The organism is Ideonella sp. (genome assembly GCF_036277275.1).
In the GTDB taxonomy this organism is placed as follows: domain Bacteria; phylum Pseudomonadota; class Gammaproteobacteria; order Burkholderiales; family Burkholderiaceae_C; genus Ideonella.
Genome location: NZ_DASUNH010000137.1, coordinates 56,190 through 112,943 on the forward strand (window position 1 = coordinate 56,190; position 56,754 = coordinate 112,943).

Consider the following 56,754-nt stretch of genomic DNA (forward strand, 5'->3'; position numbering starts at 1 on the left):
CCTTGGCGCCGTCGTAGCCGCAGTTGCTGATGTAGGGCGACACGCTGCTGGAACAGGCGTTGTTGCCGCTCGCGTCGAAATCGGTCGGGAAGACGTGGGCGGTGCCGCTGCGCTGCACGTAGCTGCGGTTGGCCGCCGGCACACCGTTGTTGGCGTACTGCGTGTTGGCCGCGTTCATCGGGTTCGGGCCGACCGTGAAATCGCTGGTGCCGACGAACAGGTAGACCTTCTGGTTGGCCACGTTGGCCAACGGGTCGTTCAACGAGCCGCTCCAGTTGTTCAGGTCGGCCTGCATCGTGCCGAGCATGCTGGCGCTGATCGTCGCGTTGTACATGCAGGCCGTGTAGTTGCTGTGGCCGGCACACATGTAGGGCCCGCCGGCGAACACACCCACCCCCTTGAAGGTGCTGGCGTAGGCATAGCCCAGCTGGTTGGCCATGAAGCCACCCGAAGACAGGCCCGAGACGGTCGTTTGCGACTTGTCCACCTTCAGTTTCGGCAAAGGCGCGGCGGCGTGGGCGAGTGAGGTGATCGCGATCGCGGCCAACGCCGCGACCGCACGAACAACACGTGCGGCTTTCATGGCTTGTCTCCTGAAAGGGTGTGAAGGGGCGGGTCTGCGCCCGCCCTCCGTTCAATGAGCCGAAGCGCGGCTCAGCGCTTGTTGCGTATCGGGACGCTCATCTCTTCCGGCTTGATCTCGCGCACCAGCTCGGGCACGCCCCAGGCGAACGCCGAGTCCACCTTGATCTTGAAGTGGTACATGCTCTGCAGCGCCTGGTGGTCTTCCTTGCGGAAGCTCATCTTGCCCTTCGGTGACTCGAAGGCCATGCCTTCCATCGTCGTGATCAGCTTGTTGGTCGCCGTGTCGCCGTTGCTCTTCTTCAATGCCTCCACCACCGCGATCGCAGCCGTCATGCCCCCGGCAGTGAAGAAGTCCGGCGGGGCCTTGTGCTGCTTGTAGTGGTTGGCCACCAGCCACTCGTTGACCGGGTTCTTCGGGATGCCGAAGTAGTAGTAAGTCGCGCCTTCCATGCCGGGAAAGTTCTTGTACGCCGCCATCGCCGGCAGGATGTTGCCGCCGGTGAAGACCTCGATATTGAAGCGCTTGGCCAGCTCTTGCGCGGCCAGCGCGTTGTACGGTGGCGTGCCGCCGGCCCAGATGACCTCGATGACCTTGCGGCCAGGTTGCCCCTTCAGCGCATCGACCACGCGCTGGATGCCGGCGGTGAAATCGGTGGTGTTCTGCGGCAGGTACTCTTCATGGACGATCTTGGCGCTCTTCAACGCCTCCTTGAAGGCCTTCACGCCGTCGCGGCCGAAGGCGTAGTCCTGCGCCAGTGTCGCGACCACGGTGCCGGGTTTGTCCAGCGCCACCGCGTTCGAGATCGCGTCTTGCGAAGAGTTGCGGCCGGTGCGGAAGATGTACTTGTTCCACTTGTCGCCAGTGATCGAATCCGCCACCGCCGGCTCGACGACGAGGATCTTCTTGTACTCCTCGGCCACCGGCAGCATCGCCAGCGCAACGCCCGACGAGGTGGGCCCGACCGCAATGTCGACCTTGTCATCACCATAGGCCGCGGCCAGCAGGCTCTTGCCCAGGTCCGGCTTGCCCTGGTCGTCCTTCTCGATCACGACGAGCTTCTTGCCCGCCACCATCATCGTGCCGCCGGTGGCGTACTCCAACCCGAGGTTGAAACCGATGGTGGTCTGCTTGCCGTAGGCTTCCAGCGGGCCGGTGAGGGAGTGGATGTGGGCGATGCGGATTTCGTTGCCGGCCGCCTGAACCGGGCCAGCTACCAACCAGCCCGCGCCTGAGGCGAGTGTCGTGAGCGCGATAAGAAGAGGACGTCTGGGGATCGCACAGCGCGGCATGGGTGTCTGTCTCCTGAGTGCATTTGGATTGGCAAATGCGAAGACAGTGCAATGCGTGTGCCGGAATGCACCGGGCTAGGGCAAACACCAAGTTTGCTCAGGTCAATCATGGCCTGCGTGCACCGGCGAGGGGCTGCGCACTCGGGCCCATGGGTGAAATGGCCGTCAGACCGCAACCACCCTGCCCAGATTCTGGACAGTCGAGTCAGCATATGTCCGAACCATCGACAGTCCAAGACCCACGAGATGCCGCCGATGGCGTTCTTCTGCATCTCACCCATCACCACCTTCCGGTTGCAGGCCACGCAAAACAGCTTTGAAAGGCCTGAGGTTTCGCAGCGTCGTCGCGATCAATAGCATCAAAGTGATGTCCAGCGCTGCCGGGTCGGGAGACGGCGAACCGGCGTGCGATTCAGGCCTCGCGGGCATGCCGCCCTGCTGCGTTCAGCCCTGTCAACCCCTACGGATCACCCCATGCCACTTACCAAGATATCGGCCCCGAAGCATCTGGCGTTCGCCAAAGTCAAGGCACTCGCGGATGCGGTACAAGACGGACTGGTCAAAACGTGCGACGTGCCGCCCAAGGATCTCTTTCAACTTGTCTCGCGCTTTGACAGCGAAGAGATGACCCTTGATCCAACCTTTGGGGGTGTAAGCCGCTCTCGCGACGCCTGCATTGCAGAGATCACGTTCTTGCAAGGACGGACGGATGACCAGAAGCGGCAGCTGTTCCGTCACATTGTCGAACGCGCTGTTGCGGCCGGGTTTCGTCCGGACGATGTGATGCTCGCCCTTGCAGAGAACTCTCGCATGGACTGGTCGCTTGGCCTCGGCATCGCTTATGCAGACCATGTGCACGCAGAAAGCTGAGCCTGACCCCGGCAAGTCGGGGCATGCCTCTCATGTCAAACGTTCCGGCGCCGTGCCCGAAGCACTGCACGTCTGTCACCACGGCTGTCAGCCCAACTGCCCCAGCTTTTCGTACAGCGTGGCCCGCGCGATGCCAAGCATGCGTGCCGCGGCCAGCTTGTTGCCCTTGGTCGCCGTCAGCGCGGCGCGAATGGCTTCAGCTTCCAGTTCGGCCACGGCTTGAGGCAGCGACTTGATGCCGTGTGACTCGGTCGTCTCGCGACCACTCACCGTCTGCTGCAAATGCTCGGGGGCTGGAGCAGCCTCTTGGGCACGCTTGACCTCACGCGCTGAACTTGCGGTACCCACCAGATGGGCGAGGTGTTGGCTCGCGAGCACCAACTCGTCAGTCATCAGGCACGCCTGCTCCAACACATTCCGCAGCTCGCGAATGTTCCCCGGCCAGTCGTGCTGCGCCAGCAGCTCCAGTGCCTCGGCGCCCAGGCTGCGGTGGGTCATGCCGGTCCGGCGCCCGATGTCGTCCAGCAGGTGATCGGCCAGCGCGTCCAGGTCACTCAAGCGCTCGCGCAGCGCCGGTAGCCGAATCGGCAACACGTTCAGCCGGTAGTACAGATCCGCCCGAAACGTCCCGGCGGCCACCATCGCCGGCAGGTCGCGGCTGGTCGCAGCGATCACGCGGCAATCCAGTTGCTCGACCTTGTTGCTGCCCAGCGGCTCGACCTCCTGCTCCTGCAGCACCCGCAACAGCTTGGCCTGCAGGGCCAGCGGCATGTCGCCGATCTCGTCGAGGAACAGGCTGCCGCCGTCGGCGAGCTTGAACTTGCCGGGGCGGCCTTTGCGGTCGGCGCCGGTGTAGGCGCCGGGGGCGACGCCGAAGAATTCGGCTTCGAGCAGCGTCTCGGGCACGGCGGCGATGTTGACACCGACGAAGGGACCGGCGGCGCGGTGGCTGCCGGCGTGGATGCCCTGGGCCATCAGCTCTTTGCCGGTGCCGGTTTCGCCCACCAGCAGCACGGTCGAGTCGGTGCCGGCCACGCGGCGGGCCAGGCGCTTGACCTCCATCACCACCGGACTGGTGCCGATGAAGCTGGCAATCGTGTATTTGGGGCGGCGCTGGGTGGCGAGTTCGCGGCGAGCGTCGTCGAGCTCGCGCTGCATGCGGCTGAACTTGGCCATCAGCGGCTGCATCGTCGATTCGCTGTGGTCCGGTGATTCGTTGAGCCAGACGATGCCGACCGCGCCGATGACCTGGCCGGCATCGTCGCGCAGCGGCAGGCGGCTGACGAGGAAGGTGCCGGCCTTGTTGGTCAGCAGGTCGACGACGATCGGGCGGCCCGAGTCGATGACCTGGTTCATCAGCGTGTTCGGCACCACCGCTTCAACGGGCTTGCCGACGAAGTCTTCCTCGCGTTCGAAGCCGAGCGCCGGCAGGAAGTGTTTGTAGCCTTCGCTGATCCAGACGATGCGGTGCTGGCGATCGACCACCATCATGCCCAGCGCAGCCTGGGCAAAGGTGTCGAACATCGACTGCGCGGCCAGGCGCAGCACTTCGCTGGCGTCTTGCGGCAAGCCGGTGGCTTGGGTGTGCGGTACGGGCATGGAAGACTCCCTGGCGCAGTGTTGCACACAGCGCTGGCCCGCCGCGACGGGGTCAGCCCGGCCCCGCCGGCCCGCGGTGCCAGCTCAGGCCCAGGCCGACCGGGGCGTTGTTGCCAGCATCGCCACCGCGCACAACAGCAGCCCGACGCCGCTGAGCTGGTGGATTCGCCCCCGCGGCACACCACCCAACGCGGCCACCCGCCGCAGCCGCGTCACCAGCAGGATCAGCACGCCAAAGTACACGAGGTTGATGACCTCGAAGATCGCGCCCAGCGCATAGAAGCTGGTCATCCAACGGCCGCCGGCCCGGTCGATGAACAGAGGAAAGAAGGCGCCGAAGAACAACACCGGCTTTGGGTTGGTCAGGGTCAGCATCAGCCCTTGCAGAAAGCCGGCACGGGGTGTATCAGCGGCGCAGGCGCCGGATGAAGCAGGCGCGCTGCGCAACAGCCCGAGCCCCAACCAGGCCACATACAACGCGCCCGCCACCGTGAGCGCCTGGCCCAGTGCCGGCCACTGCTGCATCACCGCCGCAAAGCCCAGGCCGGACAAGGTGATCAGCACCAGGTCACCAGCCACGACACCGGCGGTAGCGCGGGCGGCACGCCAGCCGCTGCGGTGGGCCTGGCCGGCCACCAGCAGTGTGGCCGGGCCCGGCACCAGGACCACCAGCGCCGCCGCCGACACGAACGCGCCCAGGCTGTGCAAGCCGTCTACCACGTTCAACCCGCCATGGCCGGGCCGGCCGCCAGTGCCTCGGCGTGCTGAAGAATCAGCCCGTCCAGCCAGTCGCCGCTGTGGTCGAAGCGGTGGCCCAGCGACTCGGCGCGTGACACGTCCATCTCGTAACGCGACGGGAAGTCGTACGGGCTCAGCTCCGACGGCAACACCGCGCTGCGCACCGGTCGCGCCTCGGCCGGCGACCGCAGCACGTGCGCCACGCGCTGGTGGATGTCCAACGCCGACAGCGGGCCGTGCGCGGCCGCATTGATCGGGCCCAGCACGCTCGACCGCCCGACCCATAGCAGGAAGGCCGCGATGCCCGGTGCGCTGATGAAGGCGCTGCGCCTCGGCACCGCGGCGTGGCACAGCGGCTGTCGCGACAGCACCCGCTGGACGTAGCTTTGCAGCCGGCCGGTGAAGTCTTCCGGCCCTGCCAGTACGTGGCCGATGCGCACGCAGACCACCGGCAGCCGACCGTCCTGATGGAAGAACGCCTCGGCCTGCCGTTTGCCTCGCCCATAGGCGACCTCGGCCACTTCCGGCGCATGCCAGGGGTAGGCCATGTCGACCACCTCGTGCGCCAGGTCCACATCGTCTTCGCGCAGCGGGCGATCCACCTGGCCCTGCAGGTGGCTGTACACCTCGATGGTGGAAGCCATCACGTAACGGCCCACTTTGCCGGCAAAGGTTTCGGCCGAGATCGCCGCATCGAGCGGGCTGTAGCACATCTGGTCGTAGACCAGGTCGAAGCCGGGCTCGTTGGCAAAAGCGCGCGCCATCGCCGCCGCGTCGCGCCTGTCCACACGCAGTCGCCGAACCCGGTTGCCGAAGGTGTCGGGCGCATGGCCACGGGTCGCCAAGGTGACCGCATGGCCCGCGTCGAGGAGCCCCTCGACAAGCAGCTTGCCGAAGAAGCGTGTGCCGCCAATGACCAAGACATTCTGTTTCATGAGCAGGTGCCGCCGGTTTCAATGCCGGCATGTTGCTTGTGTTGACCCCGGGCCGCAAACGCGAATTCCTTGCCACTTGCATCTGAAATTCTTATGCTCGCCCAATGACGTTCGCGCTGCCCACCTTGTCCGGCCTGATCGAGTTCGAATGCGCCGCGCGCTGGGGCAGCATCCGTCTGGCCGCGGCCGAACTGCACAAGACGCCGTCGGCCGTCAGCCAACAGATCAAGCAGCTGGAAGCGACGCTGGGTTTTGCGCTGTTCGAGCGCCATGCGCGGCACATCTCGATCACCGAGCAGGGCCGCGAGCTGGCCGCGACGGTGACGAAGCTGCTGGCCGAGCTGGGTCGCCAGGTCACCGCGCTGCGGCAGGATGACCCCGCCGCGCTGCTGCGCATCAGTGCGACGCACTCGTTCGCGATGAAGTGGCTGGTGCCCCGCCTGCACCGCTTCACCGCCCAGTACCCGGCGATCGACATTCGCGTCGAGGCGAGCGACCAAGTGGTCGACCTGTCCGATGGGCGCTGCGACGTGGCGTTGCGCTACGTGGCGGCAACGCCCGAGGGCGATACCCTGGTCTACCGCGAGCGGCTGGTGGCCGTGGTCAGCCCGACGTTGTTGCCTGACGGCGCGGCGACGCCACCGAAGCTGGCCACGCTGCTGCGTCAGCCGCTGCTGTTCGAAGGCACGCCCGAGCCCTGGCTGCGCGTGCTGGAGGCGGGCGGCGTGCGCTCACGCCGGCTCGACTTCTCTCGCAGCTACAGCCACGGTGGGCTGCTGGTGCAGGCGGCCGTGGCGGGCCACGGCGTCGCCCTGGCGCCCTACGCGCTCGCCTGCGAAGACCTACAGCAAGGCCGGCTCGTACCGTGCGACAGCGCCCCACTGCCCAATGGCTACGGCTACCGCGTTGTCGTGGCCACTGGGCAGGCCCCCTCGACCAAGGTGCAAGCGTTCACCACGTGGATGCGCGACGAAGTGGCGGCGATGGTGGCGTCCTTCCCGCCCCCCTGCACCGCCTATCCGGCGCGTCGCTGAGCGCCGGGCGCGGCGCCGATGCGGCCTACAGCGTACGCAAGAAGGCCACCAGGTCTTTCTTCTCCTGCGCCTCGAGCTTGGTGCCGAGCACGAGGTTGAAGAACTCGACCGTGTCGTCCAGCGTCATCAGTCGGTCGTCGTGTAGGTAGGGCGGCGAGTCCTTGATGCCGCGCAGCGGGAAGGTCTTGATCGGCCCGTCTTGCATGACCCGTCGGCCGTTGACCGTGAAGCCCTCGGTGTAGAAGCGCTCGGTGCGCAGGTTGTGCATCAGGTTGTCGGTGTAGTACGGCGGCGCGTGGCAGGCCACGCACTGCGCCTTGCCATGGAAGAGCTTCTCGCCACGCAACTCCGCCTGGGTCGCCAACGCCGGTTCGAGCCGGCCGAAGACGTTCAACTTCGGCGCGGGCGGAAAGTCCAGCAGGTTCTGGAACTCGCCCATGAAATGCACCTGGCTGCCCCGCTCGAGCGGGTTCACGCCCTTGCGCGCGGCACGCGCATGGTCACCGTCGAAGTAGGCCGCACGTTGCTCGAACTCGGTGAAGTCCTCGATCGATTTCAGCGCCCGCTGCGACCCGAACAGGCGCTGCACGCCGACCCCGCGCAGCGACGGCGTGTCGATGCGGTGGCGCAGGTCGTCCGGGCGGATGTCACCGACCGTGTGCGTGGCCGAAGTGCTGTGGCCATTGGCATGGCAGTCGAAACAGGCCACGCCCATGTGCGGCCGCAGCGCACGCCGGTCATCGGTGAGGTTGAACTGCTGCTGCGGGAACGGCGTGACCAGCAAACGCAGACCTTCGAGCTGCTTCGGGTTCAGCGCGTCCTTGAACAGCTTCTCGAAGTTGTCCAGCGTGACGAGCTGGCCCTTGGACACGTCGCCCAGGTCGGGGCGGGTCACGAGGAAGATCGGCGCCGGGAATTCGGGCAACAGGTGCTGCGGCAGGTCGAAGTCGAGGTCGAAGCGGGTCAGGTCACGGCCCGTCTGGCGCTTGGTCTCGTCGATCAAGGGCTGCGGAAAGATCATGCCGCCGGCCTCGTGGTGCGGGTGCGGCAGCGGCAGGAAGCCGGCCGGCCAGAGCTTGCGGCTCTTGATCTCCGCCGGTGAGAGCGCTGCCAGTTGCTCCCAGGTCACGCCGGCCGGCAGCCTGACGCGAACACCGTCCTGCACCGGCTTGCCACGCGCCATCGTCACGCCGGCGGCGGGCCGGTCGGACAGGTCGTAGCGCTGCGCCAGCAGATCTTGCTGGCGCTTGGCAAACTGGGGCTTTTCCTGCGTCAGGCGCTTGACCAGCGCGGCGAAGTCGTCGCCCTGCGCCATCGCCACGGTCGTCAGACCGCCGATCAAAGACACCACGGCCGCGATCAGCGGCACCCTCGAAGCGGGCCGAGTCTGGAACATGAGGCGGTCTCCCGGTGGGTTGAGAACAAAATCAACCCGCCCCCATGCGTTGTGGTGGCGTTCCCTCCAGGGTGCCGCGAAGTATCGACAGAAGCCATCAACCGCGATGGCGTCATTGGTATGTCGGCCAGGCCTTGCCGACGCCCTCGAGGAAACGAGAAGGCGCTTAGTGCCAGAGCGCGGCCGGCCACAGCCCCCACCACGCCAACAGCACGCACAGTTGCAACACGCAGGCGGCGGCCACGATGTCGGCGCGCCAGCCGATCGTCCGCAACCACAGCACCCAGGCGACATGCGCCAGCATCAGCAGCGGCAACGCGAAGGTCACCACATACAGGCTCGCGCTCGCCAGCGTGAAGTCACCGATCGCGGCCAGCGGCTGCAGCGCGAACATCGGCACGGGCACCAACAGCAGCAGCACGGCCACGAAGGCCGGCTGGCCCAGGCTGCCGCCCCAGCGGGCGCAGCGGATCGGCGTGGCCAGCAACGCGTGTAGCAATCCGGCCAGCCCGAGGATCACACTGGCCCACAGCGCATAGAACCAGGCCGCCGGCACGCGGCGCAGCGTCCACAGGCCATCGCTCAAGGTGCGCTCGCCGTCAGGGCCCGCCATGAAGACATGGGACGGCGCGATCCTGTCATCCTGCCGATAGAGGCCTGCGGCCACCTGGTGCAGCGACAGCGCATGGCCACCCGGGCGCGTCAGCGAGGCGCCCGCGGCGCCCGCCTGCACGATCCAGCTGCTGCCCAACGCATCGAGCAGGCGCAGCGTTTCAAAGCGGCTGGGCGCCGGCACGTAGCGGCCGGCCCATTCGTCGCCCAGCGTGGTGGCGCCCGCGGCCGGCGCGTGTGCCGGCAGGGCCAGCTGGCGGATCAGCGCCTGGTCGAAGCGGTCGTAGCGCGCGGTCTCGCTGTCGGTGTTGATGGCGATGAAGAACGCGCGCCGCTGCGGCTGAAACAGGCACAGCATGCCGCGGTAGCCGATGACGCTGCCAGCGTGGCACAGCCCGGTCACGCCATGCCGGTCGCGCGCCGACAACCCCAGGCCATATCCCGCGCGTAGGCCGGCGTGCGCTGCGTCGGTGGTCGATGGCTGGCCCATTGCGCGCAGCAGCGCCGGCGCGACGAAAGGTGCGCCGTCCGACGTCCCCGGCAGCCGGCCCTCACCCAGCATGAAGCGCGCCAGCAGCGCCATGTCGGCTGCGGTCGTCGTGAACTGCCCGGCCGGCCGCACGGCGACCGGCAGGGCCGCCACGGCGCTGAGGTCGTCCTGGTGCCCCCAGGCCAGCCCCGGCTCGGCGCCGACGCCCAGCTGGGTCGTGAAGCGCAAGCTGCTGTGGGCCATGCCCAGGGGCTGCAGCAGCGCACGCTCGGCCCAGGCTTCGTAGCGTTCGCCCACGACCGCCTCGATCACCATCGCCAGCACCGTGTAGCCCATGTTGGAGTACGAGAACCGGCGGCCCGGTTCGGTGCGAACCGTCAGGACGCCGGGATCGCGCGCAAACGCTTCGGCCAGCGGCATGTCGGGCGAGTTGGCGGCACTGAAGGCCTGCCACAGGCGTAAGTCCTCCAGGCCCGAGGTGTGGTCCAGCAGGTGCCGCACACGCACCGGGCTCGTGGCCTGCCAGGGGTTCAGGAACGGCAGGTCCGGCAGGTAGCGGCTCGCCGGGGCGTCCAGGTCGAGCCGGCGTTCGGTGACCAGGCGCAATGCGCCGAGCGCCAGCACGGTCTTGGTCAGCGAGCCGACATGCATCTTGGCGGTCGGGGTCAGCGCCGTCGCGGTCGGTACATGCGCCACGCCCACGGCACCAACCAGCGCCTGATCGCCGTCGACCAGCGCGTAGGTTGCCCCTGCCACGTGCTCGTCGGCCAGCAACTGGGTCAGCTCGGCGCTGAGCGCGGCCGCGTCGAACGCGTGCATGGGCGTCACCACGCACAGCAGGGTCAGGGCGCAGCACATGGCGCGCCAGCGGCCCATCCAAAGCCGCCATCGTGAAAAGCACCGTGGGCGGCCGTCAGCCGCCGGTGGTTGAAGCCTGGACATGCGAGATCCCTCCGTGCTCGCCCCGCTCGCAGCAGGGCGGCAGATTTGCGTGCCATGTTGCCTGAGCCGCCGGGCACCGTGCAAAGTGCATTCACCAAGGCCACGGCCCTTTTGATCGCTTGCCCGCCACTCGTCGCGCCCCGCTGCCATTCATGTCAGCGACGACGGTGTTTCATCGCCTGGCCCGGGCCTGGCGAAGCGGTGCGTGCCCACAATTCGGCCTCCTTGATCCCTGCGAGGTTCGGATGAGAAAGTGGCTGAAGGACAACCGCGGCTTCCTGCTGTTTTTGCTGTGTTTCGGGTTTGTGCGCACCGCCGTGGCCGACTGGAACCCGATCCCGACCGGGTCGATGAAGCCGACGATCCTGGAAGGCGATGTGGTGTTCGTGAACCGCCTGGCCTTCGACGCGAAGGTCCCGTTGACCGACTGGTCCGTCGCGCGGCTGGGCGACCCGCAGCGCGGCGATGTGGTGACCTTCAGCTCGCCGAAGGACGGCACGCGGCTGATCAAGCGCATCGTCGGTCTGCCGGGCGATGTGGTGCAGATGCGCGACGAGGTGCTGTTCGTCAACGGCGAACGTGCCGGGTACACCGATCTGGCGCCAGCGACGGAAATCTTGACCGGCGATGTCGAGGTGACGGCGGTCCGCGCCACCGAGCATCTGGCGGGCAGCCGCCGCAGCGTGCAGTTCCTGCCGCCCGTCGGCGCGCTGCGAGACTTCGGCCCACTGAAGGTGCCCGCCGATCACTACTTCATGCTGGGCGACAACCGAGACAACAGCGAAGACTCGCGCTTCATCGGAACAGTGCCACGCCGGCTGTTGATCGGCCGCGCGCACCACATCCTGCTGTCGGCCGACATCACCGGCCACTGGCTGCCGCGCTGGGAGCGCACCGGCTCGGCGATCCGCTGAGCGGCACCAGCGGCGCTCGGCCACCGGCGGACAGCGCACAATCGCGCCAAATCGCCCCCGCCCAAGTGAGAGCCATGACGATGACTGTGTTGATGCGCCTGCGGCCCCTGGTGGCCGGCCTGCTGGCCGCCCCGCTGCTGGCCCTGGCCACTTCGCCCGAGCCCAGTTCGTCGCTGTCGGACTACGCGTTCAAGCCGGCCCGGGCGCCGGTGGGCCGTGTGGTGCACTACGTGAAGTCCAACCTCGACGGCAGCAAGCGGCTGGTGCTGTCGATGCACTTCTCGGCGCCGCTGATGATGGAGGTGCTGAAGGTCGAGGCTGACGGCCAGTACCTGGCGCTGGTGCAGGCCGAGTTGGATCCGGCGACGCTGAGCGAGTCGCGCATGAAGTCGTTCAACGGCCTCGAGACGGGCTCGCGGCGGCAGCAGATGGCGCTGGAGCCGGATCCCCGACAGCGGCGCCTGGTGGCCGAGGTGGCCAACACCAGGATGCCTGTGACGCCTGGGCACTGGCCGGCGCACATCTACAACTTCGACCTGAGCGGCTTGAACGCCACGCTGCCGCACCTGAAGGATCCACGCCGGGACTTCGAAGTCGGCCTCATCGACCCGGACTTCCAGTTCCTGAAGACCGGGTTCAAGCCCGACGCGGGCGAGGTGGCCGGCGGCTTCGTCTACAAAGGCAAGGCTCGGTTCCGCTTCGTGCGCGACGAAGTGCTGGACGAGATCCCGTGCCACCGCTTCGAGGTCGGCGGCCCGGCGTTCAAGAACATCAAGGGCACGCTGTGGATCAATGCCAAGGACGGCCTGATCGAGCGCTTCGAGCATGTGCTGCCCGACAACCCCGACTGGAAGAGCTTCAGGCTGAGCCGCATCTCGAGCCGGCCGATGAACGACGCCGAGTGGGAAGCTTTCAAGGCCGCCACTGTGCGCCGCGCGATGGACCTGCGCGATGGCCGGTAGCCGTGTCCTGTTGTCGGCCGGGACCAAGGCCGATGCCGAGGGCGGCGCGACAGGCAAGAAGGCGCCGGCGGCATCACCCGCCAAGGCCACCGGCGCGGCTGGCTATTCCGGCACGCCGCTGTCCCGCAAGCTGGGCCTTCAACCCGGCATGGTGGTGCACGTCGCCAACGAGCCGCAGGGCTACCGCGACTGGTTGGCGCCCCTGCCGGCCGGCTTGCGCTTCGCACCGCGGCTCGGCGCCGACACCACACTCGTCCACCTGTTCGTCGACGACAAGCGCGACCTGGCGGAGACGCTGCGCCGCTGCCGCGAACAGCTCGCTGCCGATGCGACCGTCTGGGTGTCGTGGCCGAAGAAGTCCAGCAAGGTCCCGACCGACGTCACCGAAGACGTGGTCCGCGAAGTGGCGTTGCCGCTGGGGTGGGTGGACGTGAAGGTGTGTGCGGTCAGCGAGGTGTGGTCGGGTCTGAAGCTGGTCGTGCGCAAGGCCTTGCGCTGAGGGCTTGGACCGCCCACGGCGGCGCTGCTACGCTGCCATCCCCAAGCACCCAACGGAGTCGATCGATGCCCCTGGCCCGCATTGAAACCCGCCGCGCCTGGCCGCCCGAACAGGTGCGGGCCATGATGGACGCCGTCTACCAGAGCTTTCGCGAGGCGCTCAAGGTGCCCGAAGGCGATCGCAACGTGCGTTATGTCGAACACCGGCCCGAGCACTGGGTCACGCCGCCGAACAAGAGCGACAACGTGACGCTGGTCGAGGTGACGATGTTCCCGGGCCGCTCGCTGGCAGCCAAGAAGGCCCTGTACGCAGCCATCGTCCAGCGTTTCGAAGCGCTCGGCATTGCGCCGAGTGACGTGATGATCGTGCTGAACGAACCCCTACTGGACAACTGGGCCGTGCGGGGTGGTACCCCTGCCAGCGAGTTGGACTTGGGGTTTAGCCTGAAGGTATGAACCCTAGGTGTTTGCGATCACTTGGCCGGGAATACCGCTTGCTGTAACCGTGCGTTGCAACATGATTCGCGGGCCCGGGGAATCTTCATCGGCGGAATTTGCAGGCAATTGACACGTACCCCGGTTCAGGCCGTGAATTATTTGGCACAAACCCGCACTGCGCGCTGCACACACGTGGGGTTGCGCCGCCTGGGGGTGGCGTTTCTAATTCCGCTCGCCGGGGAATCATCGGCACTGGAATCTCAGGTTACAGACACAGGGGAAATTCCTCATGATGATGAAGCAAGTCGTTCGGGCGGTGGCAGCAGCAGCGGTGCTGCTGACCGGTATGTCGGCACAGGCTGATTTGGTGCGGTATCGCCTGACAGGCGTGGTGACCGAAAGCGGTGTGTTCGATGACGGCACGATGGTGCCCGTTGCCACCCCGGTGTCCATCACCTACAGCTATGAGACCAAGCAGCCCTCGTCGGAAATGCAGCGCAACGACGACGGCTCCGGCATGGCCGCCTACGAGTTTCTGCGGCCCTATCACTTCAAGCTGCGCGTCGGTGACCATCGCGCCCGCGTCGACGCCTTCCGCGTCACGCTGAACAACGACCTGAACCAGCCCTTCGGCGACACCTACGACCTGGAAGCGGTCGGTGGCGTCTACATCGACCACGTGCTGCAGCCCGATGCAACGTTCACCGTGTCGCTGCTCAGCCAGTTTGGCAATGTCGACGCGCTGCGCTCGCTGAAACTGCCCAAGCACCTGAACGAATGGGCGTTCGACGCTTTCCGCTCGGCCCGTCTGGCGGCCGCCGGCGACCGCACGCTGCTGATGATCCGCATCGACCGCATCAAGTCGACGGTCTGCGCCCAAACCGCGCCCGGCACAGACGACTGCGCCGAGTAAACGCTCCCGATTTCTTCCTTCTCCACCCGCGCGCGTGCGCATGGGGGCCGGCTGGCCCACCGTGCCACGCGCGTTGGCATTTCGGGGTCGAGCGGGCCGACAGGGTTTGAACGCGCTTGCGCCTGTCACAGGGCTCTGCCCAGAATCGCGCGGCAATAAACCCTGACAGGAAGGAGAGCGGACATGAAAGCATATGGCGCCGAGTTCATCGGCACGTTCTGGCTCGTATTGGGAGGCTGCGGCAGCGCCGTGCTGGCAGCCGCCTTTCCCGGCGTCGGCATCGGGCTGCACGGGGTGTCGCTGGCCTTTGGCCTGACGGTGCTGACGATGGCCTATTCGATCGGCCACATCTCGGGCTGTCACCTGAACCCGGCAGTCAGCATCGGCCTATGGGCCAGTGGCCGGTTCCCGGCGGCCAAGCTGCTGCCGTACATCGTCGCCCAAGTACTGGGCGCCCTTGCCGCTGGCGCCGTGTTGTTCGTGATCGCGAGCGGCAAGGCTGGCTTCGACCTGGCGGGCAGCGGCTTTGCCTCGAACGGCTACGGGGCCCACTCGCCGGGCCAGTATTCGATGGTGGCGGCACTGGTCTGCGAGGTCGTGATGACGGCGTTCTTCCTGATCGTCATCCTGGGCGCCACCGACAAGCGCGCACCGGCCGGTTTTGCGCCGATCGCCATTGGCTTGGCCCTGACGCTGATCCACCTGATCAGCATCCCGGTCACCAACACCTCGGTGAACCCAGCCCGCTCCACCGGCGTCGGCGTGTTCGTCGGCGGCTGGGCGATCGAGCAGCTGTGGCTGTTCTGGGTGGCCCCGATCATCGGCGCGGTGATCGGCGCCAAGGTCTACGGCTTCCTCGGGTCCGACGACTGACGAGCCGGCTCGCGGCCGATCCCGAAGAGGCCCGGTTCGCCGGGCCTTGTCGTTGGCGAGAGCCGGTGCCAGCCAGTCGGCACCTTCGCGGGCCGCCGCCCGGCAGCGCGACACCGACCCCGGGCGTGAAAAACCGCTTGTGATTCTGTAATTACAGGATTACGATTGTTCGCATGGTCACTTCCTCGGCCACCTTGTCGGCGACACCAGTCCGTGGCACCTCGCTCCATGACGAAGTGGCCGCTCGCATTCGATCCATGGTATTCGAGCGCCAATTGGCGCCGGGTGAGTGGATCGACGAAAAGGCGCTGGCGACCGGCTGGCAGATCAGCCGCACGCCGCTGCGCGAGGCGCTGAAGGTGCTGGCGGCCGAAGGGCTGGTCGAGCTGGTGCCGCAACGCGGCTGCCGGGTGGTCGAGCTGAGCGACGACGACGCTGACCAGCTGTTCCCGGTGATGGCGCTGCTGGAAGGCCGCTGTGCGTTCGAGGCCACACGCAACGCCACCCCTGCAGACCGCGCCACGCTGCGCCGCTTGCACGACGAACTCGAGCGCCACGCCGCAGCGCAAGACCGCGATGGCTACTACCGCGCCAACCACGAGTTCCACACCTTGGTGCAACGGCTGGCGCACAACCGCTGGCTCGATCGCTCGACCGGCGACCTGCGCCAGTTCCTGCGCCTGATGCGCGGCCGCCAGCTGAAGCTGCCGGGCCGCATCGACGCATCGCTCAATGAACACCGGGTGCTGATCGACGCCATGCTGTCCGGCGACGCGGCGCGCGCCGAGCGCACGATGCACGACCACCTGATGGCCCAGTTGGCGGCGCTGAAAGCCGTTCGCGCGCTGGAGCGCGAGACCGCACCCCACAACGATCCGCAAGCCGACCCACGATCCGCCGGAGGCCTCGACGATGCTGGTTGACAGCCTGCGCGAAGCCGCGCGCCGCCGCGTCGCCGAGCAAGACCTGCGAACGCTGGCCGCCGAATGCGAGCACCTGCTGTCGCAGCGCGGCGAAGCCAGCAGCACCCAGATCGCACGCCAGATCGTCGAGCGGCTGCAAGACCTGCTGGCCGAACCCGGCCGCAAGGACGGCACCCGCAGCGCCGCGCTGGACCGCTTCTTCTCCCATCTGGCCGACCACTTCAGCCCCGAGCCGATGGCGGTGCTGGCCAGTGCGCAGGCCTACGCGGCCGAACCCGACGCCGCACACCTGATCGCGCTGATCGAACAGGCCGAGCCCCGTCGCCAGGAGCTGTTTCGCCGCATCAACCGCGCGCCGGGCGGCACGGCCGCGCTGATCGGGTTGCGCCGCGCGCTGCTGGAGCGCCTGCCGAAGAAGCCCGAATGGCGCGCGCTGGAGGCCGATCTGCTGCACCTGCTGTCGAGCTGGTTCAACCCGGGCTTTCTCGAAATGCGACAGGTCAGCTGGCGTTCGCCGGCGCAGCTGCTGGAACAGATCATCCGCCACGAGGCCGTGCACGAGATCGACGGCTGGGACGACCTGCGCCGCCGCCTGCTGCCTGATCGGCGCTGCTTCGCGTTCTTCCACCCGCAGCTGCCCGAGGAGCCGTTGATCTTCGTCGAGGTCGCGCTGCTGCCCGAGATGGCCGCTGCGATCCCGCCGCTGATCGACAAGAAGGCCCAACCGCTGTCGCCGGAGAACTTCAAGGTTGCGGTGTTCTACAGCATCAGCAACTGCCAGCCAGGCCTGCGCGGGGTGTCGCTCGGCAACTTCCTGATCAAGCGCGTGGCCGAGGAGCTGAAGGCCGAGCTGCCGCAGCTGAAGACCTTCTGCACGTTGTCGCCCATTCCCGGTTTTATGGCCTGGTTGCTGGCCACGCCCGACGCTCTGGCGCCGTCGGGTATGAAGCCCGCAGTGGCCCAGCGGACGGCGCAGGCGCGAGAAGTGCTGCGCCAAGCCTGCAACGGCGACCTGGCCAGTCTGGCCCAGCACGCGACGCTGTCCAGACCCGCGCAACAGGCGCTGCTGCAGCTGGCCGCGCTGTACCTGGTGCACCAGTCACCCCAACCCGGCGGAGACCCGGTGGCACGTTTCCACCTCGACAACGGCGCCAGGCTGGAGCGCTTGAACCTGCAGGGCAACCCCTCGGCCAAAGGCCTGAAGCAGTCGGCCGGGTTGATGGTCAACTATCTCTACGACCTGGCGAACATCGACGCTTGCCACGACCGCTTCGTGCACGGCGAGGTGGCGCATTCACGCGCCGTTTCGCGGCTGCTCTGAGCAAAAAACCACTGACGGAGACATGCGATGACGACCCCCTCCTCTCGCCGCCTGGCCCTGCTCGCGTTCGCCGCCGCAGCGTCAGCCATGGCCTCACCGCAAGCGATGGCGCAGGCCAGCGGCTGGCCTACCAAGCCGGTGACACTCATCGTGCCCTTCCCCGCCGGCGGCGGCACTGACGCATTCGCACGTCCGCTGACGGCCGTGATGACCAAACAGACCGGCAAGCAGTTCATCATCGACAACAAGGGCGGGGCTGGCGGCACCGTGGGCGCCACCTTGGCCTCGAAAGCCTCGCCGGACGGCTACACCTTCTTCATGGGCGCGGTGCACCACACGATCGCGCCGGCGATGTACCGCAAGCTCGACTACCAGCTGGAGGCCGACTTCATACCGGTGGGTCTGATCTCCAGCGTGCCGCAGGTCATCGTCGTCAACCCGCAGCGGGTGCCGGTCCATGACCTGAAGGGCCTGCTCGAGCACGTTCGCGCCAACCCCGGCAAGCTGAACTACGGCTCGGCCGGCAACGGTACCTCGCACCACCTGGCCGGCGAGCTGTTCAAGCTGCAGACCAACACCTTCATCACCCACATTCCCTACCGTGGGGCCGGCCCGGCGCTGCAAGACCTGGTGGCCGGCCAGGTCGACCTGATGTTCGACGGCCTGGGCTCCAGCGCTGCTCACATCAAGAACGGCCGCATCAAGGCGCTGGCCGTGGCGTCGGACAAGCGCGTCCCGGGCTTCCCCGACGTACCGACCAGTGCCGAGGGCGGCGTGCCGACCTACCAGGTGGCGACCTGGTATGGCCTGTGGGCCCCCAAGGGCACGCCAAAGGAGATCATCGCGGCGATGCAGGCTGAAATGAAGAAGGCCTTCGCGACGGACGAGATCAAGTCGGCCTGGACCGGCCTGGGCACCAGCGTGCCAAACCTGTGGGGCGACGACTTCGGCAAGTTCGTCGCCAGCGAAACCAGGCGCTGGGCCGATGTCGTCAAGTCCTCTGGAGCCAAGCTCGACTGATGGCTGGCCACGTCGTCCTGCTGACGGCAGACGGGCACGGTATTGCACGTCTGCAGTTCTCGCACCCGGGCAAGCTCAACGCCTTGTCGGTGCAGATGTGGCGCGATCTGCGTGCGCTGGTGGAGGAACTGAATGCCCTGCCGGCGGCGCAAGGCCCGCGGGTCATCATCGTGCAAGGCGACGGCGGCAGCTTCGTCGCCGGCGCCGACATCGAGGAGTTCCCCGACTTCCGCTTCGATACCGACACGCTGGCCCACTACCACGAAGAGGTCGTCGCGCCGGCGCTGAACGCGCTGCTCGACTGTGAACGGCCCCTGGTCGCGCAGATCGAAGGCGCCTGCGTCGGCGGCGGGCTGGAGATCGCGGCCTGCTGCGACATCCGCCTGTGCGGCGAATCGAGCCGCTTCGGCGTGCCGATCGCCAAGCTCGGCTTCCCGATGGCGCCGCTGGAGATCGAGATCGTCGCCCGTGTGATCGGCGAAACGTGCCTGCGCGAATTGCTGCTGGAAGCGCGCGTGCTGAATGCGACCGAAGCACACCAGCGCGGCCTGGTGACGCGGGTCGTGCCGGACGCGCAGGTCGCGGCCGAAGCACGGCGCAGCGCCGAGGCGATGGCGGTGTTGTCGCCACAGGCATTGCGCTTGAACAAACGGGCGTTGCGCCAATTCGGTCGTGCCCATGGCAGCAGCGCGGACGAGCGCGCGCCGCATTACGCTTACGCCCCTTCTGCCGAGCATCGCGAAGGCCTGGCCGCCTTCAACGAAAAGCGACCGGCGCGCTTTGGCAGCGCCACGCCGCCCGACACCGACGAGCCCAGCCCATGAATCTTTTCACCGCCCTGCGCGAGGCCTTTCCGGCCGATCTCGATGGCTGCGCGATCGAGCCGGTCGACGGGCCCGACACCACGCACGTCTACACCTGGCGCGACCTCGATCGCGCCAGTGCGCGCATCGCCAACCTGCTGGAGTCGCTCGCGCTGCCGCCGGCCAGCCGCGTCGCGGTGCAGGTGGAAAAAAGCGTCGAGGCGCTGCTGCTGTACCTCGGTGTGTTGCGCGCCGGCCATGTGTTCCTGCCGCTGAACACGGCCTACCAGGCGGCCGAGATCGAGTACTTCATCGACAACGCGCAGCCCGCGGTGTTCGTCTGTGCCGGCAAGCATTTCACCTGGATCAGCCGTCTCGCCTTCAAGGCCGGCACCACGCACGTCTTCACGCTGAACGACGACCGCAGCGGCACGCTGCTGGAGCGCGCGACTTTTCATCCCGACAGCCACACCCCGGCGACGAAGAGCGCCGACGACCTGGCGGCAATCCTCTACACCAGCGGCACCACCGGCCGCAGCAAGGGCGCGATGCTGACGCACGGCAACCTGCTGTCCAACGCCCAGGTGCTACAGCGCTACTGGGGGTGGCAGCCAGGCGACGTGCTGATCCATGCACTGCCGATCTTCCATGTGCACGGCCTGTTCGTTGCATCGCACGGCGCGCTGTTGAACGGCAGCAAGATGCTGTGGCTCGGCAAGTTCGACCCGAAGGAGGTGCTGGCCCGCCTGCCCGAAGCGACCGTGTTCATGGGCGTGCCGACGCTGTACGTGCGCCTGCTCGGCGAAGCCGGGCTGACGCGGGCGGCCTGCAAGAACATGCGCCTGTTCATCAGCGGCTCGGCGCCCTTGCTGATCGAGACCTTCAACGACTGGCGCGAACGCACCGGCCACACGATCCTCGAGCGCTACGGCATGAGCGAGACGGTGATGTTGACCTCGAACCCGTATCGCCCCGAAGACGGCGAGCGGCGCGGCGGCACCGTCGGCTTCCCGCTGCCCGGCGTCGGCCTGCGGGTGCGCGACGACCAGGGCCGCGCGCTGCCGCCCGGCGAGGTCGGCGGCATCGAGGTCAAGGGGCCGAACGTCTTCGCCGGCTACTGGCGCATGCCTGAGAAGACCAAGGAAGAGTTCACCGCCGACGGCTGGTTCAAGACCGGTGATGTCGGCAAGGTCGACCCCGATGGCTACGTGACCATCGTCGGACGCAGCAAAGACCTGATCATCACAGGCGGCTACAACGTCTACCCGGCCGAGGTGGAAGGCTTTCTGAACGAGCTGCCCGGCGTGGCCGAAAGCGCGGTGATCGGGGCGCCGCACCCCGATTTCGGAGAAGGGGTATTGGCGGTGGTGGTGGCGCGCGCGGGCGCACAAGTGCAGGGCGCCGAATTGATCGCGGCACTGAAGGGCCGCATCGCCGGCTTCAAGGTCCCGAAGCAGGTGTTCGTGGTCAACGAGCTGCCACGTAACACGATGGGAAAAGTGCAAAAGAATCTTCTGCGTGAGCAACACAAGGGCCACTTCAACGCTTGACGAATGTTGACGAGGGGCGTGTGCCGGCCGGCGGGGGGCGTCACACAATCGCCCGCTCGATGCAGCGCCATACCGGCGTTCGCCGCACAAACGTCAAGGAGACCCCGTGAAGCGACTTCCCCTCGCCGCCGCCTTGTCGGTCGCATTCGCCACCGCCGGCCTGGCCACCAACGCCGCCGCCCAGCCGGTCTCCAGCGCGCACGACGCCGCCGAGACGGACCAGCTGTTGCAGCAGGAAGAGCGCGTCGACAACTTCTACCGCGCGTACTTTCCCGACCTCGACACCGGCCACAAGGCCGCGATCACCTTCCACGGCCAGCTGCTCGAATCCAACTGGAAGGGCGGCTACCTGGTGCTGCAGCTCGACGAGCAAGACATCGTCAAGCTGAAAGCCTTCAAGTTCCGCGTCGTCAAGGACCAGGCGTTCATCGCCAAGCACGACGCGATGGTCAAGCGGCTGCGCGCCGCCGGCTCGCCGAACATCCTTGGCGCCTCCGGCGCACGACTGGCGGCCCGGAGCCTGGAAAGCGGCGAGTCGATCCCGAACTATCCCTGCTACGAAACGGTGGAGGAAACCTTTGCCGCCGCCAAGGGCTTCACCACCACCTACCCCAAGCTCGCGGCCTGGACACCGGTTGGCAAGAGCTGGGAGAAAGACCAGGGCCTGGGCGGCTACGACATGGCCGTGCTGAAGCTGACCAACAAGAACACCACCGGCCCGAACGGTGAGCCCAAGCCCAAGCTGTTCGTCAACTCCGGCCTGCATGCGCGCGAGTACGCCACCGCGCCGCTGATGCTGGCGTTCGCCAGGCAGTTGCTGACCGGCTATGGCAAGGACGCCGACTCGACCTGGATCCTCGACCACCACGAGGTCCACCTGATGCTGCAGACCAACCCCGACGGCCGCAAGAAGGCCGAGGGTGGCCTGCTGTGGCGCAAGAACACCAACCGCGACTACTGCGGCGCGAACAGCAACAGCCGCGGCGCGGACCTGAACCGCAACTTCACCTACACCTGGAACATCACCCACGGCCAGGGTTCCAGCGGCAACCCCTGCGCCGAAACCTACCGCGGGCCCTCACCCCACAGCGAGCCCGAAACCCAGGCGGTCGAAGACTACGCGCGCAGCATCTGGGCCGACCGCCGCGGGCCGAACCAGAACGACCCTGCACCCGCCGACACCAGCGGCATCCACCTCGACGTCCACAGCTACAGCGAGCTGGTGCTGTGGCCCTGGGGCCATGTCAAGCAGGTGGCGCCGAACGGCGTGGCGATGCAGACGCTGGGCCGCAAGCTCGCCTGGTTCAACGGCTACACGCCCGAGCAGGGCATCGGCTTGTACCCGACCGACGGCACCTCCGACGATGTCACCTACGGCGAACTCGGCGTCGCGGCGATGACCTTCGAGATCGGTACCTCGTTCTTCCAGAGCTGCTCCAGCTACGAGAGCACGATCAAGCCGAAGAACCTGCCGGCGCTGGTGTACATGGCCAAGGTGCTGCGCACGCCGTACCTGACGCCCGCCGGCCCGGACGTGACCAAGCTCAGACTCAGCACCAACGGCGTGCCGGCCGGCACCCCGGTCACGCTGACAGCCACGGCCACCGACACCCGCTTCAACAACAGCAAGGGCACCGAGCCGACGCAGAACATCGCCGGCGTCGAGGCCTACATCGACGTGCCGCCGTGGATGCCTGGCGCCACGCCGCTGGTGCTGGGGCCGAAGGACGGCTCGTTCAACAGCAAGACCGAGGTCGCCAGCACGACGCTGTCGACCACCGGCCTCAGCCAAGGCAAGCACCTGGTCTTCGTGCGCGGCAAAGACGCGGCGGGCAACCTGGGTGCTGTCAGCGCCGTCTTCCTGAAAATCAAGTGACCTCGGGCGGGCCACCCAACGGTGGCCCGCCTGCCCCGTCGTCACCCACCGGTGATGAAAGTTGAAGAAGTCGACCCCCTAGAACCGAAGGGGGCGCGGGTGGCGGCTCAGGGGGGAGCCCCACACAATCGTTCGCGCGGCGGCGCCATACCGGAGCCAGCCGTCACAAAGCCACAGGAGACCCCCGTGAAGCGATTCCCCCTTGCCGCCGCCCTGTCGGTGGCCTTTGCGTCCGCAGGCCTGGCCACGAGCGCAACCGCGCATCAAACGCCCAGCGCCCATGACGCCGTCGAAATGGACCAATTGCTGGCGCAAGAACAAAGCGTCAGCAACTTCTACCGCGCCTATTTCCCCGATGCCGCGACCGGCCGCAAGGCCGCCATCTCCTTCCACGGCCAGTTGCTGGAGTCGAACTGGAAGGCCGGCTACCTGGTCATGCAGCTCGAAGCCGAAGACATCGAGAAGCTGAAGGCTTTCAAGTTCCGCGTCGTCAAGGACGAAGCCTTCGCCGCCAAGCACGCCGAAATGGTCACGCGCCTGCGCGCAGCCGGCGCACCGAACATCTTCGGCGCCTCGGCTGCCAAGCGGGCCGCCGAGGGCCAGGAAGGCGTCGAGTCGATCCCGGGCTACCCCTGCTACGAGACCGTCGAAGAGACCTTCGCCGCAGCCCAGGGCTTCACCACCACCTACCCGAAGCTGGCCACCTGGCACGACGTGGGCGACAGCTGGCAGAAGACGCAAGGCAGCGGCGGCTACGACATGGGCGTGCTGAGGCTGACCAACAAGAAGACCACCGGCCCGAACGGCGAGCCCAAGCCCAAGCTGTTCGTCAACTCGGCGATCCATGCTCGCGAGTACACGACCGCCCCGCTGATGCTGGCCTTCGCCAAGCAGCTGCTGACCGGCTACGGCAAGAACGCCGACGCGACCTGGATCCTCGATCACCACGAAGTGCATCTGCTGCTGCACGCCAACCCCGATGGCCGCAAGAAGGCCGAAGGCGGGCTGCTGTGGCGCAAGAACACCAACACGGCCTATTGCGGCGCAAACAGCAACAGCCGCGGTGCGGACCTGAACCGCAACTTCAGCTACAGCTGGAACATCACCAACGGTCAAGGCTCGAGCGGCAACCCGTGCGCCGAGACCTACCGCGGCCCGTCGAAGGCGTCCGAGCCGGAAACGGACACCGTCGAAGACTACGTGCGCAGCATCTTCCCGGATCGCCGCGGCCCGAACCACGACGACGCGGCCCCGGCCGACACCCCGGGCATCCACCTGGACATCCACAGCTACAGCGAGCTGGTGCTGTGGCCGTACGGCTTCCGCAACCAGGCGGCCCCGAACGGCACCGCGTTGCAGACGCTGGGCCGCCGGTTCGCCTACTTCAACGGCTACACGCCCGAGCAGTCGATCGGCCTGTACCCGACGGATGGCACGTCTGACTCGATCAGCTACGGCGAGCGGGGCGTGGCTGCGTACACCTTCGAGTTGGGCACCTCGTTCTTCCAGAGCTGCTCGGCCTACGACAGCACGATCAAGCCGGACAACCTGAATGCGCTGATGTATGCCGCCCGCGTGGTGCGCACGCCCTACATCACGCCGGCCGGTCCGGACGCGCTGCAGGTCAAGCTCAGCACCAACGGCGTTCCCGCCGGCACCCCGGTGACGGTGACCGCGACGATCGACGACACGCGCTTCAACAACAGCAACGGCACCGAGCCGACGCAGAACATTGCCAGTGCCGAAGTCTTCGTCGACACGCCGCCGTGGATGCCGGGCGCGACGCCGCAGACCATGAGCGCGGCCGACGGCTCGTTCAACAGCAAGAGCGAGAAGGTCACCCTGACACTGTCGACCACCGGCATGAGCCTGGGCAAGCATTTCGTCTGGGTGCGTGGCGTGGATGCCGCAGGCAACAAGGGTCCGGTCAGCGCGGTGTTCCTGAAGATCAAGTAAATCGCCCGGCTGCACCACAATGCAGGTCCATGAGGGCCTGCAAGCAGCTTGTTGGCAATTCGAAGGCGGCGTGGCTCGCATGCGGGCTCGCCGCCTTTTTCGTTGGCGCTGCGCAAGAGGCCGGCGCGGTGGGGCTGGAAGACATTCAGCACTGCGGCGCCGACGCAGCCTGCCTGGGCCAGCTCGAAGCCCATGGATTGCGCGACAGCGCGGGCGCGGCCAGGCGCGAAGGCCCGCAGCTGACGCTGCAGTTCGGCCTGCAGCCGGCAGCGCGCTTCGTCGACCAGCCCCCGCTGATCCACACCTACCTGGGCCGGCTCGACGGCATCCTGCTGCACGTGGTCCGTGCCGCCACGCCGACGCAGTTGCCGGCCTACTGGCTGGTCGGCGAAAGCGGCCAGTCGCCGCTGCGGGTCGAAGCCCTGCCCTCGCCAGCACCGGGCGGCCGGCACTTCGTCATCGCCAGCGGCAACGTGTTGGCGCTTTACCAGCGCTCGGGGCCGCGTTGGTCGTTGCAGTACCGCTTCGAAGCCGCGCCCGGCCTGAGCTGGGCGGTCAAGAGCTGGCGCGACGACGCAGCCGCGGTGCGGCTCGAATGGGTGTGGCCCGAAGCGCCTTCGGCCTGCGCCGGCCAAGCCGCGCAAGGCGGGCTGCAGCTGCGCGACGGCCCGTTCGGCTGGGATTTGGTGCCGCCGGCGCCACGGCGGTGCGGGCCGTGAGAAAAATTGAAAAAGCCCTCACGCCGGGTGGCGCGAGGGCTTTCGAGGTCTTGCCTGCCCATCTCTGCCGAGCTGGGTCAGGCCGCGGGCGACGCTCATTCCTCTTCTTCGTCTTCGTCTTCGTCTTCCTGTTGCGGCGGCGCATTGCGCTGGATCGGCTGAGCCGCCGGCTGATGCTGGATCGGAGCCTGGCCCGGGACGCCGGACGGCATCATCGGCACCGGCCGGCTCAACTGGTTCAGCACCTGGTGCGGCGGCGCGGCGATCGGCGTCGGCTCCGGCAACGTCAGCTCCGTGGTGGCCGGGCCGCCCCGCGGCCCCAGCTGCACTGAACGCTGGTTGACGGCCAGCAGCACCGTGTCACCCTCGATCACGCTGCCCGTGCGCCAGGCCTTCGGCGGCTCGTCACCAACGGCGATCAGCGCCACGCCCTGAGGCGAGTGGCCTGCGCCGCGCGGCGCCACCACGCCCAGCAGATGGAAACGGTCGCTGGTCGCGGCCGGCTCGTCCTCGTCGACCTCCTTGACGGACGTGCCGAGCAATTTGCGCAACTCGCCCCCCATCGCCAATGACGGTGTCGGGATCTGGGTTCCCGGCGGCAAGCCGGTGCGTGAGGCAAAAACCTTCAGCGCCCAGAAAACGGCGCTGGCGAGGACCAACGCCCACACGGCCAGTGTTAACAATCGCGATGCCATGCGACGATTATGATTCATGCCACTTATTGCACAGAAGGCCTTTGCAGGCCATCTCCCCATCATGAGCGTCACGCACCGCATTGCTACTTCCGCCCGCCGCGGCGCCCAAGCCGGCTTCACCCTGATCGAAATCATGGTCGTGGTCGTGATCATCGGCGTGCTGGGCGCGCTGATCGTGCCGGGTGTGCTGGAAAACGCCGAGAAGGCCAAGGCCACCGCCGCCCGCGCCGACGTGGGCAACATCATGCAGGCGCTGAAGCTTTACAAGCTCGACAACAACCGCTTCCCCACCGCCGAACAAGGCTTGATGGCGCTGGTTCAGAAGCCGACGGTCGGCACCATTCCGCCAAACTGGCGCGTCTACATCGAGAAGCTGCCCAACGACCCGTGGGGCAATGCTTACCAATACGCCAACCCCGGCGTCAAGGGCGACATTGATGTCTTCAGCTACGGCGCCGATGGCCAGCCGGGCGGCGAAGGGACCAACGCCGACATCGGCTCCTGGCAATAGACCGGCCGCTTTCTTGATGCGGCATCGCCCGAAGCGTGCGCTGGCGCGCGGCTTCACCCTGCTCGAACTGCTGGTCGTCGTGATGATCATCGGGATCGCGGTCGGCATGGCCACGCTCGCGCTGCGCGACGCCGATGCAAACCGGCTCGAAGAAGAAGGCGCCCGCTTGGCGGCGCTGTTCGAGGGCGCGCGAGCCCGGGCCCGTGCCGAGGGCACTGAGGTGCTGTGGCAACCCAAGCGGGAGCTCGGCAGCGGCTTCAGCTTCACCGGCCTGCCGCCCGACTCCGGCATCCCGACGCATTGGCTGGACGAGCGCACCCGCGGCGAGGTCATCGGTGCCCCGGTGCTGCGACTGGGCCCCGAGCCGGTGATCGGCGCCCAGCGTGTCGTGTTGCGCATCGAAGACCGGCAACTGGTACTCGCGACCGATGGCCTGGGGCCCTTCGTCGTGGTCGTTCCGGAAGAGCAGCCATGAGCCGCCGGGCCGTTCCCAAGGCGAATTCCGAAGTGCGCCAGCACGGAGGTTGTCCGATGAGCCGCTGGGCCGCTCCCAAGGCGAATGGCGCAGCGCTGCGCGCAAAGGCTGCCGAATGACTCGCAACAGCCGCGGCTTCACGCTGGTCGAGGTGCTGGTCGCGGTGGCCATCGTCGCCATTGCGCTGGCCGCCGGCAGCCGTGCCGCCGGTACCCTGCTCGACAACTCCCAGCGCCTGTCCGACGTGACGCTGGCCCAGTGGTGCGCCGACAACCGCCTGGTCGGCATGAAGCTCGCGAAGCAGTTCCCCGATGTCGGCACCAGCAGCTTCGAGTGCGTCGAAGTGGGCCAGACCTACAACGTGACGATGGTCGTGCGGCCGTCGTTCAACCCGAACTTCCGCGTGGTGGACACCAACGTGCAGGACAGCCGCGGGCAATCATTGACGCACCTGTCGGTCATCCTGCCGCGCTATTGACCATGCACCCGCGCTTGCGTTCGTCCACCCACACCGAGACTGGCTTCACGCTGGTCGAGGTGATGGTCGCGCTGCTGATCATGGCGGTCCTGACGACGATGGCCTGGCAAGGCATCGACGGGCTGATGCGTGCCCGCGATGGTGCGCAGCGCAGCGGTGAAGCCGCGCTGCGGCTGGGCACCGTGATGTCGCAATGGGAGCAAGACCTGTCGCAGGTCCAGCAGAGCAACGCCGCACCGGGCCTGAGGTTCGACGGCGCCTCGCTGCGCCTGACGCGACGCGGGCCCGGTGGCATCCAGCTGGTCGTCTGGACGCTGCAGGGCGGTAACTGGTACCGCTGGGCCGCCCCGCCGGTGACCCGCATCCAGGACCTGCAGGAATGGTGGATCCGCAGCCAGCAGTGGTCAACGATCCAGGGCGACGCGCTGAAGATGCTGGAGCAGGTCGAGAGCCAGCAGATCTATTTCTTCCGCGGCAACAGCTGGAGCAATGCGCAGTCGACCGGCGACATCGAAGAGGCACCGCCGCCGCAGCCTCCCGCCAGCGGTGTCCAACCGCCACAGATCGGCGGCGAGAACGAGGCCCTGCCCACCGGGGTGCGGCTGGTGCTGAAGCTGCCCAACGGGCTGCTGACGCGTGACCTGATGGTGAGGCCTTCGCAGTGACGCCGCGCGCACCCTCGCGCCAACGCGGCGCCGCCCTGCTGCTCGCGATGCTGATCGTGACATTGGTGGCCACGCTGGCCGCCGGCATGGTGTGGCAGCAGTGGAAAGGCATCGAGGTCGAGGCTGCCGAGCGGGCGCGCGCGCAAGCCACATGGCTGATCGAAGGCGCGACCGACTTCTCGCGCCTGATCCTGCGCACCGACGCGCAGGACCGCGAGCACCCGAACATCGACACGCTGAACGAGCCCTGGAACACGCCGCTGAAGGATGTCAAGCTGTCGGACTTCCTGGCAGCCGACAAGAACAACACCGAAGACACCGGCCTCGAAGCCTTCCTGTCGGGCCAGATCACCGACGCCCAGTCGCGCTACAACCTGAAGAACCTGATCACCGACGAGGACGCCGACGCCGCGAAGGAGCTGGCCAAACTCAGGCGGCTGTGCGAAGCGCTGGGCATTCCGCCCGAGACCGCCAATCGCATCGCCGACGGCATGAAGGGCGCGGACCTGGCGGAGGACCAGCTGGACGACGAAGAAGCCGTGTCGCCCGGCGCGCCGCTGCCGCCGCAGCGCGTGCAGCAGCTGACCTGGTTCGGCCTGGACGCCGACGCGGTGCGGCGCCTCGCACCGTACGTGATCATCCTGCCCGGCGAAACCAACGTGAACCTGCTGACCGCCCCGCCCGAGGTGCTGGTGGCGGTGCTCGACGGCCTCGATCGCGGCAGCGCGGAACGCTTTGCGCAGAAGCGCCTGTCGGTCGATGTGCGCACGCTGAACGATCTCAAGCCCTTGCTGCCCGAGAAGGTCCACGCCCAGTTGAACGACGGTGAGGCCAACCATATCGGCATCAACTCGAACAGCTTCGAGATCCTGGGCGAGCTGCGCTACGAGAACTTCTCGCTGCGCGAACTGACGCTGGTGACGCGGCGCGGCCAGGAGGTCGTCGTGTTGCGGCGGGAAAGGCTCCCCCATGAATGACAATCGCCAGCCCGAGGGGTGCCCTGCGCGCCACGCCACAATAGCGCTCCCATGCGCAGCGGCCCTTGCCCTGCATCGTGTGAACCGGTCCTGAACACGCATCCATGTCGACCCTGATCGTTGCCTTGCCCGTGCCGCCCCGGCTGTCGTCCCAGGGGGCGGCGGGTGCCGCGTTCGCGCCGGCCGAATACGACTATGTGTTCAGCGCCGACAGCGGGCCGCGTCTGCAGGCCAGCCGCTCCGCGCCGGCGCAGTTGCCCAAGGCCCAGTCGGTGGTGGCGGTGGTGCCATCCAACGGCGTCGGCTGGCATCGCGTCACGCTGCCGAAGGCGCCGCCGGCCAAGCTGCGCGCTGCGCTGTCCAGCGTGCTGGAAGACGTGCTGCTCGAAGACGACAGCGAGCTGCACCTCGCGCTGGCGCCGCATGCCAAAGCCGGCGACTCGGTCTGGGTGGCCGCGTTGAGCAAGCCCTGGTTGAAGGCCCAGCTCGAGGCGATCGAAGCCAGCGGCCTGACTGTCGAACGCGTGGTGCCGGCCTGGGTGCCGGACGACGCGCCGGCGGGCCACTTCTTCCGCGGCGAGCCGCTGGCCGACGGCAGCGACCCCGGCACCCAGCTGGCCTGGCGCGACAGCCAAGGCCCGCTGTGCTTGCCGGCGGCCAGCGAAGCGACACGCACCTTCATCGCCCGCATCGGTGGCGACCTGCCGGTGCGCTGGACGTCCGAGCCCGAGTGTGCGGCCGACGCAGTGCGCCTGGCCGGCGGCAACGTGGCCGCCCTGTCGAACAGCGAGTTCCTGTTTGCCGCGTCGCGCAGCGAATGGAACCTGCGCCAGTTCGACCTGGCCCCGCAGCGGCGCGGCAGCCGCGCCGCGAAGGAATTGCTGCAACAGTTGTGGACCTCGCCGACCTGGCGCCCGGCGCGCTATGGCGTGGCCGTGCTGCTGCTGTTGAACCTCGTCGGCGTCAACGTCTGGGCCTGGCAACAGCGCCAGGCGGTCACGAAGCAGAAGGCGGCGATGACCGCGCTGCTGCAAACCACCTTTCCGCAAGTGCGCGCGATCGTCGACGCGCCGGCGCAGATGCAAAAGGAAATCGACCTGCTGCGCGCCTCGGCCGGCAAGCCCGGCGAGGCCGACCTGGAGCCATTGATGTACGCGGCCGAGGCCGCCTGGCCCCCGTCGCGCGCACCGGCCGACGGCCTGAAGTACGAGCCCGGCCGCCTGAGCATCACCAGCGCCGGCTGGAGCCCGCAAGAAGTCGAAGGTTTCCGCTCGCGACTGCGTCCGCTCGGCTACGAGGCCGAGTCGGTGCCGGGCCGGCTGACGCTGACCCGGGCCAAGGTCATCGACCTCGGGCCGGAGCCGGCGTTGGCCCCGACGCGGGCAGGCCCGACCGCCCCCGCGGCCACGCCGGCACCGAACCAGGGCCCCGGCGGCGCGACGGCTTCGCCACCGCCGCCGCGGATGGCGCCCCCAGGTACCGGTGCGCAGCCCGTCCAACGCGGCCTGCCCCCCGGTCTGCCGGCGGGCCCGCAGGGCAGCATGCCGCCGCGCGCCGGCGCCCCGTTGCCCGAGCAGCCGCAACGCATGCCGACCCAATCGCCCACCGGCGTGAACAACAACGTTGACAGGTGAGCCCGCGATGAACGCACAACAAGAACTTCGCCAGCGCTGGGCCCGCATGACGGCGCGCGAACGCGCGTTGGTCGGCGCCGGCATCGGTGCCATCGCGCTGCTGCTGCTTTGGTACGTGGGTCTGTACTCGGCCTGGACGACCTGGAAGACCGTGCCGGCGCAAAAGCGTGCCCTCGAGCTCGACTGGATGCAAATGCAGCGCCTGGCCAACGAGGCGCGTGACCTGAAGACCCAACCACCGGTCAACGCGGCTCAAGCGGCCGAAGCGCTCAAGTCGGCGACCGACCGGCTCGGCGCCAATGGCAAGCTCAGCCAGATCGGCGACCGCGCCACCTTGAACGTCACCGGCGTCTCGCCGGAAGCGCTGCGAACCTGGCTGGCCGAGGTGCGCAGCGGCGCGCGCGCGCGGCCGGTCGACATGCAGGTCAACCGGGCCGAAGGCGGTCTGTCCGGCCAGGTGGTGGTCACCCTGGCCGCCACCTCCTGAGCGGCAAGCGACGCCCATGGCCAAGTCCCCCACCCGCACCGGTTGGAGCCTGTCCACTTTCGACGACAGCATCTTGCTGGGGATGCGGCGTGCACGCAGCGGCCTGCAGGCGGCGGCCAATTCGCCCCATCTCGGCCGCTGGGCCGTGGCCGGCGCGGTGCTGGGTGGCCTGTACGCGCTCATCGCCTATGCGCCGGCCGCCTGGCTGGCCGACAACGTGGCCAGCGCCACCAACGGACGCCTGCTGCTGGCCGAAGCCGAGGGCAGCCTCTGGCGGGGCAGCGCCCTGCCGGTGCTGACCGGCGGCGCCGGCAGCAAGGACGCCGCAGTGCTGCCCTCCCGGCTCGACTGGTCACTGTCACCGTTCTTCGGTGGTCTGCGGCTGAAGCTGTCGCAGGGCTGCTGCATTGAGCCGGGGCTGGAGCTGGAATGGCGCCCGGGCTGGGGCAAGATGACTGTCGCCGTCAAGCCCGCGGCCAATGGCGTGGGCCACTGGCCGGCCGCCTGGCTCGAAGGCCTGGGCGCCCCCTGGAACACCTTGCGCCCGGGCGGCCAGCTGCGCCTGGCCACGCAGGGCCTGACGCTCGAGTCGCGCGGCGGCACCTGGCAGGTCCGTGGCCACGCCGACCTGGACTGGCTGCAGGCCTCGTCGCGCCTGTCCACGCTCGATGCGCTGGGCAGCTACCGCATCGGCCTCAGCGGCGGCGCAGAAGGCGCCAGCGGCGCGGCGGCCCGCCCGTCGATCACGCTGCGCACACTGGAAGGCGCGCTGCAGCTCAACGGCAGCGGCCAATTCGGCGAGCGCGGCCTCAAATTCAATGGCGACGCGCGCGCCGCGCCGGGCTTCGAGCCGGCACTGAACAACTTGCTGAACATCATCGGACGCCGCAACGGCGCGTCGTCCGTCATTTCGATCGGGTGATCATGACCTTGCACCACCGCCTCCACCCCATGAAGAACCCGCTCGCTCGCCCAGCCGCAGCATGGCGTGGCCGTTGGGCCCCGCTGGCCCTGGCGGCCCTGATGGCCGTCACGCCCGTCGTCCATGGCCAGTCGAACGAATCCGACGATCCTCCGATGCCCAAGACGCGCGCCAAGGCCCCGGTGACGCTGAACTTCATCAACGCCGAGATCGAAGCCGTCTCGAAGGCGATCGGCGCAATGCTGGACCGCCAGATCGTCGTCGACCCGCGGGTCAAGGGCCAGATCACCGTCACCAGCGAGAAGGCGCAGCCGCCGCAAGAGGCCTGGCGCAGCTACCTGGCCGCGCTGCGCGGCATGGGCTTCACGGTGGTCGAGAACGCCGGGCTGCTGAAGGTCGTGCCGGAAGCCGAGGCCAAGCTGCAGGCCGGTACCGTGTCGATCGGCGCGCCGACGCTGCGCGGCGACCAGATCCTGACGCAGATCTTCCGCCTCAACCACGAGAACCCGAACAGCCTGGTGGCCGTGCTGCGGCCGCTGATCAGCGCCAACAACACGATCAATGCGAACCCGGCCAACGGCACGCTGATCATCACCGACTACGCCGACAACCTGCAGCGCCTGGCCAAGATCATCGCCGCGCTGGACCAGCCGGCGGCGTCCGAGATCGAGGTCATTCCGGTGCATCACGCGCTGGCGGCCGACCTGGCCCCGTTGCTGCAGAAGCTGGCCGAAGGCGGCGGCGGCGCCAACATCCCCGGCGGCGCCAACACCCAGGCGGCCGCGACCTCGATCATGGTCGAGCCGCGCAGCAATGCGCTGATCGTCCGCACCGCCAACCCGGTGCGCATGAATGCCGTCAAGTCGCTGATCGAGAAGCTCGACAAGCCGATTCCGGGCGGTGGCCCGGCTGGCAACATCTGGGTCGTCTACCTGAAGAACGCCGATGCGGTGAAGCTGGCCGAAGTGCTGCGCGCCGCGATTGCCAGTGGCACGGCGTCGACCAGCGGCGCCAGCAGCTCGGGCAGCAGCTTCAGCTCGGGCGCTGGCGTGTCGCGCCCAAGCCCGAACGTGGCCGCCAACACCAGCCCGGCCGGCAACACCGGCGGCACCTCGTCGGGCATGAGCGCCGCGTCGACCACGCCGGTGGCCGCGTCGGCCAGCCCGTCGACCGGCGGTCAGATCCAGGCCGACCCGGCGACCAACTCGCTGATCATCTCGGCGCCCGAGCCGGTGTACCGCCAGATGCGCCAGGTCATCGACCAGCTCGACACCCGCCGCGCGCAGGTCTATGTCGAGACGCTGATCGTCAAGGTCGATGCCGAAAAAGCGGCCGAGTTCGGCTTCCAGTGGCAAAGCCTGCTCGGCAACGCCAGCACCGACGCCAATGTCGTCGGCGTGGCCGGCACCAACTTCGGCTCCGTCGGCAACATCGTCGACCTGTCGTTGTCGGGCGCCACCTCCGGCACCAGCACCGGCACCACCAGCAACCCGAGCGCGCTGCTCGGCAACGGCCTGAACATCGGTGTGTTCCGCAAGATCGCCGGTTTCTACACCCTCGGCGCGCTGGCTCGCTTCCTCGAGACCAACACCGGCGCCAACGTGCTGTCGACGCCGAACCTCGTGGCGCTGGACAACGAGGAAGCCAAGATCGTGATCGGCTCGAACGTGCCGTTCACCACCGGCTCGTTCACCAACACCGGTACCGGCAATGGCGCGGTCAACCCGTTCCAGACGATCGAGCGCAAGGACGTCGGCATCACGCTGCGCATCAAGAGCCAGATCGGCGAAGGCGGCACCGTGCGCATGACGGTGTTCCAGGAAAACAGCTCGCTGCGCGCTGGCGGCCAGCAAATCACCGACAAGAGCTCGATCGAAACCACCGTGGTCGTCGACGACGGCAGCATGATGGTGCTGGGCGGCCTGCTGAAAGACGAGTACGGCGACAGCGACAACGCGGTGCCGGTGCTGGGCAGCATTCCCGTCATCGGCAACCTGTTCAAGAACGAAGCCCGCAAGCGCACGAAGAGCAACCTGATGCTGTTCCTGCGCCCGGTCGTGATCCGCTCGCCGCAGCAAGCCGAGCAGATGATGGTCGACCGCTACGACGCGATTCGCGCGGTGCAGCAGAACATCCAGCGCGACCCGACAACCCTGGTGCCGGTGGACGGCAACCTCGTGCTGCCGGAGCGCAAGGCCGGCAAGCTGCCGGACCAGCAGGTCGTCGTGCCGCCGACCCCGGCCTCAGCGCCGGCCACCGTGCCCGCGCCGACGCCCGGCCAATAAGCCGCCAGGAAAGAGGCACCCCATGGGCCAACGCCACCCGCTGCCTTACGCCTTCGCGAAGGCGAACACCCTGCTGCTGGAGGACGACGGTCGCCAGCTCGTGCTGCGCCTGGCCGACTCGACCCCGCGCAGCGCGCTGACCGAAGTGCTGCGCCGCTATGCGGTCGACCGCATGGAGTCCGAGGCCACCGACACGCTGGACAAGCGCCTGGCCGAGGCCTATGCCGGCGGCGAGGCCAGCGCCGCGGCGGTCGTCGGTGAAGTCGAAAGCGCCGTCGACCTGTCGCGCATGATGCAGGAGCTGCCGGCGGTCGAAGACCTGCTCGAAGCCGCCAACGATGCGCCGATCATCCGCATGCTCAACGCGCTGTTGACGCAAGCCGCGAAAGACGGCGCGAGCGACATCCACATCGAGCCGTACGAACGCAGCTCGTCGGTGCGCTTTCGCGTCGACGGTACGCTGCGCCAGGTGGTGCAGCCGAACAAGGCGCTGCACGCCGCGCTGATCTCGCGCCTGAAGATCATGGCCGAGCTGGACATCGCCGAGAAGCGCTTGCCGCAAGACGGCCGCATCTCGCTGCGCATCGGCGGCCGGGCGATCGACGTGCGGGTCTCCACCCTGCCCTCGGCCCACGGCGAACGCGCCGTGCTGCGTCTGCTGGACAAAACCGAAGCCAAGTTCAGCCTCGAAAGTTTGGGCATGAGCGGCGACGTGCTGACCGCGTTCAACCGGCAGGTGCAGCAGCCGCACGGCATCGTGCTGGTCACCGGCCCGACCGGGTCGGGCAAGACGACCACGCTGTACGCGGCAATGACCCGCCTGGACACCGCCACCACCAACGTGCTGACGGTCGAGAACCCGGTCGAGTACGAGCTGCCCGGCATCGGCCAGACCCAGGTCAACGCGGCAATCGACCTGACCTTCGCGACCGCACTGCGCGCGATCCTGCGCCAGGATCCGGACGTGATCATGATCGGCGAGATCCGCGATTTCGAAACCGCCCAGATCGCGATCCAGGCCTCGCTGACCGGTCACCTGGTGCTGGCCACGCTGCACACCAACGACGCACTGAGCGCCGTCACCCGCTTGACCGACATGGGCGTCGAGCCGTTCCTGCTCAGCTCCAGCCTGCTGGGTGTGCTGGCCCAGCGCTTGGTGCGCAAGCTCTGCCCGGTCTGCAAGAAGCAGGACGAGCGTGGCCGCTGGCACCCGGTCGGCTGCCCCGAGTGCGCGAACACCGGCTACAAGGGCCGCACGGGCGTCTACGAGCTGATGGTGGTGGACGACAAGATCCGTGCGCTGATCCACAACCGCGCGGCCGAGAGCCAGCTCTACGTGGCCGCCGAGGCCGCGGGCTTTCGCACCATGCGCGATGACGGCCAACGCCTGATCGACTCCGGCATCACCTCGCAAGAAGAAGTGCTGCGCGTGACCCGCGAATGACCCGACCCGCCGGTAACCCCCGATGACCGCCTTCAAGTTCGAAGCCCTCGACGCCGCCGGCAAGACGACGACCGGCATCGTCGAGGCCGACAACGCCAAGGGTGCGCGGGCCCAGGTCCGCGCCAAAGACCTGGTGCCGCTGGCGGTGACGCCAGTGGGCGTGGCCAACGAAGGTGGCAACGCCGGCATCGGCAGTGGCCGCAGTCGCCTTGGCCGGCGCGCCTTCAGCGCCAGCGGACTGACCGTGTGGACGCGCCAGCTGGCCGGCCTGGTCGGCTCCGGGCTGCCGCTCGAGCGTGCCTTGACGGCGTTGGCCGACGAGGCCGAAGAACCGCGCCAGCGCGAGCTGCTCGCCCACCTGCGCAGCGAGGTCAATGCCGGCAGCTCGTTCGCCCGCGCGTTGTCGTCCAGCCCGCGCGAGTTCGACGACGTCTACCGTGCGGTGGTCGCGGCCGGCGAGGCCAGCGGCGCCCTCGGCGGTGTGCTGGAGAAACTGGCCGACGATCTGGAAGACCGCCAGGCGCTGAAAGCCAAGGTACTGGGTGCGATGCTGTACCCGGCCATCGTCTCGCTGATCGCGATCGTCATCGTCACCTTCCTGGTCACCTACGTGGTGCCGCAGGTGGCCTCGGTCTTCACCAGCACCAAGCGCGCATTGCCGACGCTGACGGTGATCATGCTGGCCATCAGCGCCTTCGTGCGCCAGTACGGCTGGATCGTCGTCGTGCTGCTGATCGCCGGCGTGGCGATGCTCAGCTTCTCGCTGCGCAACGAAGCCTTCCGCGAGCGCTTCGACGCCGCCACGCTGCGGCTGCCGCTGTTCGGCCGACTGGCCCGCGGCTACAACGCCGCGCGCTTCGCCGGCACGCTGGCCATGTTGGCCGGCGCCGGGGTGCCGATCCTGAAGGCCTTGCAGGCGGCGGCCGAAACACTGGGCAACCGCGCGATGCGCGCCGACGCGATGGCGGCGCTCGTGCAGGTGCGCGAGGGCGCACCGCTGGCCTCGGCGATGGCGGCCAAGAAACGCTTCCCGGGCTTGCTCGCCATGTTCGCGCGCCTGGGTGAACAGACCGGCAAGCTGCCGGTGATGCTGGACCGCGCTGCCCGCCAGCTCGGCGGCGAGGTGCAGCGCCGCGCCCTCGCCGTGGCCACGATTCTGGAGCCGCTGCTGATCGTTGCCATGGGCGTCGTGGTGATGCTGATCGTGCTGTCGGTGCTGCTGCCGATCATCCAACTCAACACCTGGGTCAAGTAGGCCCCCACGGCCCCTCGGGGGCCTTCCCCCCGACGGGGGCTCACGCAGCGGACCGGCCGCGCCGGATCCGCGCACGCCGCTTGAAGGTGAGCGGCGCTGCGCGCACTCAGGGGTTTGCGCTGTGCCATGCCGATTCGCGAAGAGGGGCTGTTCACTGACAACGCGAAGACGCCGTCGTATCCTGCCCGTCGGCGGGAGCGGGAGCCCTGCCCCTTGCCAGTCTTGGTGGGCAGCGTTGGGTGCAACACGTGTGCTTCGAGTCTGGCGGGGACGTCACGAGAACTTCCAATCGTCCACCTGAAGGAGATCTCATGAGAATCATCGTCGCCCTGGGCAAGGCTGTCGTTATTTCCGCTTTTGCGTTTCTCGCTGGCTGTGCCAGCGTCAACAAGGCACCGGCGGAGGCCGACACTGCCGCCAAGACTTTCCAGCCGAAGGCGGGTGTCGCACAGGTCTATGTCTACCGCAATGAAACCATGGGCGCGGCGCTGTCGATGCCCGTCACGGTCGATGGCAAGTTGGCTGGAAATACCGGTCCCAAGTCGTACTTCAAGTTCGACCTGGCGCCGGGCAAGCACCGCATCACCTCACAAGGAGACGGCTCCGTGCTGGACCTCGACACCGAAGGGGGCAAGCTGTACTTCGTTTGGCAAGAGGTGAAGATGGGCATGATGTCGGGCGGATCGAAGCTGCAACTGGTCGACGCGGAACAGGGCAAGAAGGGTGTCTCCGAGTGCTCGTTGATACAAGCCAGTCCTTGAATTGAGCGACTCCGCCCCAGGCAGGGCCGCGGGTGACAGGGCTCGCTGAGGGTCGCCGCGGTGGGCCCTTCTTTCGTGGATGGACAACGCCACGGGCTTGATGTCGAATGCGGGCCCGCAACGTTTCAAGCCACGACCGGAGATGCCCTTGCCACCAGACCAGACGCCCTCCTCGCAGACTCGCCTTGCCAGCGGCCACTTCGAAGTGAAGATGGAGCCGCAGCCAGCCGGGCCGGAAACCGCCGCAGTCGAAGGCAGCGGCACGCAGTTGGGCCGGATGTTGCTGCACAAGCGTTTCGATGGTGATTTGCAGGGCACGGGCGAGGGCCAGATGCTGACCGCAGTGAGCGACACACCGGGTTCGGCCGGATACGTGGCGATCGAGCGCTTCGTCGGCACGCTGCATGGGCGCACGGGCAGTTTCGTGTTCCAGCACAGCGGTCAGATGGACCGCGGCGCGCAGCAGTTGGCGATCAGTGTCGTGCCGGGGTCCGGCAGCGGTGAGTTGGCGGGGCTGGCCGGGCGTTTCGTGCTGCGGATCGAGAACGGCCAGCACCTGTACGACTTCGACTACACGCTCTGACCCCGTGCTTGGGGCCGGCCCGCGGACGAGCGCGACCGACGTCACCGCGAGACGCCGCGGCCGACGATGGCCTGCTTCACCTGCTTGCTTGATCGTTGCTCGGCCCGGCCGCTCTGTCCACGCGCGGCGCCAGCGGGAGGATGAACAGATTGGCGGACGCCGGCGGCAACTTGACGTTCTTCAGTCCACCGGCTGTTTGATCGAAGTACGCGGTATCCGTCCAGCGCACCGTGTCTTTCACGACGTGGTTGTTGTCGGTCAAGCGGTCCGAACGCAACACCCGATAGCCGTACTTCCCGTCCGCAAGCGTTCGTCGGGGGTTCGTGTCCATGGTGTTCAGGTTGACCGAGACGCTCTTGTTCAAGTCACGGTTGATGACCATCACCCGCAGTGAACTCTCGTCCTCGCTGATGGACGAATACGTCGACACCTGGCCATAGTGATGCTTTCCGTTCGGCGTCGTCAGCAGTCGGTTGTTCTTGATTCGGTTGCGGACCATGGTCTTGCCGAATTGCTGGGCGTAGATGCTGTACGCATATCCCGGCGCCTGGACCTGAGGGAATTCAATATCTTCACCGCCCGGATGCGTGCCATTGGCGTACTGAACGAGCGAGAAAGCGGGGTGGGTATCGAGAGAATGGTAGAACATGCGTTCGACATTCTGCTCCAGCAACTTGCCCGTCCAATCGGCCATCACCAGGGCGTGCCCCATGTCCTGCAATACCTGAAACTCCCCTGCCGCATTGTTCTGGAACACATTGAACTCGGTCATCCAGATCTTCCACGATCGCGTGGGTGAGTGAGGGTCATCCGTGCCGAGCAACGCTTTGACGTTTTCAATCTCGGCGCCACGGTCCACCTCGTACAGCATCTCCTGGGTCTGCTTTTTTCGCCGCGACGCCAAGCTCGCCCCCTCATAAGGCTTTGCTGACAAGTACTGGTGGATGGAGTAGGCGTAGACGCTGTCCAGCTTGCCGGCATCGCTGAGTTTCGACTTCAAGGCATCGAGCCATGCTTTCGCCTTGTTGTCTTGGTAGTCTGCCGCCAATCCCTGAGCCAGCAGCTTTATTTCCGGCCGGGCTGCTTTCATCTTGCCCTGAAATTCGAAAAAGATATCGGCGTGCTGGCTCGCATTCCAACGAGACCAATCTTCGTTGCCCACCTCCCACCACAAGGTGGTGGCGCCTTCCGGGCTCGCCACCCAGGCGGCCGCCTTCGAGGCCGCAATGGACAGATTGGTGGGATCGATTTCGGGAGGCAGCGGCGGGCTGCTGAATTGGTTCTTGTTGATGTACTGGAATCCCCAAGGGTTGTACTTCAGCCAGAAGACCGTATTCACCTCGAACAGTCGCTCCATGTCCAGGCTGTCCGCAGCGGTATAGCGGTTGATTTCAGCTGGTGTCAAATAAGCGTTCCATTGCGTCGGATGAGGCAAGGAGGGATAGCTATGAATCGGATCATCCCAAATATAGAGGAATGAGCTGTTGCCATTGGGAAACCGCAAGGTGCCCAAGGACAGGCTGTCGATCGTGTCAGCGGTTTTGGACGAGACCGGCGTACCGCCGACGTCGCTGAGATTGTCAAACGTCCAGCGCCACTGAGCGGTGCTGAATTCGACGCCGCTGCCAAAGGTCCGGCGGCTGATGTCGGTGCGGTACGGACCGAGGGTTGCCGCAGCATCAATCTGGATCACGACGGGAGAGGTGTCGCCAGCCACCACCGGCCCGCCCGCCGTCACCGCAAGCAATGCGGCCAACCACTGAAACGCGTTCATCGAAGCAAGTCCTTTCACGCCGATATGTGCCGGAAGCGAAACGGGGAGCCGGCCTCCCATGCGCCGGCCTTCATGGGCGCAGTGAGCGCCCGCTCAATTGGCGGCACTAGCCCTGACGTGCCTCCGGGCTGCCCACCACAATGGCCACCGGCTGGGTCTGCTCCTGGATGAAGACACACAGCAGCTTGATCGGCTTGTCGCCCAAAACCCTGGCAAAGTGCACATCGCTGTCCGCCACCATGTACGACATGCCGGGCTTGAAGCGGCGATCCGGCTTGCCCTTTGTGACCAAGTCGAACTCGCCCTCGAGGACATACGTGACCTCGAGACCGGGATGGGTGTGCGGGGACGCGCTGGTCCCGTTCGGAACTTCGATCAGGTTGAAGTTGACGGTATAGCCATCCGGGAAATTGGTCTTTTGCAGCACCGTGCGCTTGATCCCTCCCTGGACATACGATGTGCCGACTGCAGCAGTCATCGCCGCAGCCAATTCCTCGTTCAATGTGACGTCTAGCATGCTGATTTCTCCGTGATCATTTGAATGAAATAACACTTGGTTTGATCGTCGCTCGAATTCACCATCAGTCGCCGAGCCCTCATGGGTCTATCGGCGGCTAATGACTCCGCGCAGAACGCGCGGCCCCTGCGATCGGCGCGAGCCAGCTGACCGCATGATCGGTATATATCTCGGCCTGGGGCGTCAACCCCTCCATGCTGTCGAGGGTGCCCGCCTTCACGACGACCTTTCCAGGTGCCGCCGCAATCTTCGCCAAGATCGGAGAGCCGCAGCCGTCGCAGAAGTATCGATAGACGGGTTGCCCACTGTCACCTTGGTCGATGAAAAGCTTGGTCTCACCCTGCTGCTCATAGTCAGCTTCTTTGACGACGACATTGAAGGAGACCACGCTTCCGCTCAGTTTCTGGCAGTGCGTGCAATGGCATACCGCAATGGCCCGCGGTTCGCTTTTCAACGTGTAACGAACGGCCCCGCACAGGCAGCCACCTTTTCGATCCTGCATGATGTCTTCTCCGGATGACGAGTTTGATTGGCGCCCGCGATACCGTTTTTAAAACTACGAAACTTCAGCGGGCCGGCGCAGTGCTTTCTGCCGGGAGGCGAGGGCCGCACCGATGAACAATGCGAACGCCGACACGATCAAGCCGCGCTCCAGTCCGCCCGAACCATCGGCGATCCAGCCCACCATGGTCGGGCCGACGATTTGGCCGAAGGCAAATGCCATGGTGAACGCGCTGATACCAGCGGGCCAGGACTCTGGCGGCAGGTTATGTCGCACCAGGGCCGTGGTCGACGCGACCACCGACAGAAATACCGCGCCGAACACGATGCCCGAGAGAAAGACGACGGGCACCGCGCTGGTCAATGCCGGCAAGATGGAGACCGCCCCCAATATGCCGTTCAGGATCGCCAGCGATTCACCGCCTTTGAAGCGATCCAGCATGCGCGCCCAGATGCGCGATGACGCCACCACCGCCAGGCCGAGCAGCGTGTAGAACAGGGTGATCAAGCCGGCAGGCATGCCCTGTTGCTTGAGCAAGGCGACCACGAAGGTCATGTAGCCGATGTAGCCGACCCCGAACATGAAGTAGCCGCTCAACGCGAAGGAAAAATCCTTGGCGGCGAACCGTTGCTTGCCGCCCTGGCGGGGCGGCGCTTCGCCTATCGTCTTCGCCGGCAAGGCCATCACGGCGGTCGCGACGAGACAGGTGAGTCCAAGGGCCAGCCATGGCCATTGCCAAGGGTGCGCAGTTCCGCGTTCTTGCGCGGACGCCAGTGCCACCGGCACCAGCAAGGCCGAGAGCGCGATACCGAAGCCCGTGCCACCGTAGTACAAGCCGATCAGGAAACCGGCCCGCTCGTTGTGCATCGACCCCAGCCGCGCCGCCAGAACGCCGCCAGCGATGAAGATGAACGCACTGGCGACACCCGCACACACGCGTTGCAGGAACAACGCGGTGGCATCCGTCACCATGCCCGACAGCAGCATGAATATGCCCGCCAGGACGGAGCCGGTGATCAGCAAGCGCCAGACGCCCAGGCGACGCATCAATGCGGGTGTTGCCAACGCGCCGATGAAATACCCGAGCGCGTTGCCCGTGTTCATCGCGCCAGCCAGCAGGTACGACCAGCTGAGGTCGTCGCGCATGGATGGCAGCAGCAGCCCGTACGAAAAGCGCGAAAGGCCCAACGCGACTGCGGCGGCGAGCGACAAGGCCAGCGCAGTGACCAGCGGACGGCGCGGCGAAACATATTGTGTTGGCACGTGAGCGGCGGCAATATCGTGAGATTGTTTCATTGAATTCAAGCCCCCTGTGTTGGATGTACCGGAACGATGCGTTTCAATACTTCATCCATCGAATGCTCGTGACGCCATTCATTCGCATCTTCTCTCGTGACGAGAAAATGGCGCCTATGTGCCCTCCAGATACATCTCATCGTTTTTCAACGCTTGCGCCAGTTTCCCCAGCATCTGCGCCACGCAGCGATGCGCATCCTGCGTAAATCTGGCATTCATCAACGGCCGAGGCAGGGCATGCGTATAGAAGTGCGGCCCCTCGACAGGAAACCCGAGGGCCCACAGGTTCTTGTGGGGTTTGCCGCTGCCACCGATGACCTGCATGTCGTGATTGATGTCCAGGCCTCCGGGATGGTAGGTGCCGTTGACATGCGGCCGCACGATGCCCCTTCCAACCAGGTTCTTCGTGAGGGCTGAAGCATCGGTTTGGGGAGAATAGGGATCCAGCCTTGCAATCACCAGCACGTCCGCCACGTGCCTGACCGGCTCGTCACCAAGCTGATTGACAATCCAGAAATGCCCACTGCCGGCATCGGTGACCACTTGGTTGCCCGGGCCGCCGGCGATGTCGAGCACACCAGCGTCCATCAACGCGAGCAGCTCGGCATTGCGTCGCCGCGGCGGACCGAACGAAATCCGGTTGGTGGTGGCAACGAAGTCCTCCACGTACACCCGGTGAGACGCCGGTGTCAGGCCGGCGAATTCGACCGCCGTACGCAGGGCCTCGCGGGTGTCACGTAAAACATCCGTCGCGGCCTTCACCGGGCTCGTCAAGTTGCCCTTGTTCGCTTCGGCCAGATCGGTTTCGACGAGCGCGCGGAAGAACCTTCTGAAGCTCTCGAAGGACGAGAATTCTTCACCTTCGAGCGGGTTCAACAATTTCGAGATCGCCAGGCGCTCGGCGGCCGTCGGATGAAAGGTCGCGGCCTCCGGATCGCTGCCGGTCTGGGCTGCCCGGTAGGCATAGGCCATCTCCTTTTCGATCAACGGCAGTACCTCCTCGACAAAATCGAGCTGCAGGTTTCCGCTGCGTGCAAGCGCGCGGGCCTGCAAGGCTTTGACGGCGTCGACGGTAAAGAAGCGCGCCCGATGCCGGCCAGCGATCCCTTTCTGGTTGGTGCCCCGTGCGGCAAACGGCAGGCAATTCCGCGAGAACAACAAGATCTTCGGCTCGCGACCGCTCGGCCGATAAAGCAGCTTGGCCTTTTCTCCAAAAAAATGGCCTCCCCGCCCGATCGTCAGGGCGGAAATGACGTCATAGGCCGTCAAGCCCAGGCCTTGCACCGCCACGGTGGCTGCCGCCGGAATCGTGTCGAGGCCATGGATGGGATAGGGGCTCGAATGGAAGCTCAGCCTCGAATTCATCCTTCCCGCCGAGCGTGCGAACGTATCGAATGCGAGATCGCTGGGGGTCGGCGTGCGTGTGCCGTGACCGGTCGCGATGACCACCTGATCTGCGTGGTACTGGAACCCGTTGTCGAGGCAGACGGTGAATCCGCCACTTTCCAGCGCGATCAAATCCGTCGCCCGCCGGCGGTGATGCTCGATGCGCACATTCTTCGGAAGAAAACGCACAACGAGGTCGAATGCCCAGGTCAGGTATTCGCCCAGCATGTCGCGTGGCAGATGGTCATGGTCGCTGATCTCGTCGCCACTGCTGTTCTTGACCTGGAAATAGCGGTTTCCAAACTTTCGGTAACCGACCAAACGCGCCCATTGCGTCAGCGAGATGCCGTCTCTCCCGGCCACCACACTGTCTTGCGCGAAGATGCTGACCTGCGACGCCACCGTATTCGTCAGAAGGTGGTCCGGCTGGTGTGCGGAATGTGATCCCTGCCCGCATTCTCCCGGCTCGACGATATCGACCTTGATGTCGAGCGACATGGGGTGGGCATGCAAATGCTCCACCATGCGCTCCAGTATGCTCAGGCCACGTGGACCCATTCCGATTATTGTGATGCGCGCAGTTTCCATGGCAATTGATTGAGAGGAGTTACGCAGGGCTGTGTGGAGTGATATTCCGCGTTGCTCTAGCCGGAAAAATCCGGGTGAACATGGAGCAGGGCGATATTGCTGTTTCCTTGCAGTTTAGGAAAGACCTCCAGCACCTTGGGGTCGTGGCCCGGAATGATGTGATACGGCCCGTCGGCCAGCGCTTCGATCTTGGCGTGCGCTTCCAGCATGCCCTCAACGTCAACCACGATCGGAAATGGGCTGCGCTCACGAATGTTGGTCCAGTAGTGCGCGGCATCACTTGCCAGGACGATCTGGCCGCGCATGGTCGGCACGGTCACCACCTGCATGCCCTTGGTATGGCCGCCGACCTGGTGCAAGAAAATGCCGTCCGCCAGCCTGCTGCTGCCCTTGTGGAATACCAGCCGCCCCTCGAACAGGCAGCGAATGGCGTTGATCACGTCCTTGGCCTCAAACGGCTTTCGCAACGCCTCATGGCCCATGCAGCGTCCGGTGCAGTAGGCCATTTCGTCATCCTGGATGTGGAACCGGGCATTCGGAAACGCCATCAGATTGCCGCAATGGTCGTAGTGCATGTGGGTGATGACGACGTCGGTCACCTCATTCGCATCGATGCCCACGTCGCGCAGCATCTCGACGGGGCTTTGCAAGTATGTGCGCTGGCGTTTCTTCGCGGTTTCCGCGTCGAATCCGGTGTCGACCACGATCACCTGGCTCTCGCCCTTGATCGCCCACATGAAGAAATCCAGTGGCATCAGGGCGTCGTCGTGGAAATCGGAGAAGATGAAATTCTCCGAGGCATGGCGGCTGGCGTGCGTGGCATAACGCAGCGCATACACCTCGTACAAGGCCTGCTTCATGAACCCTCTCAAGACACACCGAGAGGTGAACTCGCCTGCGTTTCGCGAACGCGCTTCATGGCGACCAGGGAAATCCGGTGCTCCAGCACCTCCTCTTCGCGCGCAGACGGGCTGCTTTGCTGGAAGAAAAACCTGTCCTCGCCGAATGCCGGGACCAACTGATCGAACCAGGTGGCCTTACTGTCGAATTTCGCATAAAAAGGCCTGCGCACCCAGTCAGCGTTTCTCGCCTGGAGGAACTGCAGGGCAAAGACCTTTTCGCCGCCCAGCGTGATGATGCCATCGACGACCACTTTGCCCGGATGCGCGCTCATCGACGGGCCCCGTACTGTTCTCGCCAAGCCCGATATCTGCTGATACGCCGCTTGAAACACTTCATATGCCTTCGCCAGCGGCAGTTCGAAGTAACTGCTCGGGCCGGTATCCCGTTCGACGAACATGTAATAGGGAACAGCGCCGAGCCTGACTCCGGTCGTCCACAACTCAGCCCATCCGGCCGGATCCTCGTTGATATGGCGTATCAAGGGGGCCTGCATGCGCAGCGTCGCACCGGTCGAGACAATTCGCCTGACCGCCTGTTGCGCAATACGGGTGCGCAACTCAGCCGGATGGTTGTAGTGACCCATCAGCGCCAGGTTCTTGCCTGAGGCCACGACCTTTTCAAAGAGTCGCAGCACGTCGTCTGCGTCCTTGTCGGTGACGAAGCGCTGCGGCCAGTAGGCGACGGACTTGGTGCCGATCCGGATGTTCTGAATGTGCGCCAATTCCGGTGCAAGCAGGGGCTCGATGCAGTTGGCCAGCGAGCGCGCGTTCATCACCATCGGGTCGCCGCCGGTGATCAGGACGTCGGTAACGGCCTGATGACGCTTGAGATACTCGACCAGCTCGGACGTATCCTTGGCGTCGAATTTGAGCTCGTCCATGCCGACGAATTGCGGCCAGCGAAAGCAGAAGGTGCAGTAGGCATGGCAGGACTGTCCGGCTTTCGGGAAGAACAGCACCGTCTCCCGGTATTTGTGCTGCAACCCGCTCAAGGGCCGACCGTCGAGGTGGGGAACGTTGTGCGTCATCTGCCCGGCGGGATGCGGATTCATGCGCATCCGGATCTGGCGCACCATCTGCTCGATCTTCTGTTCGTCCTTGTCGATGAATACCAGATCCCGCAGGGCCTCGTATTCCGAAGGGCGCAACATATCGCGGTGCAGGAAGGTGAGCCGATAGATCGGATCGTCAGGGATGTTGTCCCAGTCGATCAGTTCGTCCATCACATACGAATTGACGCGAAATGGAAGCACCCGGGATACCACGGCCACCGATTCACGCTGTTCCGCCGAGAGCTTTTCCCATTGCGGTGCTTCCTTGATGGTGTGCCGTGTATAGGGCTTGAATTTCACTGCGTTGTCTGTAGTCAAGATAGACCTTCATGACAGTTGAGCTTCTATCCGCCGCCCAGGCGACGCGCGCGGCGACTGCCGCGGTGCGGGACAGCGCTGGTCGTCGCACGCGGGGCGCCGGTCTTCACGTGGCCGGCGTGCGGCGGGGCAATAGGCTGCTCTGAGCTGTGCGCCATGCGCCATTCGCCAGCATCCATGCAGCGTCGAGAGGGCGGGACGATCCTTGAAGCCACAGGCTGCCGCCAACGCACGGGTTGCTGGCCATGCAGTCGGCGGGCGGTGCCTGGATCACGCTGACGCTCGTATCACGGGCGTCAGCGCCCTTGCCAGCCCCTTCAGGGTGGAACTGGCGCCGCGAAGGTGCCAACGGCCTCTGCGTCGAACTCGAAGGCGCCGCGGTCCCAGGCACCATCGCGCCCGCGCGCAACGCCATATCCGTCCACATGGAATGGTTCGGGCAAGGTGGCACCGGCGGCCGTGCCGAGCTTGAGGCGGAAGTCGAGGTTCAGATAATCGACAAACGGGTCGCCACGGGCTGCGCTGCTGCCACCGGGTTCCGCGTGCTTGCCACCGGAGTGGATGAAGTGGTTGTTGTCGTGCTGCCCGAATTTGGCGAAATCCGGGCTGCGGCAGTTGTAGAAGAGATTGTTGAAGGCAGCATTGCCGGAGAACACGTTCGGGAAGGTGCTCAGGCTTTCCTGGTCGACATTGACGAAGGTGTTGTTGTAGACGGCGACGTTGTGGAACTCTTCGCCGGCGCCTCCCGTCCACCCGCCGATGAGCCCATTGGCTTGCTGCCAGTGGGCACCGGGTGGCTTGTAGAACACGTTGCCGTAGATGCGCAGCTTGGCCTGGGGGTTGGACGAGTTGTCCCACATGATCCCGCCGGTGCTCTGGATGTCGGTGAACAGGTTGTGGCGGAAGGTCACGTTGCCCACCTTGCCTGCGAAGCCCCAGATGCTGGCCACTTCGGAGTGGACCTCGCTGGAGCCGTGGAAGGATTCAACCCAGCCATGTTCGACCACGAGCCGGCGTGGGCTGACGAAGAACGGGGCGCGGCCGATGCCGACCATCCGGAAGTACGACAGGGTCACCCCGGTTGCCCCATGGATGGCCAAGCCGTCGTTCGAGTAAGACCCACCGTGCTTGCTGGCCGAGCCTTTGCCGTGCAACTCCACATGGCGGATCGTGATGTGGTCGGCCGTCACGTTCTGGCCGGCGATCTTGAGCAGGGGGACGTCGTCCCGCCTTTCCGCGATCTTGATGCCGAACACCCCACCCCAGTTGTTCACGGCGCCGCCGCCGGTTTGCCCGTCCACCAGCCAGTGAGACGATGTGAAGGCCAGGCCGCCGGTGAAGATGGCCTGGCCGTCACCGTAGGCATCGCTCCACCCAGCGCTGGTGCCGTGGTCGGCCACGGTCGCCTTCTTGATCGTGATGAGCGTCGTTCCGCTGGTCTTCGTTCCGAGACCGCGCCCCGGATAGATGCCATCGCCCAGGTAGTAGGTGTCTCCGCGCGTCAGCGACTTGGGCAGTGCGGTGTACGCGTTGAGCCAGTCGGTGCCTGTGTTGTTTCCGGTCGCGTCGGCTCGCACATAGTGATTGGCCGCCCAGGCGGCGGCGGGGGCGGTGCCGGCCACCACCAGCATCAGCGCGGCCGCCATTCGTCGCATGGGTCTGATCACGATCGCGGCGAGCAGCGCGGTCGGGAGCCTGAATTCACACGTCATGCAGAGTCTCCGTGAACCGTATTGATTTGAGATCGAGTCTCTGCAAGGCAGTGCGCAACGTCGCTATCCTGGGTTAACACCTCGCGTAACTTTGGGTATCAGGCAGCCGGTTGCTTCGGCACGAGGCCGAAGCGCCGTCACTTGGCCGAGTTCACCGCGCGAAGGCGGGACTTGATGCGGCTCAGGGCGACGGGCGTGACGCCGATGTAGCTGGCGATGTCCTTCTGCGGGATCATGGCCGCGAACTCTTCGTACTCGACCAGAAAGCGCAGGTAGCGCTCTTCCGCCGTCTTGGTGAGGAATTCCATTTCGCGCCGCTCGGTGCGTGATGCATAGAGCTCGTACGCCCGGCCCACCACACGCTGCCATTCGATGTGGCGTGCCGCGAGAGACTGAATCTGCTCGTAGGCCATTTCTTCGAGCTGCGTGTCAGCCAGGGCCTGCGCCGAGAAGCGGGCCAGACTGTTGCGCGATCGTGACGTCATGTTGGCGATGTAGGTGCCTGCCGTGGCCAGGTTCTTCACCCAGTGCTTTCCGTCCACGGTCTCGTAGACCAGCTTCACCACGCCCCAGTTGACGATGAACACCGACGACTGCGTCTGGCCGGCATGGAAGAGGAACTCTCCTGCGCGCACCTGCCTGGTGGTGATGCTCGTCGCGAAGCTCTCCCACTGTGGCAGCTCGCATCCCGCCAACAACTCGGCGACCTCTTTAGCCGTACTTGCCATGCAACCTGTGCCTGCGATCGTTCATCCAAGACATGCGCCCTGGAGAGCGATCCCCGGGGCGATGGGCGGTCCCAGGGGATCGCCGCGAATGGCTCCAGGGCGGTCCTCAATGCCCGATCGTGTCCTTCATGACTTTGAAGAAGTCGGCCGGGTAGACGATCTCGTAGCCATAGAACCCATAGGACTGGGTGTTGGTGCCGACCACCATGCTTCGCATCAGGTCGTACCGCTCGGTAGCCCGGGTGAGCCAGGTGCTTTGGGTGTCGTACCACTCCGGATGGGCCAGGTGGCCGGCCGCGAGCTCCTTCTTGTAGAGACGATCGAGGTAGGCCAACGGGTACACGATGTGGTTGCTGCCGCCATCGGTGCCACGGGTCACTTCCGAGTACACGAAGTACTTGCGCTCGTTGTCGTAGCCGTGTTTGACCACGTAATTCATGCCCTGCAGCAGCATGTCGATCAGCGCCGGATGACTCAACCCGGACGCCTGTCCGGCAGCCGCAAACTCCTTGTCGGCCTCGTAGAACTTGATGAGGTTGCCGAGCAGCGCGCCGGCCATCCACGGGTTGGTCCCGGTGGCGTTGTAGCCTGCGCCGTTGTCCATCTTGGTCATGGTCCAGAAACCGGTGCCCTTGCTGGCATCGTTCACGCCGATGACGTCGTTGGAGATGACGCCGGTGACGGGGTTGTAGCCGACGTGGTTGAGCGGCGTCCTGAACCACTGGTGCAGGTAGTTCACCAAACCGCCGGCCACCTCCTTGTGGTACTTCGCATCGCCGGTGGCCCGCACGTATTCGTTCATCACGTACAGCGGCCAGCCGTAGTCGCGCTCGGCTTCGCGGTACTTGTCAGCGGCGTTGAAAGGCTGTTTGAAAAAGTGCGGCGACACGAACTTCCACCAGCCGGCCACTTCGGTCAGCACGTCCAGCGAGCGCTTGTCGCCGGTGAGCAGGTAGTTGTTGCTCAGGCCACTGACATGGGCGTGGCCCCAATGCAGATTGCGCACCTGGTGGTCGATGTTTTCATGGTTGATGGCGTGCACTTCGCCGGCCGGCTGCGGCACGCCGCCGGTGGACCAGTACCCGGCGCGCGGGCCATGCGACACGTCCACGTCCATGAAGTGGCGTGTGCTGATGTCGGCCAGCTCGTACCAGCGCTGGTCGCCGGTGCGCAGAAACTCAGTGAAGAAGTTGTTCGCGCCGACGTGGGTGTCGTTGTAGAAGCTGGGGATGCACACCTTGGTCGGCGTGACCAGCGCCCAGCCCGCGCGCAGGCGATCACCGTAGTCGCGCCAGCCAAACATCGTGGCGTTGCCATCGGTTCGCTGGATGCTCGCCTCGTAGATGTCGCGCATCAGGTAGGCGTCATAGCCGGTGTCGGCCTTCGTCGAGGTGCCGACGTTCAGATCGCCGAAGACGCCGGACGACGTGTACCAGTTCCGCGCGGCCATCAGGTCCAGGGTGTGGCGCTGGTAACGGTCGTTCATGCGGTCGACCGCGTGTGTGGTGGGCTTGTCGCCGCCGAACGCGAAGCGCAGCTGGTAGGTCTTGGCGCCGCCTGGGCGGGCAAAGTACATGCTGGCTGCGCGGCGGTAGTGGTCGCCCGACTGCGCAGGCTCGGCGGTTTCGGTGCCACCCGCACGCACCGGGAACAGCGAGGCCGTCAACGTGTTGCCGCTGATGCTCAGCTCACCCGGGAACTGCTGCCAGAAGTCCCTGACCATCAAGGCCAGGTGGCGCTTGCCAGAGTCCAGCGTCACCCAACCCGGTGCTTTGCTGCCCGTACCGACACCGCTGTAGGCAAACGTGTTGCCCATGTCATGGCCCTGCGGGGACCCGTTCACGATTCTGGTTTCGAATCGGAAGTCGCCCTTTTGCAGCAGGTAGTGTTCGCCGGACACCGTGCCCGCGTACGCCGCGCCGTCTTCGCCGCCGAAGCGGTAGTCGGCCGCGCCGTCGGACAAGTAGTGCCAGCGCATGCCCAGGCCCTTGGCCGCGATGGCGAACGTGACGGGTTTGACTTCGACGTTGGGCTCCAGCCGGTCATCGATGACCGAGACCTCCATGTCGATCTTGTCGGAGCCCTGGCTGGCGTAGTAGCGCACCAGGTACTTGATCAGCTTGGCGCCACTGCCGTCGGTGAGCGATCCCTGGGCTTTGATCACCGCGCGCAGCGGGCCGCTCTCTTCGACGGTGACCGCCGCGTCAGTGGCTGCGGACGCGGTGTACTCGCGGTTGTCGAAGGCGTTGACCATGAACATGTCGCCCGAGTCGATCAGCTGCTCGCGCGCTTCGAACTTGCCATTGGCGTTGGCGTCGCGCCAGACCTTGCTGATCACACCCTGGCGGTTGACGGTGAACTTCACCAAGCCGGTGTCGACCGTGACCTTGCCAGGGCCGTTGCCGCTGATGGACACGTTGCGTGGCAGCGGCGCCCGGGTCACGCCAGGACCATAGGCCACGCGGTAGGACTGGGCAGCGCCGAGGTCGGCCACGAGTTGCGTCAAGGCCACCTTGATCGAGCCGTCGGGCCAGCGCGAGATGGCGTCAAACTGGGCCGGCACTTCCAGGCTGCCATCACCCGTTTCCAGGCGCAGATGCTTGATGTTGGACAGCTCGCCCATCGGAAAGGGCACGCCGGTGCGCAGCGGTGACTTGTCGGCCGCAGGCCCGGCGGACAAGCTCAGCGGAATGTAGTGGATGCCGGTGTTGGCCTCGCTCGAATCGGCTCGCGCGGACCGGTGGGCCGCAGAGGCCGTGGCAATGGATGGGGCGGCGCAGGCCGCCATCAGCACCAACGTGGCGACGCCTCGTTTCATCGGCTGAGCCGTCATGGCAGCGAGCATCGTGTCGGCGAACCTGAATTGGCAGTTCATCGGGAGTCCTCCTTGAGCCGTGTCGGCTCGTTGTCGAGTCTGTGCAAGGCGGCGCGCCCCGTCGCTATCCTGGGTTAAGGCCCGGGCCGGCTCCGGGGTAGGCGACCGTGGGTCGATGCGAGACGCGTCGTGTTCGCGATGTGGGCGCGTGCCGCGAGCCGTCCACCGAACTGCAAGAAATCGGTCCCGCCCGGCGCGTGGGCCTCAGGAGAGTGCGGTACGACAGGCGGCGATTCTGGTGACCCGGCTGCGGCTGCGCGCCATGCAAACTAGGGAGCATCACCGCCTTCACGGTGTGTAGCAGTAACTCTTGCGTTAGGCGGTGTCGGTGGCCTGAAAGCGAGCTGAAAATCGCACCGCCACCCTTCGCGGGCACGGTCCTGCCGCCTGCGACGGGACGCGCTGAACGCCCGGATCGGTGATCATCGGCGGATGAAAACGGTGTTCGAAGCTTCCAACGCGGTCGAGGCTCACATGGTGTTGCACCTGCTGCAACAGCAAGGCTTGCAGGGGCGGGTCGACGGCGAGTACCTGCAGGGCGGCATTGGGGAGCTGCCGGCGGTAGGCCTGGTGCGGGTGGTCGTGGACGACGCGGACTACGACGCCGCGCGGGCGGTGGTCACCACGTTCGAGGCAACCCAGCCAGCCGCGCCGACCACGCCACCGGCCCCACGGGTGCCCAGCCGCACGGCCTGGGCCAGCGTCGGCCTCGTCGCCGGCATCTTGCTCACCTGGGCGGCGATGCGCGCACCGGTCAGCCAGGAAGGCGTCGATCACGACCGCGACGGCACGCTGGACGAACATTGGTTCTACGACTCGGGCGGCCGGCCGTTGCGCGTCGAGGCCGACCGCAATTTCGACCACCGGACCGACTACATCGGCCACTACGAACGCGGCTCGCTGGCCAGCGCCGAAAGCGATGACGACTTCGACGGCCGCTTCGAATCGCGGCTGTTCTACCGCGCCGGCAGCGTGCAGCGCCGCGAGACCGACGGCGACGGCGATGGCTTCAACGAATGGGCCTCGAGCTACCGCCACGGCGTGATCGAAAGTTCGTCAACTTTTGAACCGTCGACCGGTCTGCCGCTGCGCGTCGAACACTTCAAGCTCGGCCAGCTGATCGAGGCCGAGCAGGACACCGACCGCGATGGTCGGCTCGATATGCGGCTGCGCTATGGCGCGCTCGGGGAAGTCGTCGCCCGAGACACGCTTTGATCGCGGGCGGGGCGGCGCTTTGCGCCGCCCCTCCAAGTCGCCTGCGCGGATCCGGCTATGCCGGTCCGCTGCAGGAGCCCCCTCGGGGGGCTGAGGCCGGACATGAACAGTCCAGAGGACTGTTCGTGCCTGCCGAAGGGCTGAGCCTCTGGCTCAGCGCGGCCTGCGAGGCAGCCCCCGGCAGGGGGCGTGGGGGCATCATGAAGGCAAGAAGTCCATCGGGTAGGTGACGACCATCTGGTCGACGTCCTTGGCCCCGAAGTCGAACTGCTGGATGCGGGCCAGCAGCTTCTGCTCCAGCTCTGGTGCCTTCAGCTCGGTGGACACGATGCGCACGCTGACCACGTGGCCGGCCGGGGCGATCTTCAGCTCGAGCACGACCTTGCCCTGCAAGCCCGGGTCCTCACGCAGCGCCCGGTTGTAGATTGCGTAGATCGCACCCTTGTTGCGTTCGAAGACGAGGCGGATCTCCTCGATCGAACGCGAGGCCTTGCCGCTCGCGCCCTTCTGCAAGGTGCCGCCAGGCGAGCCGGCGCCCGTGCCCTTGCCGCCCGTGCCGGAGCCTCCACCGCCGCCCGGACCGCCGCCACCGCCGCCGCCGGCCGTGCCTTCGACCAGCGTGGTCGAGCGGCCGGCCAGGCCGCCGCCGCCGGTGTTGCGGCTGTAGCCGGCGGTGTTGATGCCGCCTGAGCCACCGGTCGCGTTCGACGTCACCATCGAGCGCACCGGAATCCCGGCCTCGTTACCTGCCCCGACACCCGGGCCGACGCCCGTGCCCACGCCGAGGCCCGGCTTGATGGCTTCCTTGTTCAGCTGCACCGCGACCGGCGCGCCATGCAGCTCGGCCAGTTGCTCCTTCATCGCCAGCAGGCCGACGCCGGTCGCCTTCCGCCGTGCCGCGTCGAGCGCCTCGCCAGGCGGCTTGCCGGGGACGGGGTTGCGCGCCTCCGGCACCGGCGGCTGCTTCTTGTCGCGCTCGGGCTTCGGCGCCGGCTCGTCAGGTTTCTTGGTCTCCTTGACCGCCTGCTGTGGCTGCTGCGGCGCCACCTCGGCCGGCTTCGGCGTGGGCGGCGGCACCGGTTTCTTGTCCTCGAGCAGCAGCTTGGCCAGCGGCGGCGGCAGGGGCTGCACCTCCTGCTCGCGCGTCAGCTCCGGCAGTGGAATCCAAGGCAGCACGAGTGCGAACAACAGGCACAACCCCATCACCACGCTGGCGATGGTCCGGAAGCGCCGGTCGTCCTCTTCGGGAACCGACCAGGCGAGCACCCCGGGGTGGAACGAAACGGACAGCGCGCTCATGCCGGCACCTCACCTGCCCGGTATGGCGCGGCGAACCGAGCCTGGGTGGACAACGTGTACGTCATGCGTCCGCCTTCTGCCTGAGCGCGAACGAGACGTCGCTGAAGTTGGCGCGCGCACAGGTCGCCATGACCTTGCGCAGCAACTGGAACGGGATGTCCTTGTCGCCCATGATCGTGATGGCACGGCTGCCGCTCTGGTTCTCCTCGCGCACCACCTGGCGGGTGGACAGCAGTTCCAGTTCGGCCTGCAGCGGCGCGATCACGTCGCCCGCATTGGCCAACACCTCGGAGACCAGCGCGATCCGTCGACCTTCGACCACGATGTCGGTGCCGCTGACCAGCACCACCAGCGTCGCCTTGGGCGCCTTCTCGGCGTTCGATTCAGGCAGCGTGACCGCCTTGGAGGCCGGCAGCACTTCGACCTCGGTCGAGTTCGACAACAGGAAGAAGATCAGGATCGTGAACACGTCGACCAGCGCGGTCAGGTTCAAGTCCAGTTGCTGCGTGTTGCGCTGCTTGTGGGCAGCGCGCTTTTGCAGCGGAGTGAGTTTCATCGTCAGTTCCCTTTGGGGCCGTCAAGCCTCAAGGCTTCACGCGGACGACCGGCGCGTCGCCGATCGCAATGTCGGGAAAGAGTTCGCTGCGCACGACCTGGCCACCTTCGGAGCGTTGGGTCGAACGCACCGCATCCATCACCTTCACCAGCTTGTCGTAGGAGGTGTCAGGCTCGGCCAGAACGCTCGCATCGCGTTGCTCGGGAAATTTGAGCTTGATCTGCGTCACCAGCGCGTTCAGCGTCACCAGATCGGGGGTGCTGCCATCGGTGTTGGCAATGCGCTGGATCAGGCCGCCGATGCGGTCCCCGACCTCGATCGCGTCGGGACGGATCACCACTTCCAGGTTCAGGTGGTCGACCTGCAGCTGCTCGGCCGCGCCGGTGCTCTGCGCAGGCAGGCTCATGTCCACCACCGTGAGGCGGGTGAACACGGCCGTGGACAGCAGGAACGGCACCAGCACCACGATCAGGTTCAGGAAGGCCGAGATCTCCAGCGCCGCTGGATGTTTCTTGAGGCGTCGAACGCGCATGACGCGGGCCCTTTTGTGTGGGTTGGCGGATCAGCGGTTCGAGTGCTCGGGAGCGATGCGCTGCATCAGGTTCAGGAAGCTGATCTTGGCGGCTTCCAGCCCGTCGACGATTTCGCTGGTGCGCGACTGCAGGAAGGCGTGGATCAGCAAGAACGGAATCGCGACCATCAGCGCGAACGCGGTGTTGTTCATCGCGATCGAGATCGAGGCCGACAGCATCTCGGCCTTCTCGGCCGGGTTGACCTGCGCGACCGCCGTAAACGCCTTGATCAGGCCCATGATCGTGCCCAGCAGGCCGACCAGCGTGATCACGTTGGCGAAGGTCGCGATGTAGTGCGTGCGGCGCTCCAGGCGCGGCACGATTTCCATCATGCCCTCTTCCATCGCCGCGTCCAGGTCCTCGCGGCGGCGCGAGGTCTGCAGGCGGGTCAGGCCGTGGGTCACGATGTTGCCGATGGCCGATTCCGAGCGCGAAGCGGTGCTCAGCACCTCCTTCAGCTGGCCGCCCTGCAGCATTGGCAGCATCTGCGCCCATTCGCGCTTGTTCTGGCTGCGTGCGCGGCGCAGGAAAACCCAGCGCTCGACCGCGATCGACAGGCCCATCGCCAGAATGATCAGGCTGGGGTAGATGAACAAGCCGCAGTCCCTGAAGAACTTCACGACCATGTCAAAAGTAATCATCTCAATCTTCTCCGAGAGGCCACGAGGGCGGGGGCAGGAACAAAGAAAAGGAAAACGTCAGGGCTTGGCGGCAGCGGCGGGCGCCGGGTGCAAGGCCGCGTCGTACTGGATCTGGCGGCGGAAGACATCGCGGTCGACCGGTGCCAACACCTCGTCGAGCACGCTGACCGCGGGGCGGCCTGCCAATTCGCCGGGCAGCGGCTTCTTCCACGGCACGATGTACAGCACCTTCGGCAACTCGCGGTTGCCGATGATCTGGGTGCGCTCCAGGTCTGCCCGGTCTTCGGCACGCGCACCGACAGCGGCAGCAGCGCCCAGTGCAAGCAACAGTAAAGCTCGTCTCATGGCTTGTCCTTCGGCGCAGAGGCCGCTGGGGTCGCCGCCGGCGCCGA

General features: G+C 66.3%; 54 protein-coding genes (2 of these 54 running past the window's edge). 30 read left to right on the forward strand and 24 right to left on the reverse strand.

Translation table 11 applies throughout. The annotated features are described in order from the left end of the window. A protein-coding gene (locus VFY73_RS23720; protein ID WP_329723466.1) for a fibronectin type III domain-containing protein crosses the window boundary here: on the reverse strand, positions 1-583 show its start. The gene continues 908 nt to the left of window position 1, outside the view; only the first 583 of its 1,491 coding nucleotides appear in the window; the start codon lies at positions 581-583; its stop codon lies off the left edge, out of view. A gap of 71 nt (positions 584-654) precedes the next feature. Then, entirely contained in the window at positions 655-1,875 is a 1,221-nt protein-coding gene (locus VFY73_RS23725) for a substrate-binding domain-containing protein (RefSeq protein ID WP_329723468.1), read from the reverse strand. A 474-nt stretch (positions 1,876-2,349) separates the two neighbouring features. Between VFY73_RS23725 and VFY73_RS23730 the strand changes: the two genes are divergently transcribed. Then, the gene (locus VFY73_RS23730; protein WP_329723470.1) at positions 2,350-2,745 is read left to right on the forward strand and encodes a tautomerase family protein; all 396 of its coding nucleotides are present in this window, start codon (positions 2,350-2,352) and stop codon (positions 2,743-2,745) included. A gap of 87 nt (positions 2,746-2,832) precedes the next feature. Here the strand turns inward: VFY73_RS23730 and VFY73_RS23735 are convergent, their stop codons facing one another. From VFY73_RS23735 to VFY73_RS23745, 3 genes are all read right to left on the reverse strand, one after another. Continuing rightward, entirely contained in the window at positions 2,833-4,344 is a 1,512-nt protein-coding gene (locus VFY73_RS23735) for a sigma-54 interaction domain-containing protein (protein ID WP_329723472.1), read from the reverse strand. An 84-nt stretch (positions 4,345-4,428) separates the two neighbouring features. Continuing rightward, positions 4,429-5,064 (reverse strand): LysE family translocator, encoded by a 636-nt coding sequence (locus VFY73_RS23740; protein WP_329723474.1) that lies wholly within the window; start codon positions 5,062-5,064, stop codon positions 4,429-4,431. A gap of 2 nt (positions 5,065-5,066) precedes the next feature. After that, the gene (locus VFY73_RS23745; protein WP_329723476.1) at positions 5,067-6,017 is read right to left on the reverse strand and encodes an NAD-dependent epimerase/dehydratase family protein; all 951 of its coding nucleotides are present in this window, start codon (positions 6,015-6,017) and stop codon (positions 5,067-5,069) included. Between the two features lie 104 nt (positions 6,018-6,121). Here VFY73_RS23745 and VFY73_RS23750 point away from each other — a divergent pair, with 104 nt between their 5' ends. Beyond that, positions 6,122-7,051, forward strand: a complete 930-nt coding sequence (locus VFY73_RS23750; protein WP_329723478.1) for a LysR substrate-binding domain-containing protein — start codon at positions 6,122-6,124, stop codon at positions 7,049-7,051. 25 nt (positions 7,052-7,076) lie between these two features. Here VFY73_RS23750 and VFY73_RS23755 read toward each other — a convergent pair whose 3' ends face one another. Beyond that, on the reverse strand, positions 7,077-8,447 hold the full coding sequence (locus VFY73_RS23755) for a hypothetical protein (RefSeq protein WP_329723480.1): 1,371 nt from the start codon (positions 8,445-8,447) through the stop codon (positions 7,077-7,079). A gap of 166 nt (positions 8,448-8,613) precedes the next feature. Beyond that, complete coding sequence (locus tag VFY73_RS23760; RefSeq protein WP_329723482.1) at positions 8,614-10,368, reverse strand: serine hydrolase domain-containing protein; 1,755 nt, start codon at positions 10,366-10,368, stop codon at positions 8,614-8,616. 368 nt (positions 10,369-10,736) lie between these two features. Between VFY73_RS23760 and lepB the strand changes: the two genes are divergently transcribed. From lepB to VFY73_RS23830, 14 genes are all read left to right on the forward strand, one after another. Next, positions 10,737-11,405, forward strand: coding sequence for a signal peptidase I (gene lepB / locus VFY73_RS23765; protein ID WP_329723484.1), 669 nt, complete (start codon positions 10,737-10,739; stop codon positions 11,403-11,405). 74 nt (positions 11,406-11,479) lie between these two features. Further along, positions 11,480-12,367 (forward strand): hypothetical protein, encoded by an 888-nt coding sequence (locus VFY73_RS23770; protein WP_329723486.1) that lies wholly within the window; start codon positions 11,480-11,482, stop codon positions 12,365-12,367. Then, a complete protein-coding gene (locus VFY73_RS23775) occupies positions 12,357-12,866 on the forward strand; it encodes a DUF3052 family protein (RefSeq protein ID WP_329723488.1) in 510 nt (169 codons plus the stop codon). The genes VFY73_RS23770 and VFY73_RS23775 overlap by 11 nt, the downstream gene beginning before the upstream one ends. A gap of 65 nt (positions 12,867-12,931) precedes the next feature. Further along, a complete protein-coding gene (locus tag VFY73_RS23780) occupies positions 12,932-13,321 on the forward strand; it encodes a tautomerase family protein (RefSeq protein WP_329723490.1) in 390 nt (129 codons plus the stop codon). Positions 13,322-13,592: 271 nt separating this feature from the next. Then, positions 13,593-14,216: a hypothetical protein gene (locus tag VFY73_RS23785; RefSeq protein WP_329723492.1), complete on the forward strand. Its 624-nt coding sequence runs from the start codon at positions 13,593-13,595 to the stop codon at positions 14,214-14,216. 183 nt (positions 14,217-14,399) lie between these two features. Continuing rightward, complete coding sequence (gene aqpZ, locus VFY73_RS23790; RefSeq protein ID WP_329723494.1) at positions 14,400-15,089, forward strand: aquaporin Z; 690 nt, start codon at positions 14,400-14,402, stop codon at positions 15,087-15,089. 173 nt (positions 15,090-15,262) lie between these two features. Then, positions 15,263-16,012 carry a GntR family transcriptional regulator gene (locus tag VFY73_RS23795; protein ID WP_329723496.1) on the forward strand — a complete coding sequence of 250 codons (750 nt, stop codon included), beginning with the start codon at positions 15,263-15,265 and terminating at the stop codon, positions 16,010-16,012. Then, on the forward strand, positions 16,002-17,333 hold the full coding sequence (locus VFY73_RS23800; protein WP_329723498.1) for a malonyl-CoA decarboxylase domain-containing protein: 1,332 nt from the start codon (positions 16,002-16,004) through the stop codon (positions 17,331-17,333). Before VFY73_RS23795 ends, VFY73_RS23800 begins: the two co-directional genes overlap by 11 nt. A 27-nt stretch (positions 17,334-17,360) precedes the next feature. After that, positions 17,361-18,353, forward strand: coding sequence for a Bug family tripartite tricarboxylate transporter substrate binding protein (locus VFY73_RS23805; RefSeq protein ID WP_414654518.1), 993 nt, complete (start codon positions 17,361-17,363; stop codon positions 18,351-18,353). Further along, on the forward strand, positions 18,353-19,177 hold the full coding sequence (locus VFY73_RS23810; protein WP_329723500.1) for an enoyl-CoA hydratase/isomerase family protein: 825 nt from the start codon (positions 18,353-18,355) through the stop codon (positions 19,175-19,177). The genes VFY73_RS23805 and VFY73_RS23810 overlap by 1 nt, the downstream gene beginning before the upstream one ends. Further along, positions 19,174-20,706, forward strand: coding sequence for a malonyl-CoA synthase (locus VFY73_RS23815; protein ID WP_329723502.1), 1,533 nt, complete (start codon positions 19,174-19,176; stop codon positions 20,704-20,706). The genes VFY73_RS23810 and VFY73_RS23815 overlap by 4 nt, the downstream gene beginning before the upstream one ends. A gap of 106 nt (positions 20,707-20,812) precedes the next feature. Then, on the forward strand, positions 20,813-22,582 hold the full coding sequence (locus VFY73_RS23820; RefSeq protein ID WP_329723504.1) for a M14 family metallopeptidase: 1,770 nt from the start codon (positions 20,813-20,815) through the stop codon (positions 22,580-22,582). Between the two features lie 186 nt (positions 22,583-22,768). After that, positions 22,769-24,538 carry a M14 family metallopeptidase gene (locus tag VFY73_RS23825; RefSeq protein ID WP_329723506.1) on the forward strand — a complete coding sequence of 590 codons (1,770 nt, stop codon included), beginning with the start codon at positions 22,769-22,771 and terminating at the stop codon, positions 24,536-24,538. A 29-nt stretch (positions 24,539-24,567) separates the two neighbouring features. Further along, positions 24,568-25,257 carry a hypothetical protein gene (locus VFY73_RS23830; protein ID WP_329723508.1) on the forward strand — a complete coding sequence of 230 codons (690 nt, stop codon included), beginning with the start codon at positions 24,568-24,570 and terminating at the stop codon, positions 25,255-25,257. 95 nt (positions 25,258-25,352) lie between these two features. On the opposite strand, the gene VFY73_RS23835 is transcribed toward VFY73_RS23830, so the two are convergent. Continuing rightward, positions 25,353-25,952 (reverse strand): hypothetical protein, encoded by a 600-nt coding sequence (locus tag VFY73_RS23835; RefSeq protein WP_329723510.1) that lies wholly within the window; start codon positions 25,950-25,952, stop codon positions 25,353-25,355. A gap of 61 nt (positions 25,953-26,013) precedes the next feature. Here VFY73_RS23835 and gspG point away from each other — a divergent pair, with 61 nt between their 5' ends. From gspG to VFY73_RS23900, 13 genes are all read left to right on the forward strand, one after another. Continuing rightward, positions 26,014-26,463, forward strand: a complete 450-nt coding sequence (gene gspG, locus VFY73_RS23840; protein WP_329723512.1) for a type II secretion system major pseudopilin GspG — start codon at positions 26,014-26,016, stop codon at positions 26,461-26,463. 16 nt (positions 26,464-26,479) lie between these two features. Then, a complete protein-coding gene (locus VFY73_RS23845; protein WP_329723514.1) occupies positions 26,480-26,938 on the forward strand; it encodes a prepilin-type N-terminal cleavage/methylation domain-containing protein in 459 nt (152 codons plus the stop codon). Between the two features lie 115 nt (positions 26,939-27,053). Next, entirely contained in the window at positions 27,054-27,416 is a 363-nt protein-coding gene (gene gspI, locus VFY73_RS23850; protein WP_329723516.1) for a type II secretion system minor pseudopilin GspI, read from the forward strand. Between the two features lie 2 nt (positions 27,417-27,418). Then, positions 27,419-28,081 carry a prepilin-type N-terminal cleavage/methylation domain-containing protein gene (locus tag VFY73_RS23855; RefSeq protein WP_329723518.1) on the forward strand — a complete coding sequence of 221 codons (663 nt, stop codon included), beginning with the start codon at positions 27,419-27,421 and terminating at the stop codon, positions 28,079-28,081. After that, the gene (gene gspK, locus VFY73_RS23860) at positions 28,078-29,058 is read left to right on the forward strand and encodes a type II secretion system minor pseudopilin GspK (protein ID WP_329723520.1); all 981 of its coding nucleotides are present in this window, start codon (positions 28,078-28,080) and stop codon (positions 29,056-29,058) included. The genes VFY73_RS23855 and gspK overlap by 4 nt, the downstream gene beginning before the upstream one ends. A 104-nt stretch (positions 29,059-29,162) precedes the next feature. Then, complete coding sequence (gene gspL / locus VFY73_RS23865; protein WP_329723522.1) at positions 29,163-30,692, forward strand: type II secretion system protein GspL; 1,530 nt, start codon at positions 29,163-29,165, stop codon at positions 30,690-30,692. A gap of 7 nt (positions 30,693-30,699) precedes the next feature. Beyond that, positions 30,700-31,179, forward strand: a complete 480-nt coding sequence (gspM, locus tag VFY73_RS23870; protein WP_329723524.1) for a type II secretion system protein GspM — start codon at positions 30,700-30,702, stop codon at positions 31,177-31,179. 16 nt (positions 31,180-31,195) lie between these two features. Next, the gene (gene gspN, locus VFY73_RS23875) at positions 31,196-32,101 is read left to right on the forward strand and encodes a type II secretion system protein N (RefSeq protein ID WP_329723526.1); all 906 of its coding nucleotides are present in this window, start codon (positions 31,196-31,198) and stop codon (positions 32,099-32,101) included. Between the two features lie 29 nt (positions 32,102-32,130). Further along, the gene (gene gspD, locus VFY73_RS23880) at positions 32,131-34,386 is read left to right on the forward strand and encodes a type II secretion system secretin GspD (RefSeq protein WP_329723530.1); all 2,256 of its coding nucleotides are present in this window, start codon (positions 32,131-32,133) and stop codon (positions 34,384-34,386) included. Positions 34,387-34,408: 22 nt separating this feature from the next. Continuing rightward, complete coding sequence (gspE, locus tag VFY73_RS23885; RefSeq protein ID WP_329723532.1) at positions 34,409-35,830, forward strand: type II secretion system ATPase GspE; 1,422 nt, start codon at positions 34,409-34,411, stop codon at positions 35,828-35,830. Between the two features lie 22 nt (positions 35,831-35,852). Beyond that, positions 35,853-37,085, forward strand: a complete 1,233-nt coding sequence (gspF, locus tag VFY73_RS23890; RefSeq protein WP_329723533.1) for a type II secretion system inner membrane protein GspF — start codon at positions 35,853-35,855, stop codon at positions 37,083-37,085. A 311-nt stretch (positions 37,086-37,396) separates the two neighbouring features. Further along, positions 37,397-37,846, forward strand: a complete 450-nt coding sequence (locus tag VFY73_RS23895; RefSeq protein ID WP_329723535.1) for a DUF2846 domain-containing protein — start codon at positions 37,397-37,399, stop codon at positions 37,844-37,846. A 148-nt stretch (positions 37,847-37,994) separates the two neighbouring features. Beyond that, on the forward strand, positions 37,995-38,429 hold the full coding sequence (locus VFY73_RS23900; RefSeq protein WP_329723537.1) for a DUF3224 domain-containing protein: 435 nt from the start codon (positions 37,995-37,997) through the stop codon (positions 38,427-38,429). 76 nt (positions 38,430-38,505) lie between these two features. Here VFY73_RS23900 and VFY73_RS23905 read toward each other — a convergent pair whose 3' ends face one another. The 10 genes from VFY73_RS23905 to VFY73_RS23950 all read right to left on the reverse strand — a co-directional run bounded on the left by VFY73_RS23905 (position 38,506) and on the right by VFY73_RS23950 (position 52,079). Beyond that, complete coding sequence (locus VFY73_RS23905) at positions 38,506-40,203, reverse strand: hypothetical protein (RefSeq protein WP_329723539.1); 1,698 nt, start codon at positions 40,201-40,203, stop codon at positions 38,506-38,508. Between the two features lie 106 nt (positions 40,204-40,309). Then, entirely contained in the window at positions 40,310-40,720 is a 411-nt protein-coding gene (locus VFY73_RS23910) for a cupin domain-containing protein (RefSeq protein WP_329723541.1), read from the reverse strand. A 97-nt stretch (positions 40,721-40,817) separates the two neighbouring features. Next, positions 40,818-41,222 (reverse strand): GFA family protein, encoded by a 405-nt coding sequence (locus tag VFY73_RS23915; protein WP_329723543.1) that lies wholly within the window; start codon positions 41,220-41,222, stop codon positions 40,818-40,820. A gap of 54 nt (positions 41,223-41,276) precedes the next feature. Continuing rightward, positions 41,277-42,518 (reverse strand): YbfB/YjiJ family MFS transporter, encoded by a 1,242-nt coding sequence (locus VFY73_RS23920; protein ID WP_329723545.1) that lies wholly within the window; start codon positions 42,516-42,518, stop codon positions 41,277-41,279. Between the two features lie 114 nt (positions 42,519-42,632). Further along, entirely contained in the window at positions 42,633-44,492 is a 1,860-nt protein-coding gene (locus VFY73_RS23925) for an FAD/NAD(P)-binding protein (protein ID WP_329723547.1), read from the reverse strand. Between the two features lie 56 nt (positions 44,493-44,548). After that, positions 44,549-45,352, reverse strand: coding sequence for an N-acyl homoserine lactonase family protein (locus tag VFY73_RS23930; protein ID WP_329723549.1), 804 nt, complete (start codon positions 45,350-45,352; stop codon positions 44,549-44,551). An 8-nt stretch (positions 45,353-45,360) separates the two neighbouring features. Next, complete coding sequence (locus tag VFY73_RS23935; RefSeq protein ID WP_329723551.1) at positions 45,361-46,746, reverse strand: lysine 2,3-aminomutase; 1,386 nt, start codon at positions 46,744-46,746, stop codon at positions 45,361-45,363. 335 nt (positions 46,747-47,081) lie between these two features. After that, entirely contained in the window at positions 47,082-48,419 is a 1,338-nt protein-coding gene (locus VFY73_RS23940; protein WP_329723553.1) for a hypothetical protein, read from the reverse strand. Positions 48,420-48,613: 194 nt separating this feature from the next. Continuing rightward, entirely contained in the window at positions 48,614-49,204 is a 591-nt protein-coding gene (locus tag VFY73_RS23945) for a Crp/Fnr family transcriptional regulator (protein ID WP_329723555.1), read from the reverse strand. Positions 49,205-49,310: 106 nt separating this feature from the next. Further along, positions 49,311-52,079 (reverse strand): hypothetical protein, encoded by a 2,769-nt coding sequence (locus VFY73_RS23950; RefSeq protein ID WP_329723557.1) that lies wholly within the window; start codon positions 52,077-52,079, stop codon positions 49,311-49,313. A gap of 441 nt (positions 52,080-52,520) precedes the next feature. On the opposite strand from VFY73_RS23950, the gene VFY73_RS23955 reads away from it, so the two are divergent. After that, positions 52,521-53,294: a putative signal transducing protein gene (locus VFY73_RS23955; protein WP_329723559.1), complete on the forward strand. Its 774-nt coding sequence runs from the start codon at positions 52,521-52,523 to the stop codon at positions 53,292-53,294. Positions 53,295-53,492: 198 nt separating this feature from the next. Here VFY73_RS23955 and VFY73_RS23960 read toward each other — a convergent pair whose 3' ends face one another. The 6 genes from VFY73_RS23960 to VFY73_RS23985 form a co-directional block, all read right to left on the reverse strand. Beyond that, positions 53,493-54,593, reverse strand: a complete 1,101-nt coding sequence (locus VFY73_RS23960) for an AgmX/PglI C-terminal domain-containing protein (protein ID WP_329723561.1) — start codon at positions 54,591-54,593, stop codon at positions 53,493-53,495. A gap of 61 nt (positions 54,594-54,654) precedes the next feature. Next, positions 54,655-55,149 carry an ExbD/TolR family protein gene (locus VFY73_RS23965; protein ID WP_329723563.1) on the reverse strand — a complete coding sequence of 165 codons (495 nt, stop codon included), beginning with the start codon at positions 55,147-55,149 and terminating at the stop codon, positions 54,655-54,657. Positions 55,150-55,177: 28 nt separating this feature from the next. Then, positions 55,178-55,681 (reverse strand): ExbD/TolR family protein, encoded by a 504-nt coding sequence (locus VFY73_RS23970; RefSeq protein ID WP_329723565.1) that lies wholly within the window; start codon positions 55,679-55,681, stop codon positions 55,178-55,180. Positions 55,682-55,711: 30 nt separating this feature from the next. Further along, entirely contained in the window at positions 55,712-56,362 is a 651-nt protein-coding gene (locus tag VFY73_RS23975) for a MotA/TolQ/ExbB proton channel family protein (protein WP_329723567.1), read from the reverse strand. A 57-nt stretch (positions 56,363-56,419) separates the two neighbouring features. After that, positions 56,420-56,707, reverse strand: a complete 288-nt coding sequence (locus VFY73_RS23980; RefSeq protein ID WP_329723569.1) for a hypothetical protein — start codon at positions 56,705-56,707, stop codon at positions 56,420-56,422. Next, a protein-coding gene (locus VFY73_RS23985) for a tetratricopeptide repeat protein (RefSeq protein WP_329723571.1) crosses the window boundary here: on the reverse strand, positions 56,704-56,754 show its end. The gene runs 3,129 nt beyond the window's last position; only the last 51 of its 3,180 coding nucleotides appear in the window; the start codon falls outside the window, past its right edge; the stop codon is at positions 56,704-56,706. Before VFY73_RS23985 ends, VFY73_RS23980 begins: the two co-directional genes overlap by 4 nt.

Coding starts and splice junctions, on each gene's coding strand:
- VFY73_RS23775 (WP_329723488.1), top strand. CDS start 12,357: ATGGCCGGTAGCCGTGTCCTGTTGTCGGCCGGGACCAAGGCCGATGCC.
- VFY73_RS23810 (WP_329723500.1), top strand. CDS start 18,353: ATGGCTGGCCACGTCGTCCTGCTGACGGCAGACGGGCACGGTATTGCA.
- VFY73_RS23945 (WP_329723555.1), bottom strand. CDS start 49,204: ATGGCAAGTACGGCTAAAGAGGTCGCCGAGTTGTTGGCGGGATGCGAG.
- VFY73_RS23730 (WP_329723470.1), top strand. CDS start 2,350: ATGCCACTTACCAAGATATCGGCCCCGAAGCATCTGGCGTTCGCCAAA.
- VFY73_RS23940 (WP_329723553.1), bottom strand. CDS start 48,419: ATGCGACGAATGGCGGCCGCGCTGATGCTGGTGGTGGCCGGCACCGCC.
- VFY73_RS23835 (WP_329723510.1), bottom strand. CDS start 25,952: ATGGCATCGCGATTGTTAACACTGGCCGTGTGGGCGTTGGTCCTCGCC.
- VFY73_RS23805 (WP_414654518.1), top strand. CDS start 17,361: ATGACGACCCCCTCCTCTCGCCGCCTGGCCCTGCTCGCGTTCGCCGCC.
- lepB (WP_329723484.1), top strand. CDS start 10,737: ATGAGAAAGTGGCTGAAGGACAACCGCGGCTTCCTGCTGTTTTTGCTG.
- VFY73_RS23905 (WP_329723539.1), bottom strand. CDS start 40,203: ATGAACGCGTTTCAGTGGTTGGCCGCATTGCTTGCGGTGACGGCGGGC.
- VFY73_RS23755 (WP_329723480.1), bottom strand. CDS start 8,447: ATGTTCCAGACTCGGCCCGCTTCGAGGGTGCCGCTGATCGCGGCCGTG.
- VFY73_RS23800 (WP_329723498.1), top strand. CDS start 16,002: ATGCTGGTTGACAGCCTGCGCGAAGCCGCGCGCCGCCGCGTCGCCGAG.
- VFY73_RS23725 (WP_329723468.1), bottom strand. CDS start 1,875: ATGCCGCGCTGTGCGATCCCCAGACGTCCTCTTCTTATCGCGCTCACG.
- VFY73_RS23925 (WP_329723547.1), bottom strand. CDS start 44,492: ATGGAAACTGCGCGCATCACAATAATCGGAATGGGTCCACGTGGCCTG.
- VFY73_RS23855 (WP_329723518.1), top strand. CDS start 27,419: ATGCACCCGCGCTTGCGTTCGTCCACCCACACCGAGACTGGCTTCACG.
- VFY73_RS23815 (WP_329723502.1), top strand. CDS start 19,174: ATGAATCTTTTCACCGCCCTGCGCGAGGCCTTTCCGGCCGATCTCGAT.
- VFY73_RS23760 (WP_329723482.1), bottom strand. CDS start 10,368: ATGCACGCGTTCGACGCGGCCGCGCTCAGCGCCGAGCTGACCCAGTTG.
- VFY73_RS23960 (WP_329723561.1), bottom strand. CDS start 54,593: ATGAGCGCGCTGTCCGTTTCGTTCCACCCCGGGGTGCTCGCCTGGTCG.
- aqpZ (WP_329723494.1), top strand. CDS start 14,400: ATGAAAGCATATGGCGCCGAGTTCATCGGCACGTTCTGGCTCGTATTG.
- VFY73_RS23735 (WP_329723472.1), bottom strand. CDS start 4,344: ATGCCCGTACCGCACACCCAAGCCACCGGCTTGCCGCAAGACGCCAGC.
- gspG (WP_329723512.1), top strand. CDS start 26,014: ATGAGCGTCACGCACCGCATTGCTACTTCCGCCCGCCGCGGCGCCCAA.
- VFY73_RS23965 (WP_329723563.1), bottom strand. CDS start 55,149: ATGAAACTCACTCCGCTGCAAAAGCGCGCTGCCCACAAGCAGCGCAAC.
- VFY73_RS23830 (WP_329723508.1), top strand. CDS start 24,568: ATGAGGGCCTGCAAGCAGCTTGTTGGCAATTCGAAGGCGGCGTGGCTC.
- VFY73_RS23920 (WP_329723545.1), bottom strand. CDS start 42,518: ATGAAACAATCTCACGATATTGCCGCCGCTCACGTGCCAACACAATAT.
- VFY73_RS23745 (WP_329723476.1), bottom strand. CDS start 6,017: ATGAAACAGAATGTCTTGGTCATTGGCGGCACACGCTTCTTCGGCAAG.
- gspM (WP_329723524.1), top strand. CDS start 30,700: ATGAACGCACAACAAGAACTTCGCCAGCGCTGGGCCCGCATGACGGCG.
- VFY73_RS23845 (WP_329723514.1), top strand. CDS start 26,480: ATGCGGCATCGCCCGAAGCGTGCGCTGGCGCGCGGCTTCACCCTGCTC.
- VFY73_RS23910 (WP_329723541.1), bottom strand. CDS start 40,720: ATGCTAGACGTCACATTGAACGAGGAATTGGCTGCGGCGATGACTGCT.
- gspI (WP_329723516.1), top strand. CDS start 27,054: ATGACTCGCAACAGCCGCGGCTTCACGCTGGTCGAGGTGCTGGTCGCG.
- gspL (WP_329723522.1), top strand. CDS start 29,163: ATGTCGACCCTGATCGTTGCCTTGCCCGTGCCGCCCCGGCTGTCGTCC.
- VFY73_RS23930 (WP_329723549.1), bottom strand. CDS start 45,352: ATGAAGCAGGCCTTGTACGAGGTGTATGCGCTGCGTTATGCCACGCAC.
- VFY73_RS23950 (WP_329723557.1), bottom strand. CDS start 52,079: ATGAACTGCCAATTCAGGTTCGCCGACACGATGCTCGCTGCCATGACG.
- VFY73_RS23970 (WP_329723565.1), bottom strand. CDS start 55,681: ATGCGCGTTCGACGCCTCAAGAAACATCCAGCGGCGCTGGAGATCTCG.
- VFY73_RS23895 (WP_329723535.1), top strand. CDS start 37,397: ATGAGAATCATCGTCGCCCTGGGCAAGGCTGTCGTTATTTCCGCTTTT.
- VFY73_RS23785 (WP_329723492.1), top strand. CDS start 13,593: ATGATGATGAAGCAAGTCGTTCGGGCGGTGGCAGCAGCAGCGGTGCTG.
- VFY73_RS23780 (WP_329723490.1), top strand. CDS start 12,932: ATGCCCCTGGCCCGCATTGAAACCCGCCGCGCCTGGCCGCCCGAACAG.
- gspF (WP_329723533.1), top strand. CDS start 35,853: ATGACCGCCTTCAAGTTCGAAGCCCTCGACGCCGCCGGCAAGACGACG.
- VFY73_RS23795 (WP_329723496.1), top strand. CDS start 15,263: ATGGTCACTTCCTCGGCCACCTTGTCGGCGACACCAGTCCGTGGCACC.
- VFY73_RS23750 (WP_329723478.1), top strand. CDS start 6,122: ATGACGTTCGCGCTGCCCACCTTGTCCGGCCTGATCGAGTTCGAATGC.
- gspE (WP_329723532.1), top strand. CDS start 34,409: ATGGGCCAACGCCACCCGCTGCCTTACGCCTTCGCGAAGGCGAACACC.
- VFY73_RS23770 (WP_329723486.1), top strand. CDS start 11,480: ATGACGATGACTGTGTTGATGCGCCTGCGGCCCCTGGTGGCCGGCCTG.
- VFY73_RS23915 (WP_329723543.1), bottom strand. CDS start 41,222: ATGCAGGATCGAAAAGGTGGCTGCCTGTGCGGGGCCGTTCGTTACACG.
- gspN (WP_329723526.1), top strand. CDS start 31,196: ATGGCCAAGTCCCCCACCCGCACCGGTTGGAGCCTGTCCACTTTCGAC.
- VFY73_RS23980 (WP_329723569.1), bottom strand. CDS start 56,707: ATGAGACGAGCTTTACTGTTGCTTGCACTGGGCGCTGCTGCCGCTGTC.
- gspD (WP_329723530.1), top strand. CDS start 32,131: ATGAAGAACCCGCTCGCTCGCCCAGCCGCAGCATGGCGTGGCCGTTGG.
- VFY73_RS23975 (WP_329723567.1), bottom strand. CDS start 56,362: ATGATTACTTTTGACATGGTCGTGAAGTTCTTCAGGGACTGCGGCTTG.